Origin of the sequence: Flavobacterium sp. (genome assembly GCF_034111225.1) — a bacterium.
Classification (GTDB): domain Bacteria; phylum Bacteroidota; class Bacteroidia; order Flavobacteriales; family Flavobacteriaceae; genus Flavobacterium.
This window is the reverse complement of the sequence record NZ_JAWUXR010000011.1, coordinates 346,030-403,700: the sequence shown is the minus strand read 5'-3', so window position 1 is coordinate 403,700 and position 57,671 is coordinate 346,030. Positions and strand designations below refer to the sequence as shown.

Sequence of the window (57,671 nt, the reverse complement as noted above, 5' to 3'; positions counted from 1 at the left end):
AATAGATAATGTGTATTTTTTTTAAAAAATAGGGTTTGTTGAAATGAATCTAATTAGATATAAAGAATAAAAATCAACTTAAAATCTCTTTTTTTTGAATTAATAATAAAGTTGGTTTTGTATTTAAAATTTATTCGTAGGTTTATCTATTAAATTTTATCTACTCAAAATTGATTTACATTTTACTTTTAATTGGATTTTCGTTCTTTGGTTTCTTTGCATATAATGTAGTTGTAGAACCTATTTATGCATTTGTTTTTCGTAAACCTATGTATGTTCACTTTTATCCCTTCCCAAAGAAACTGTCTCTAAAACAATTGACTATTCTTAATTCTCAATTTGAGTTTTATAAAAAGCTATCTTCTAAAGAAAAACTATATTTTGAACATAGAGTTGCCGTTTTTTTAAAGAAATATCCTTTTTACGGAAAAGAAGGATTAGAAATTACGGAAGAAATTCGTGTGCTTATTACTGCAACAGCAATTATGTTAACATTTGGAATGAGAACGTTTCTTTTTACAATAATTGATAAAATTATAGTTTTTCCAGACGTGTATTATTCAACAATGAATGATAACTATCACAAAGGAGAATTTAACCCAAGAATGAAAGCAATTGTTTTTTCTTGGAAACATTTCATGGAAGGTTATGAAATATCTAATGATAATTTAAATTTAGGTCTTCATGAATTTTCTCATGTATTGCACTTTGAAGGTTTAAAGAAAAATGATACTTCGGCTACAATTTTTTCGGTTACTTATAATGAAATTATGGAGCAAGTAAAACATCCTCCAAACTATAAAAAACTCATAGAATCTGATTACTTCAGGATATATGCTTATACAAATCAATTTGAGTTTATAGCAGTTATACTTGAGCATTTTTTTGAAACACCTATTCAATTTAAATCGGAATTTCCTCAATTATATGAAAAAGTAAAAGTTATGATCAATTTTACTGAAGAAATATAATATACGAATAAAATACTTAGTAATCAATGGGTTATGTTTTTTAGTTTTTGATTTTAATCGGTATCTTTAAGGTAAGAATTAAAAACAAACGTTATGAAACAAAAAGTTCCAGTTTCAACTATAATGACAAAAGAAGTCATAAAGTTAAATGTTACAGATACATTAACTAAAGCTGAAAGTTTATTTAAGAAACACCATATACGTCATATTCCTGTTGTAAATAGTAATAAAATTATAGGAATGTTAAGTTATACTGATTTACTTCGAATATCATTTGCTGATGCAATAGAGGATGATGAAGATGAAGTTGATACTACAGTTTATAATATGTTTTCAGTGGAACAAGTTATGGCCAAAAATTTAACGTCTGTTTCTCCAGATACGACAATTAGAGACGCAGCAAAAATTCTAGCATCACGAGAGTTTCATGCATTACCAGTTGTAGAAGGCAGTTTGTTAGTTGGGATTGTTACAACTACTGATCTAATTAAATATTTAATAGACCAATATTAAGATAAAAAAACTCCCAAGTTGGGAGTTTTTTATTATTGAGTAAGTCTTTTTAAATCGGTTATTGTTTCTGTTGGGTTTTCAGCGCCAAAAACATAGCTTCCAGCGACTAAAACGTCGGCACCAGCATCAACTAATGCTTTTGCATTTTTGTTGGTTACGCCGCCATCTATTTCAATTAATGTAGAGGCATTGTTACGAATAATAATCTCTTTAAGTTGGGCTACTTTTTTATAAGTGTTTTCAATGAATGATTGTCCTCCAAAACCAGGATTAACACTCATGATGCATACTAAGTCAATATCTTTAATAACATCTTCTAGTAAACTCACGTTAGTGTGTGGGTTAATTGCAACTCCTGCTTTCATTCCTTCTGCTTTAATTGCTTGTAAAGAGCGATGTAAATGATTGCAAGCTTCATAGTGAACTGTTAAGATATCAGCGCCTAGTTTTTTAAAAGTCGAAATATACCTGTCAGGATCAACAATCATTAAATGAACATCAATAGTTTTTTTTGCATGTTTTGATATGGCTTGTAAAACAGGCATTCCAAAAGAAATATTTGGAACAAAAACTCCATCCATAATATCAATATGAAACCAGTCAGCTTCACTATTGTTAATCATTTCAATGTCTCGTTGTAAGTTTGCAAAATCTGCTGCTAGAACTGATGGAGCAATTAGTGTGTTTTTACTCATAAGTAGTTACTGTTTTTTTTTTAGAATTCGTGAATCTACGATTTCATTGTGTTGTTGTTTGGCAAAGATAAATATATATTAAAGATTCTGAAACTAGTAAGTAATAAAAAACAAAACCTCGGACTCGAGACTGAAAGTCCAACAGAGCGCAAGCTAAACTCGAGAGCTTTGCTCGAACAGACTGATGTTTTACTTCCCTTAAAAAGTAAAACCTCGGTAATCAGCCGAGGTTTCAATCATCAATCAAAAAACGAACAGTTATTGAAACTGTTGTTATCTTTATAGTGTCACACTGAGCTTGTCGAAGTGTTATCCTAAATATGTTTTTAAAATTTTACTTCTAGAAGTATGTTTTAAACGTCTAATTGCTTTTTCTTTAATTTGACGAACACGCTCACGAGTTAAATCGAAAGTTTCTCCAATTTCTTCTAAAGTCATTGGGTGTTGGTCACTTAAGCCAAAATATAAACGAACTACATCTGCCTCACGAGGAGTTAATGTTTCTAAAGCTCTTTCGATTTCTGTTTGTAATGATTCATGAATTAACTCTCTATCAGGATTTGGAGATTCACCAGAACGTAATACGTCATATAAGTTTGAATCTTCTCCTTCAACTAATGGTGCATCCATTGATAAATGACGACCAGAGTTTTTCATAGATTCTTTAACGTCATTAACAGTCATGTCTAATTCTTTTGCTATTTCTTCAGCAGAAGGAGCACGTTCATTAGATTGCTCAAGTAAAGCAAACATTTTGTTAATCTTATTAATAGAACCAATTTTATTTAATGGTAAACGAACAATACGAGATTGTTCTGCAAGTGCTTGTAGAATAGATTGACGAATCCACCAAACTGCGTATGAAATAAATTTAAATCCACGAGTTTCGTCGAAACGTTGAGCTGCTTTAATTAAACCTAAATTTCCTTCGTTAATTAAATCGGGAAGTGTAAGTCCTTGATTTTGGTATTGTTTTGCTACCGATACAACGAAACGTAAATTAGCTTTTGTTAGTTTTTCTAGTGCTCTTTGATCACCAGCTTTTATACGTTGAGCTAATTCTACTTCTTCGTCAGCGGTAATTAAATCCACCTTTCCAATTTCTTGTAGGTATTTGTCTAGGGAAGCAGTTTCACGGTTAGTTACCTGCTTGGTGATTTTAAGCTGTCTCATTGATTTGCAGTAATTTTAAGTATTCAGGTTGTTATACGTTGGTAGTTACAAAAAAGTTACAAAAAAGTTTGTTTTTTTTAATTTAAACTATCTTATTGTCCATTAGCTGCTTTTATTAGTATTAATATGTATCTTTAAGTGAGATAACATTGTAGTTGCCTAAGTAATCAATAACTAAATTTTTAAAAATGAATTATAAAGTAACAATAAATAATATAACAACTCTAGAAGATATAGAAAACTACTGGACAAATGTTGATTTTGTAAATCTATTAGAGAAGTTTGATTTTCCAGATGCAAATACAATTAAGCCTGAAAATTTACAAGAAATGTTGTTTATGGCAATTCAAGATTTTGAGCCAAATGAAGCAGCTAATGTTGTACTAACATATAAATTGTCAGAGGTTCTTAATGAAGGACAAATAGACCAAGTTTCTAATGATATGCTTTTAGATAAAGTGTCTGAAGAATATCCAGATATTACTTTGCATTCAATCCTTTATAGTATTAATCAATTATTGTTTAAAGCATATAATGGTAAGTTTTTGAATACAAAAGCATCTAAATTAAGTTTAGATATTGTTCCAACTTCAGAAACAGATTTAGAAATGAATAAAGAAATTGCTTTAAAACTATTAACTAATGGTTTAACAGAAAGAAGTTTGATTAAAAGACTTTTTGCTGAACAGTTAGCAAGTGATGAGGTTTTTGAAGAAGCAAATGGTATTGTTTGGTATCTAAATAATATGGAAGGTAATTCTTATGAATTAATTACTTCAGAATATTGGTTGGATAGAGAAGATATTGCTGCTTCAGAATTTGAAGGTAAATATGAAGTAATTGAAGAATAACTTAGTTTTATATTTTAATTAAAAAAGGCTCTGATAATTCAGAGCCTTTTTGTTTTTAATTATTTAATTTGTTTACCACTTTGAGTATTTACAAATAGAACATTTCCTATTTTGTTGTAGTTGTTAAACAATTCAATTCCTTTTGTTTTGATTGAGCTTTCATGGAAACCAAGAATAGTTAAATCGGCAAGTTTTGAAGTTTCATTAATTAGTTCAACTTTGTCAGTTGTGTCTTCAATTGGAATTACAATGATATTGTTAGGAGAAATTGGTAATCTTCCTGTTGTTGTTAACTCTATTAAATAAGCTTTTTCGCTTTCTAAATTAGCTTTGTCAACACCAGCAAATATCTTTATTTCTGCTCCTTTCCAGTCTGGGTGACCTAATATGATATAAGATAAAAGAATCATTAAGTTTGCGTTTTCAAAATCCTCTTTCTTTATCCAAACATGAATTTCATTTTTGTAACCAAAATTTCTGTCAGAAGTTCCAAGAATACAAAGATCATATTTTGCACTTTGAATTAAACTGTAATTGTCTACAACGTCTTCTAGCCATTCTGTAGTCCCTTTTTTATATTCAAAAAGCATCATGTTATTGTTATGACCTGAAATTCCGGGTTGTTGAATAGCTTGAACAATTGCAGCTGTGTTTGAAGGCGAAATGATAGTTTCTAAAAACACATTTGACTTAGTGGTATTTGCAGTTTTAATTAACTTTTCAAGTTTCTGATCTGCTAACTCTTTAGAATGTTTAGAGAAATAATCTTTTTCATAATGAATATAAGTTCCAAAACCATATCTATACGATATCCATTTCATCATTTCTAGAGCTGATAAGCGTTCGAAACTATCTTTCGATAAGCATAAAACAGCTGGTCTCCAGTAATCTGCATCTGCTTCTTTATCTGTTTTTTGAAGGAAAACCTGTAAGTTTCTACTAAATTGATGGATAACGCCTTGGAATATATTAGCCATTCCTTTTTTATTAGTGTTACTATAAGTAATGTAGAAATAAATTGCCATCATCAATAAAATTGAAGCTACTGCGTAAAGTGCATTTATTTTAAACATTAAGTAAATACACAAAACAGCTCCCATTAATGATAAGTACCATTTAGATTTAAAAGAAGGTCTATATGCTGGATCAGCTGCAAAATGTTGCATGAAAGAAATTAAACATAGTGAGCCATAAGTTACCATAAAGAACATCGAAATAACTTCAGCTACAGCATTTACGTCTCCCATCATCACAAAAACAATTGCAATAACAGCAGTTATTATTGTAGCGTTTCTTGGTTCGTTATTTTTTGCCGTTCCTTTAGATACAAAATCATTTACTTTCTGGTTTGGTATTACATTATCACTACCTATAGCTTGTAAAGTTCTTGGAGCTACCATAAATGAACCTAATGCTGAAGAAATTGTTGCTGCAGCTAGCCCTAATGGGATAATTGGCCCCCAATATGCAATTTTACTCATTACTAATTGGTCGTTAACCAAATCATCTGGTGAGGCAGAATATGCTAGTTTTAAAGCAATAAATACATATATAACCATTCCAATTACGGTTGCAGCTAATGTTCCCATAGGAATAGATTTTTTAGGATCTTTTAAGTCTCCTGAAAGTCCAACTCCAGCGGTCATACCTGTAAATGCAGGAAAAATAATTGCAAAGACGAAGAAGAAACCGTTTTTAGAATCTACGTTACTAAATAATAATGAACTATCATAAGTTGCTGCGTAGTCAGTAGTTCCAAAGAAAAACATAATTAAGGAAACAAATAAGATTGCAACTACTACATAAAGTGCTTTCATTCCTAAATCGGCACCTTTTGTAACCATAAGACCTATTAATAATAAAAGAGCAGGTACGCTAAATAGTCTGTTGTCGTAAATTTCATAACCAAATTCAGATAATACCCATGGTTTTATTGCTTCGAATGATTCGGCAAATGCAATGATGTAAAAGGCAACACTAATAGCTTGTGATAAGTATAGTGCAAGCCCAATAGACGCTCCAATATTAACTCCAAATGATCGAGAAATGATAAAATATTCTCCTCCACCTTCAACTTTTTGATTGGTTGCAATTTCTGCTAAGGCCATTGCTGTTGGAATAGTAACAAGATGACCAACTAATATAATAAGAAGTGTTCCTAAAAAACCAACTTCACCTACAGCATATCCAAAACGCAAGAACATTACTGCTCCTAATATTGTTGAAATAGCTGTTAAGAAAACAGGTAAAGTACCAAAGTTGGCTTTAAAATTTTGTAATTTATTTTCCATGAAATAATGTTTTTTTTAGGCGCCTTTTTTGCCTAAAGTCACAAGTGCAAGTATAACGAATTTTTATTAAAATTAAATTAAAAATAAAAGTCCCATTTCAAATTAATGAAATGGGACTTTATATGAACTAATATTGTAATATAAATTACTCTTTTTTCTCAATTACTCTCTCTTCTCTAGGAGGTCTAGGTAAAAGTGCTTTTCTTGATACTTTTTCTTTTCTAGTTTTTGGATCCATACCTAAGTATTTTACTTGGAAGGTATCTCCCATGTTCACAACATCAGTAACATTTTCTGTGCGTTCCCATGCAAGCTCAGATACGTGAAGTAATACTTCATTTCCTGGAGCTTCTAGATATTCTACTACCGCACCAAAATCAAGCATTTTGATTACTTTCACATCATATGCTTCATTCATTTGTGGTTTGAAAGTGATTGACTTAATTTTAGCCAATACTGCTTCAATTCCAGCAGGATCAGTTCCTAAGATTTCAATAACACCTTCTTCGGTAAGTGGGTCTTCATTGATAACAATTGTACATCCAGTAGTTTTTTGTAATTCTTGAATTACTTTTCCTCCAGGTCCAATTAATGCTCCAATAAATGCATTAGGAATTCTTCTTGTAATGATTTTAGGTGCGTAAGTTTTAACATCTGCTTTAGGTAAAGCTAAAGTTTCTATTAATTTACCAAGAATATGTAAACGTCCATCACGAGCTTGCGCCAATGCTGCTTCCATAATCTCATATTTTAACCCGTCAATTTTAATGTCCATTTGACAAGCTGTAATTCCTTCAGAAGTTCCAGTTACTTTAAAGTCCATATCTCCTAAGTGATCTTCATCACCAAGAATATCAGACAATACAGCATAACGATCTCCATCTGTAATTAACCCCATTGCAATACCAGAAACAGGACGAATCATTTGAATACCAGCATCCATTAATGATAATGTTCCAGCACAAACAGTTGCCATTGAAGAAGAACCGTTAGATTCTAATACTTCAGAAACAACACGAATTGTATAAGGACAATCAGTAGGAATCATATTTTTTAATGCTCTTTGAGCTAGATTTCCATGTCCAACTTCTCTTCTAGAAGTTCCTCTTAAAGGACGAGCTTCTCCAGTTGAAAAAGGAGGGAAGTTATAATGCAAATAGAATTTTTCTTCTCCTTGTTGTGAAGGTGAATCAATTTGGTTTGCTTCTCTAGAAGTTCCTAAAGTTGCAGTTGCCAATGCTTGAGTTTCTCCACGTGTAAATAATGCAGAACCATGTACAGATGGTAAATAATCTACTTCACACCAGATATCTCTAATTTCTGTAGTTTTTCTTCCGTCTAAACGAGTTCCTAAATCTAAAGTTACGTTACGAACAGCTTCTTTGTTGGTTTTTTTGAAGTATTTAGAAACTAAATCTCCATCTACTGCCAACTCTTCTTCTGTGAATAATGCTTTAACTTCCTCTTTAACTTCGTCAAATGCAGCAGTGCGTTCTTGTTTTGAAGAACCTTTGCTAGCAATAGCGTAGATTTTATCGTAAGATGCTGCTTTTACTTTAGCGTAAATAGCTTCGTCTTCTCTTTCTCCTTCGTAAGTACGAACTTCTTTTTTTCCAAAAGCAGCTTGTAAACGTAGTTGAGCAGAAATTTGATTTTTAATATGTTTGTGAGCAAATTTAATTGCTTCAAGCATTTCTGCTTCTGAAATTTCTTTCATTTCACCTTCTACCATTGCGATAGAATCCATAGAAGCTCCAATCATCATGTCAATGTCAGATAAATCTAATTGTGCACGGCTTGGATTGATGATGAATTTTCCGTCGATACGACCAACTCTAGCTTCAGATATTAATGTTTCAAATGGAATGTCAGATAAAGCAAGTGCTGCCGAAGCTGCTAATCCTGCTAATGCATCTGGCATAACGTCATCATCATAAGACATTAATTGAATCATAACTTGCACTTCTGCATGGTAGTCATCTGGGAAAAGTGGACGTAAAACACGGTCAACTAATCTCATTGTTAATACTTCGCTATCACTTGGACGTGCTTCTCTTTTAAAAAAACCTCCAGGAAAACGACCTGCGGCTGCAAATTTCTCACGATAATCTACCGTTAATGGTAAAAAATCAATACCAGGACTTGCTTTTCTTGATGAAACTACTGTTCCTAAAATTACAGTGTTACCCGTTCTAATTACTACAGAGCCATCAGCTTGTTTAGCTAGACGTCCTGTCTCGATTGTGATGTTTCTGCCATCACCTAAATCGATGTTTTCTACAAATAATTGTGGAATCATAAATTTTCCCTTTTTAATTTTACATTGGTTTGTCTGCCTGTCGACAGTCTAGTTGTGTTGTTGTAGTTGTTGTGTTCCAATGAAAAACCAAACTTTTTTTAATATAAAATGTAAAATAAAAGGGGCACAAAGCCCCTCATATTTATTATTTTCTGATGTTTAATTCTTTGATTATCGCACGATATCTCAAAATGTCTTTCTTAATTAAGTAATCAAGAAGACTTCTTCTTTTTCCTACTAAAAGTACTAACGAACGCTCAGTGTTGTAATCATGACGATTTCTTTTCAAGTGCTCAGTTAAATGAGAAATTCTGTGTGTGAATAATGCGATTTGCCCTTCTGCAGAGCCAGTGTTTGTTGCGTTTCCTCCGTGTTTAGTGAAGATTTCAGCTTTTACTTCTTTATTTAAGTACATGCTAATATTATTTTAAATGATTATTATGTATGAATTGTGTTTTACAATTCGGATGCAAATATAGTAATAATTATAAAATATAAAATATAAAATATAAATTATTTTTTATGCTTAGAATAATTTCGCAACTTCTTGGTTTATAGATTGTAGCAAAATTTCATCGGCTTCAGTAAAAGGGTTAATTACATGAGAGTCAATGTCTATTTGACCTATGTTTACTCCGTTTACAAATAAAGGAACTACGATTTCTGACTTCACCGTGAAGCTACAAGCAATATAATTATCTTGTGCAGACACATCTGGCACTACAAAATTTTCATTTGAAACAGCAACTTGTCCGCAAATTCCTTTTCCAAATGGGATAACAGTATGATCAGTTTCTGCTCCTACATATGGTCCAAGGTGTAATGTTTTAGCTTCATGATTGGCAAAATAAAAACCAACCCAATTATAATAATCTATGCTTTCGTTTAATAATTTGCAAATATTTAATAATTTTTCATCTCTTGTAGAGTCGCTATTAACGATATCTTTTACAGATTGTAATATTGCTGCTGAATTCATTTTAATTTTTTTTTACAAAAGTATTTAATCTATAGTTTAAAAAAATACATATTTTTGTTAAAAATAGTAGAATTGAAATCTTTATTGTTACAACATAAACTTTTTTTTATATTTCTTATTAAGTTTTTACTGTTTTATGCAGTTTTTACTTTCATCTATAAGCAATATTTAAATCAATATAATCCTTTGTTAAATGAAGTAGATTCTATTTCAACTCTTGTAGCGCACAATACAAATGATCTTTTACTTTTTTTTAATCAGGATAGTAAACTCGTAGCTCATGAATTTGAACCTTCTATAAAAATATTTTACAAAGGCAAATATGTTTCTCGAATAATTGAAGGTTGTAATGCAGTGAGTGTAATTATTTTATTTGCAGCTTTTATTTTTGCTTTCTCGAGTAATATAAAAAGAACTTTCTTATATATTAGTCTAGGTATTATTTTAATTTATATCTTAAACATTATAAGAATAGCACTTTTAACGTATTCGTTATATTACTATCCACAATATGAAGAATTATTACACGGAACAATATTTCCATTATTTATTTATGGAGTGGTTTTCTTATTATGGGTGGGATGGGTTTTGAAATTTTCAGGAAATAACAAGAGTAATGTTTAAAAATAAATTAAGTACATTTTTAATTATAATAGCTTTTCTTTTATTAGCTTCTATTAGGGCTTTTGAATCTGAAATTTTCTATGATCCTTTTATCTCTTTTTATAAATCAGAATACTTTCATAAATCATTGCCTGATTTTGATTCAACTAAACTATTATTGAATCTTATATTTAGATTTACTTTGAATTCTTTGCTTTCAATATTTATCATTTATAAGTTGTTTTCGGAGAAAGCTACTGCTAAATTAGTAGCTTATTTGTATTTATTTATCGGTTTAACTTTAGTAATAATTTTTTATTTATACTTAAATTCTACAAAACCTGATTACATGATTCTTTTTTATATAAGAAGGTTTTTAATTCAGCCTGTATTTTTGGTTTTGTTTATTCCTGCATTTTTTTATCAAAAGAAATTAACGAATCGATAACAAGTTTTTATGCAAATAGTTATACATTTGCACTATGCAATTTAGAAAAACTAATATCTTATTTTTAGCAACCTTAATCCTGTTTTCAAACTTAGGATTAGCTATTAATGTGCATTATTGTAAAGATAAAATCGCAGGGATCTCTTTTACTACTCAAATAGAAGAGATTTGTATAAAAGATGAGAAGTCTTGTTGTAAAGTTGAAAAAACACATGATAATTGTTGTTCAAATAAAGTAATAAAGGCTCAAGAGAAAAATGATACTTTTTTATCAGATTATTCTAAAATTGATTTTCACTCACTTTACTTCGTTCATAATACTTCATTATCTTTAAGCAAGAATAATGTTTTTGTTTCCAAAAAAGAAATCGTTTCTTTTTATTGTGATTCAAATGCGCCAACTTTTTATAAATTATATTGCCAACTAGTTTTATACGCTTAATTTAATGTTTTAACTCCGATTCAATCGAAAACAAAAACATTAAATTAAATACTCATGTATAAAAAAATAGCATTATTGCTACTCTTTATTTCGTCATCATTATTCGCTCAAAACTCAGAAATTAAAGGAACAATTTTAGATGAAGATAATATCCCATTAATGGGTGCAAATGTCTTTTGGCAAGGAACTTCTATTGGAACAACTTCTGATGAAAATGGAAAGTTTACACTAAAAAAATCACCAGATACAAATAGCTTGTTGGTAAGTTATATTGGATTTAAAACTCAAAAAATTGAAGTTACAGCTTCTACTTCATTAGTAATAAAATTAGTTGCATTAACTAATTTAAATGAAGTTACAGTTTCTAAAACGGTAAAGAGTACTACAAATTCATATACATCATCTATTAATGTTCAAAAAATGGGACAAAAAGAGTTGCTGAAAGCGGCTTGTTGTAATTTGTCGGAAAGTTTTTCAACTAATCCATCAATTGATGTTAATTTTTCAGATGCGGTAACGGGAAACAAACAAATTAAAATGTTAGGGTTAACAAGTCCATATATTTTAATTGCAGAAGAAAATATACCTTCTGTTCGTGGAGCATCACAAGCTTATGGTTTGTCATTTGTGCCAGGAACTTGGGTAGAGAGTATTCAAATTACCAAAGGAGCTGGAAGTGTAATTAATGGTTATGAAAGTATTTCGGGTCAAATTAATTATGAAATTTTAAAACCAGCAAACGATATTCCGTTTTTTGTAAATGCCTACGGCTCAACCGAAGGGCGTTACGAATTGAATACGCATTTCAATCATAAATATTCAGATAAGTTAAGTTCTACTTTATTTGTTCACGGAAATACTAGAAATTCTAAAAATGACATGAATGACGATGGTTTCTTAGATGGACCAATAGGAAAACAAGTTAATATACTAAATCGTTGGCAGTATAACGATGCTGAAAAAGGAATTGTAAGTTTCTTGAATGTGCGTTATATGAAAGACGACAAACAATCAGGTCAAGTAAATTTTAACCCCGAAACAGACAAGCTAACTACAAATGCTTGGGGAAGTGAAATTAATACCGAGAGAATTGAAATTTCTAATAAAACAGGTTATGTTTTTCCAGATATGCCTTACCAAAGTATTGGTTTTCAAAACTCATTTCAATCACACAAACAAGACTCTTATTTTGGATTAAACCAGTATAATATTCATCAAAAAAGTTACTACTCAAACTTATTATTCAATTCTATAATTAGTAATACAAAAAACAAATTTACAACTGGAGTTAATTTTACCTATGATGCATATGATGAATATGTAGCTTTAAATTTCACGAAAGATTTTTCAAGAATTGATAATTCAGTTGGAGTATTTTTCGAGTATACTTACGATAATCTTGATGACTTTAGTTTAGTTGCTGGTGTAAGAGCTGATAATCATAACAGATTAGGAGCTTTTATAACACCTCGTTTGCATATTAGATATAATCCTTGGGAAAATGCTGTAATTAGAGCTTCAGCGGGAAGAGGTAAAAGGGCAGCTAATATTTTTGCCGAAAATCAAAATTTATTTGCTTCATCTCGTAGTTTTTCAATCTTAAATACTGATGGAAAATTATACGGATTAAACCCTGAAATTGCTTGGAATTACGGACTAAGCTTTAGTCAGACCTTCAAAGTGTTTGGTAAAGATTCTGAAATTGCTTTAGATTATTATGTAACCGATTTCCAAAATCAAGCAGTTGTAGATATAGACTTTAGCCCACAGCAAGTTGTATTTTCTAACTTAAATGGAAAAAGCTTTGCAAAATCTTTTCAAGCTGAATTTAGTATAGAACCTATTAAGCATTTAAATATTAAATCGGCTTATAAGTATTACGATGTAGAAACGCAATTTGCCACAGGACAAATGCAAAGAGCTTTACAGGCTAAACATCGTTTTTTTACTAATGTAGCTTTTGAAACACATATTAAAGACAAAGGACAACAATGGAAATTTGATGTTACTTATAACTGGCTTGGAAAACAGAGATTGCCAAATACAGCGAGCAATTTGCCTCAATATAGATTAGATGAGTACGCTCCTTCGTTTGCAGTGTTTAATGCTCAAATTACAAGGACTTTCTCAAGTACGTTTGAAGTTTATTTAGGAGGTGAAAACATTGGAAACTATAAACAAGATAATGCTATTGTAAGCGCAGACAATCCTTTTGGTGGGTATTTTGACAGCAGCATGATTTATGGCCCAGTTTTTGGACAAATGTATTACGCAGGATTACGTTTTAAAATTAAATAACAATAATAAAATTAAATAAATATGAAAAAAATAATTTTAGTAATGTTGATTTCATTAGTTGGAATTACAACACAAGCACAGGAGAAAAAGAGTAAAAATAAATCAGTTGAGTTTTTAGTTGGTGGAAATTGCGGTATGTGTGAAAAAAGAATTGAAAAAGCAGCTTTTTCTGTAAAAGGAGTTAAAAGTGCTAATTGGAATGAAGATCATAAAGACATACACTTGATAATTGACGAAACAAAATGCACTGTTGAAGATGTACAGAAAGCCATTGCAGGCGTAGGACACGATGCTGGAAAAATTAAAGCATCAGATGAGGTTTATGAAGATTTGCATGGATGTTGCAAGTATGAAAGACTATAGATTAACGAGCCCTCAATTTATTTGAGGGCTTTTTTATTAAATTATTAGTTAAAAAATATATTTTGTATTTAAATTAAATATACATTTGTTCAAAATTTGAAACAGTTTTGAGTTACCCAAACTATACATTAAAAAAAACTATTTTTACACTTCCATTACTGGCAATTTTATTGTTGGTTACTTCTGGTTTTGCAAAAATAAATGTAGAGCAAAATTCGTTTCTAGATGAAGTTTTCTTTCATCAAGAAGATCATCATCATAAAAATTTAAATGTCTGTAATTTCACAAGTCTTGATGAGGTTGAAATTATTTTTTCTGAAATAGAAGCTGAGCTTGAATTTGAGCTAAAATGGGGACCTATTCCAACTATTTATTCGAATTTTTTAGAATCAGTTTTAGAAAAAGAAAGACACTTTTTATTTCTTCACCAATTTAAAACCAATCAGAAGGTACCGCTTTATGATTTGTTTTGTAATTGGAAATTACACCTTTCTTAATACATAATCGAATGTTTTTTCGAATACTTATTTGTGTTTTCAAAACATAAATAAATCACCTATGTATTAATTTTATTTCATTTACACAATGAATAATTCTCACTCAAGTTTTGATGTACAACATGTTCTTCATCACTTAAAACATTATTTACCTGCACAAAACCCGTTGAAAGACTTTGTGCATCACAATACATTGCATGCTTTCCAAGACAAACACTTTTTTGAAGCATTGCATCAAGCATCACAAGTATTTGGGTATAAAACTTATTTATCTATAGAGGTTTTTAGAAAGCGCTTCCATAAAAAAGAAATAAATTCTGAAATCTTGAATCAAATAATCGTTAAAAATAAAGGAAACGAAAATTTAGATTTATGGCTAGATAAAATGCTTAATACTCTATATGATGAATCTATAAATCCAAGAATTGGAAGTCTTCGTTCTAATTGGAAAGAACAATACTCTGTAAATTTAGATAAATCAACTCATAGTACTTTGTTTAGAGTGCTTTGTGGTTATTTAGATCAAGGTATTGCTATTTGGTCTTTTCCAATTCATGATAAAGGTTTTTTGACTTCTATTCGAGAATTAGAACAGACGAGTTTTTCTGGTTTTTTTAGCTCTAAAAGAGCAAAAAAATTACTAGAAGAAAAAGCATCAATTTCAGATCTTTTAAAAGTTGTAGTCGGAGATGAACGTTTTTACGAAACGTATATTTTTGATCAACAATTTTCACATCCAGGTTGGAGTGGAATGGTTGCTACTTTAGAGAGTAACCCAACATCTCTTTTAGATAAAAAATCAATTACTTTAGAAGAGCTGATTATTTTTGAATTACTTCTTGAAATTGATGCGTTAGATAAAAAATTTGGCGAAAATTGGGCTCCATTAGCAAGTAGAATTACATCTGAACCTCAAGATTTATTTAGATTAGTTGCGGCTGATGAACATTTTGAAGTGTTGTCATTGTGGCAGCAGGCTTTTGAGTGGTCTTTATATGATCAGGTTTTAGCAACGGTAAAGCAACATAAGCCTACTAACGAAAAAGTTACGCCAAGTTTTCAAGCATTCTTTTGTATGGATGATAGAGAATGTTCTTTTAGAAGACACATTGAACATTTAGATAAGAATGCTGTGACTTTTGGAACAGCTGCCTTTTTTAATTTTGAATTTTTCTATCAGCCAGTTGATGGTAAGTTTTTTACAAAACTTTGCCCAGCTCCAATGACGCCTACTTTTTTAGTAAAAGAAGAACATAGAAAGAAAAAACACGCTAAAGATTTACATTATCATAAGCGTTCACATTCTTTATTTTTTGGGTGGATAATTTCTCAAACGTTAGGTTTTTCAGCTGCTTTAAAATTGTTTTTAAATATTTTTCAGCCAAGAATGACACCTGCCACAAGTGCTTCTTTTAAACACTTAAATAAAAAGTCAAAATTACATATCGAAAATAAAGACGTTAATGATAGAGTTGATAATTTACAAGTTGGTTTTACAGTTGAAGAAATGGCCAATAGAGTGGAAGGTTTATTAAAAAGTAATGGTTTAGTCAATGATTTTGCTTCAATTGTATATTTAGTAGGTCATGGTGCCACAAGTGTTAATAACACGCATTATGCGGGTTATGATTGTGGTGCATGTTGTGGTAGACCAAGTTCGGTAAACGCAACAGTTGCTTGTTTTGCTATTAATCATCCTGAGGTTAGAAAAATTTTAGTGGAAAGAGGAATTTCAATTCCAAATGAAACGCAATTTTTACCAGGTTTACACGATACTACTCGTGATGAAATTACTTTTTATCAAGAAGATACACTGTCAGAAAACAATAAAATGTTACACCAACAAAATGTTATTCTATTTGAAGAAGCATTGTTGAATAATGCTAAAGAACGTTCTAGGAGATTCGATACGGTAGACTCTACTCAATCACTTAAAAAAGTACATGAAAGTATTAAAAGACGCTCTGTTTCATTGTTTGAGCCACGTCCAGAATTAAATCATGCTACTAATGCAATGTGTATTGTGGGAAGAAGAAGCTTGTCTAAACATATGTTTTTAGACAGACGTTCATTCATGAACTCTTATGACTATACTGTTGATCCGTCAGGAGATTATTTATCTGGAATTTTAAATGCAGTTGCTCCTGTGGGTGGCGGTATTAATCTAGAATATTATTTCTCAAGAGTTGACAATCAAAAATTAGGTGCAGGAAGCAAATTGCCTCATAATGTTATGGGATTAATTGGTGTTGCAAATGGTATTGATGGCGATTTACGCCCAGGTTTACCTAGCCAAATGATTGAAGTACATGATCCTCTTCGTTTATTGGTAATTGTAGAACACTTCCCTGAAAAGGTAAAATACGCTATAACCAAAAGTCCAGCGACTTACGAATGGTTTATTAACGAATGGGTGAAACTTGTTGTAGTGCACCCGGAAACTTTAGATTTATACCATTTTCAAGCTGGAGATTTTGAAATTTACACACCAGTTCAACAAGAAATCGTTAGCGTAACTGATGAATTAAAATTAGCTGAAGAAACTATTGATAACCTTCCAATTGGAATTTTAAATTAAGGTAAGATGAACGAGTTATTAATATTTTTTATAGCACTACCTTTAGTAGGTTTTATCATAAGTTTACTCTTGCCAGAAAAAAAAGAAGCTTTAATTTCTTGGGTAGCATTTGGAACTGTTTTTATACAATTGATTGCTTTAATTGTATTTATTGTTTTTTGGCTGATTGACGGTGCAAAACATTTAAACTTAAATGAAGGTACACTTCTAAAAACAGAGCATTACGAGTTTTTTATTGATTTTTATTTTGATAAAATTTCAGCAGTATATTTATTCATTGGAGCACTTTTAACTTCAATGATTACAACGTATAGCCGTTATTATTTACACAGAGAAAAAGGATACAAACGTTTTTTTAATACCGTTTTGTTCTTCTTTTTCGGATATAATTTAGCAATATTATCTGGAAATTTTGAAACACTTTTCATTGGTTGGGAAATCATCGGAATTTCATCTTTCTTGTTAATTGCTTTTTATAGAGAACGTTATTTGCCAGTTAAAAATGCATTTAAAGTATTTTCAATTTATAGAATTGGTGATATTGGAATGATCTTAGCCATGTGGGCAAGTCATCATTTATTTCATGAAAACATCACTTTTATGAAGATGAATAATTTCGAATTGGTTAACGAGCATTTACAAAATCATACGTTAATAGGAACTTTTATTGCACTTTCACTAGCATTAGCTGCAGCTGCAAAATCAGCTCAAATCCCATTTTCTTCTTGGCTACCAAGAGCTATGGAAGGACCAACGCCTTCAAGCGCTATCTTCTATGGTTCACTTTCTGTTCATTTAGGAGTTTTCTTAATGTTGCGAACTTTTCCTTTTTGGGAACATCAAACTTCAATGCGAATTGCCATTGGTTTAATGGGTTTAACAACAAGTGTCATGGCTGCTTATATGGCTAAAGTGCAATCTTCTGTTAAAAGCCAGGTTGCATATAGTTCTATTTCTCAAATTGGATTAATTTTTATTGAAGTCGCTCTTGGTTTTGAAACATTAGCCTTGTTTCATTTTGCCGGAAATGCTTTTTTAAGAACGTATCAATTATTGGTTTCTCCATCTGTGGTGAGTTACATGATTCGCGAACAATTTTACAATTTTCAACCAAAGGAAAGAGGGATTAAAAATACATTGCCAAAACGTTTAGAATATGCTTTATATATATTGAGTTTAAAAGAGTTTAAATTAGAGCAATTCATGAATTTAGTACTTTGGAAACCTTTAAAAACTTTAGGTAAATCTTTAGATTTTTTAAACATCAGAAAGTTATTTGTAATTTTTATACCTACTTATCTTTTAGGAGTTATCTTTTATGAATTTAATGATATAGTGCCTGTCCAAATTATTAATATTTTACCTGAACTATTTGCTTTTATTGGTTTGTTATTTGTGTTTAAAGCTTTTTCAGAAAGAAATAGTCCTTTTATTGCATGGATTCTAATTGTCTTAAATCACTTTTGGATTGCATTAGCAATAGTATTTAATGAAAAAGTAGATTACTCAGAATTAGTAGTCTATTTATCAGGAATTGTTGTTGCTGGTGTTGTGGGTTATTTTGCATTACTTCGACTGAAAAAAATGGAAGCAAATGTGAACTTAAACCAATATTTAGGACATGTGTATGAACATCCTAAGTTTGCATTCTTCTTCTTATTAGCTGCTTTAGGAGTTACAGGATTTCCAATTACAACCACTTTCATAGGTGAGGATTTAATATTTAGTCACGTAGAAAGTAATCAGATAGTATTAGCCTTTTTTATAGCCTCAAGTTTTATAGTATCTGGAATTGCAGGAATTCGAATATACACTCGATTATTTCTTGGTCCACATATAAAAACATATCATGAATTGCCTTATAAATCTTCTTAATAGAACTTAAAAAAATCAATTTTTAAAAAATAATTCAAAAAATAATGAATACAAAAATTAAAAAATTTATACCTGCTGATGGGTTAGCAGGATTAAAAGAAAATTTCAGATCAGATGTTATTTCTGGTTTTATTGTTTTTTTATTAGCATTACCATTAAGTTTAGGTATTGCAAAGGCTTCTGAATTTCCGCCTATTATGGGGTTGTTGACAGCAATTATTGGTGGTATTGTTGTTAGTTTCTTTATGGGTTCAAGATTAACTATAAAAGGACCTGCAGCAGGTTTGATTGTTATTGTTGCAGGTGCAGTTGCAGAATTTGGTCAAGGCGATAATGCTTTAGGATGGAAATTGGCATTAGGAGCAATGGTTGTTGCAGGTGTAATTCAAATATTATTTGGTGTTTTTAAATTAGGAAAACTAGCTGATTTTTTTCCATTGTCTGCAATTCATGGAATGCTTGCTGCTATTGGAATTATCATTATAGCTAAGCAAATACCTATTTTGTTAAACGATGATCCAACTTTAGCTAAAGGAAAAGGGCCAATTCAGTTATTGATGAATATTCCAAATTTCATTATGAATCTAGATCCAAAGGCTTCATTTATTGGTATTGTAAGTTTAGCTGTAATGATGGGGTGGCCATATATCAAGAACAAAACAATTAAAATGATTCCTGCTCCATTAGTAGTTTTATTATTTGCTATTCCATGTGAGTTATTTATGCACTTCAAAGAAACAGAACCGGCTTATGCTTTAGTTAAAATAGGCAGTTTAATTGATAACATTAATATAAATGCAAGTTTTGCTGGAATTTCTCAAACGGGGTTATTTATAAAATTTGTTATTATGTTTGCATTAGTAGGTTCGTTAGAATCGCTTTTAACGGTTAAGGCAATTGATTTAATGGATCCTTTTAAACGTAAGTCTGATATGAATAAAGACTTAATTGCTGTGGGTATAGGAAATACAATCGCGGCATTTTTAGGAGGTTTGCCAATGATTTCTGAAGTAGCACGTTCTTCTTCAAATGTGAATAACGGAGGAGTTACAAGATGGGCTAATTTTTTTCATGGTTTTTTTATTTTAATATTTGTTTTGTTAGCGACTCCTATTTTAGAGTTAATTCCTAATGCTGCCTTGGCTGCGATGCTAATTAGTGTAGGAGTTAAATTGGCTCATCCGAAAGAATTTGTCCATACTTTCAAAATTGGTAAAGAGCAATTAGCAATTTTTCTAGTTACTATTTTCTTTACATTATTTGAAGATTTATTAATTGGTATTGCTGCAGGGATGGTCTTAAAAATGATAATTCATTTAATTAACGGAACTCCAATTTCATCTTTCTTTAAAGCTCCAACGTTAGTTTCTTTTGAAGGAAATAATTATTTAGTTGAAATTGATAAAGCAGCTATTTTTAGTAATTATTTAGGTGTAAAAAGAAAATTAGATGCTATTCCTCCAGGGTTTAATGTGACTATCGATTTAAAGAAAACAAAATTAGTAGACCATTCTGTAATGGAAAATTTAGAACACTTTAAGCATGATTATGAATCAAATGATAACAGTTCTGTTACAATTATTGGATTAGAAAACCATAAACCGTTGTCTGACCATCCATTATCTGGAAGAAAAAATAAATAATATTAAAATTGGTTGAATTAGTTATTTAGCAATTTGCGTCTTATTTTTGGATGAGGCGCTTAAAGCTATTTTAATAAATGAAATAAAATGAATTTAAAAAAATATAAAATAGTATTCTTTGCATTAGTTATGTCAGTATCACTTAACACTATTGCACAAGTTAAAAGTCAAAATAATGACATTTGGTTTCATTATGTAGGTAAGAATATGATTTCTGAAAAGACTTCTTTTACAGTTGAAGCAACGATGCGTTATGCAAATGGCTTTTCGGAAAAACAACAATGGTTTATTCGTCCATCGTTAGATTATAAATTTACTTCAAAATTTACAGGAAGTGTTGGATTTACGCATTATGAGACTTATTCTTATGGTGATCCAGCATTAAATAAAATTACAAGTCCAGAAAATCATGTTTGGATTCAAGGAGTTTATACACACACTAAAGATAATTTTAAATTCATTCATCGATTAAGAGATGAAAATAGATTTGTAGGAATTGCTAAAAGAAACAGTTCAACAAATGACTTTGAAATAGATCATTATGAATATAGAAATAGAGTTCGTTATATGTTTTTAGTCAATTATACTTTGACAAAAGTTGATGATAAAGCTAAGCTTTTTGCTGTTTTAGGTGACGAAGCTTTTTTGAATATTGGAGTGAATGCTGGTAAAACATTGTTTAATCAAAATAGAGTTATTGCTGGTTTAGGTTATAACTTAAATGCTAATCATCAATTGCAATTAAATTATATTCATCAAAATATTTGGAATTTTTCTAATACAATTCAAGAAAGCAATCCAACAATTAGAATGACTTATGTCACTAATTTTGATTGGACTAAAAAAGAATAGTTTTTAAACAACTAATAAAAAAAACCGATTAGATATTCTAATCGGTTTTTTTTATTAGTTGTTTAAAATTATATTTTCTGAATAAAAATCTCCTTGATTGTCAATTCCTTGAATGTTTAATATAATTTCTTTTTGGTTAAAATGCGGAAATGAAAACTCAAATTCGCCTATTTCATTAGTATATATACTAGGTTCCCAATGAAGCGTTCCATATTGACTAAATGAACTACTTTGATAATCAATATATTTTGGATTTGCATAAGATATTAGTTTTTCAAACCCATTTTTAATGACTAAAGATTTAGACTTTACTTTTACACTAGATACACTTTCTGTAAATTGAATTTTTCTATAAATTCTAATAGACCCGTTCATACCATCCATACCCATTCCGTAACCATTTTTATTAAAATATATTTCATCAACTTCATTTAGGTTTAAATTTGCTAACAAGTAAAAATCTGTAATTGGCGCATTGTCTAAGAAAACGGCTGGGCTTCTAGAGCCTAAAATTGATCTTGTAACTCTAGAGTTTATTGTGACCGTTCCTCCTTGTGTGCTAACATCATATCCATGAGAAGCAATAAATGACAAAACATCTCTAAAAGACCCAAAGTCTTCATCTGAAATTTTATAAGCTCTTGCCATACTGTTATTGTATTGACCAAGAAAATTCATTTTTTCTTTTTTTGCAGTAATAATTGTAACATTATTTAACTGTATTTGATTTTCTAAAAAAGGAAATTCGAAACTGTTGTTGCCGTTAGATAAAATATAAGATTTGTCATTACAAATTTGTTTTTTGATATTTAATGGTTTTAAAAATTTTCTATTATTATTTTTAATAATTGAATATACATTTAAGCTTTGCAGTTTACTCTCATCTTTTAGCAATGAAAAATGGAAGTTACTCGAATCTATTGCTAGAATATTTTTAAAAATAAAACTATTGTCTTCATCAATGTCAGCTAACTCATTTACTCCGTTTATTGAAAATAATCGAAGTTTCATTTTTGAAGGATTGTTAATCACTTGATTAATTTTTCCTTCTATATCTAAACCAATATCAAATGTGTATTTTTCGGTAATAGTATTTTTAATAATCTCTTTCCATTCTGTTTTTGGACTGTTATTAATTAAAAATAAATCTAGTTCATATTGTTTTTTTCTAGTCGATTGATTTAAAAAATAATCAGAATTACTAATCTTGTTTTTCAAATAATTATTAAAGACTAATTCGTCATGAATTGAATTTGAAGTAGAAATGTTATTTTTAGGAAGAATACTTATGCTAAAATTTGATATTCTGTCTTTTGTAGCGCCTTTAATTCTAATGCTGTCGCCTTTTTTAATTTGATTAGAAATAGTAAATTTAGTATTGTTCTGTATTGGGTTGTAAATTATTCTTTCCGATATTAAGTTAAGTTCATCATCTATAAGTCTAATTGTATTTATCCCTTTGAAAAGAACGTTTTTATTTAATACTAACTCTTTGCTAGTCTCTGTTCCAAAATCTAAATTGATATAGTTTACGAAATCATTTTTTTGTATAAGAATTAAATAAGGCTTGTTTTTTGATTTTTCTAAAGTGTTTTTATTAGTGCATGCTTTTATTATAAACTTGTCTTCAAATGCAAAGTTATTTGCAATGATGTTAATTCCTTCAATAACAGGGAGTGGTAGTTCTTTTTCAATTATTGAATTTTTATTTTTTATTTCTAATTTATATTTTTCATTTAGAGTATTTTGTATTTGGAATTTACCTAAACCAAATTCATTTGTTGCAAACGTATTAACAATGTTGTTTTTTGAATCTTTAACTGAAATTTCTGAGATTTTAAGCCCTTTCCCATTACAGTCTTTTATTGAGGTTACAACTGTGTTGTCTGAATTATATAATAGGTTTCCACCTTCAAATGAAAAATTAATATTTAAATCATTTGAAGAATAATTATTGTCTATTACTTTATCTTTAGTGTTTATGTATTCAAACGCTTTAAGTGAAGATTCGTCTTCAGGAAAGTTATTCATATAATTTGTATATACATGAAGATAATATGTTCCTGATTCAAGATTTTCGTCTAGTTTAATTTGGCCAATTATAATTCCATTAGAACTATAAAATAGGTGCGTTTTTATTTCTTTTTTATTTCCATCATAAACATTGACAAAAACATTTGTAGTTTGATAATTTAGTTTACTTTCTTTTTTATCAACTATGTAACCTTTAAACCACAAGGTTTCATTAGATAAATAAGTGTTTTTATTGAGATGTAAATAAATATTTTCCCTGTCTAATTTAAAATGATTAATTATTGAAGAAGTTATTCTTTCTTTTGATGAATTACTGAAGTCTTGTCCAAAAGTGATTCCTGTAATTAGAAGAATTCCGAAAATCAAACATTTTAAGTTCATATTTTTTTCTGTAAAATAAAAAAAACTGCTTGGATTATCCAAGCAGTTTTGATTTTATTTATAAAAAAAAACTTACATCATTCCTGGCATGCCTCCACCCATTGGCATTGCAGAACTTTCTTCTTTAATGTCAATAAGTGCACATTCTGTTGTAAGGATCATTCCTGAGACCGAAGCAGCATTTTCAAGTGCAACTCTAGTTACTTTTTTAGGGTCAATAATTCCAGCTTTAAGCATTTGAACATATTCTCCTGTTTTAGCATTAAATCCAAAATCACCTTTTCCTTCTAATACTTTAGCAATAACTACCGAACCTTCTCCTCCAGCATTCTCTACAATAGTCCTTAAAGGTGCTTCAACAGCTTTGTTTACAATTTGAATACCAGTAGCTTCATCTGGGTTTTCAGCCTTTAATTTAGCTAAAACAGCTTTTGCTCTTACCAAAGCAACACCACCACCAGCAACAATACCTTCTTCAACAGCAGCTCTCGTTGCATGTAGTGCATCGTCAACTCTGTCTTTTTTCTCTTTCATTTCAACTTCAGAAGCAGCGCCCACATATAATACAGCAACTCCACCTGCTAATTTAGCCAAGCGTTCTTGTAATTTTTCTCTATCATAATCAGAAGTTGTAGTTTCAACTTGTGCTTTGATTTGATTTACCCTTGCTTTAATGTTATCTGCACTTCCGGCTCCATTTACAATTGTTGTATTGTCTTTATCAATGGTAACATTTTCTGCAGTACCTAACATTTCTAAAGTAGCGTTTTCTAAAGAATATCCGCTTTCTTCTGCAATTACAGTTCCTCCGGTTAAAATTGCGATATCTTCAAGCATTGCTTTTCTTCTGTCTCCAAAACCTGGAGCTTTTACAGCAGCAATTTTTAACCCACCTCTTAATTTATTAACAACAAGTGTTGCTAAAGCTTGACCGTCTACATCTTCTGCAATAATCAATAAAGGTTTTCCTGATTGAGCAACTGGCTCAAGTATTGGTAATATCTCTTGTAAGTTTGATATTTTTTTGTCGAATAATAATATGTATGGATTGTTTAATTCAGCCACCATTTTATCTGCATCTGTTACGAAATAAGGAGAAAGGTATCCTCTGTCAAACTGCATACCTTCAACAACGTCTACATAAGTATCTGTTCCTTTAGCTTCTTCAACCGTGATTACACCTTCTTTTCCTACTTTGCTAAATGCATTAGCAATTAACTCACCAATAACTTCGTCATTATTTGCCGAAATTGAAGCGATTTGCTTTATTTTTTCTGTAGAATTGCCAACTGTTTGAGATTGTTTTCCAAGTTCTTCAACAATTGCCTCTACAGCTTTGTCAATTCCTCTTTTTAAATCCATTGGGTTTGCTCCAGCAGCAACGTTTTTTAATCCTTCTTTTACAATTGCTTGAGCAAGAACTGTTGCAGTTGTTGTTCCATCACCAGCTAAGTCATTAGTTTTAGAAGCAACTTCTTTAACCATTTGAGCTCCCATGTTTTCTAATGGGTCAGCTAATTCTATTTCCTTTGCTACTGTAACACCATCTTTAGTTACAGATGGTCCGCCGAATGATTTGCTAATAATTACGTTTCTTCCTTTTGGACCTAGAGTAACTTTCACAGCGTTTGCTAAAGCATCAACACCTCTTTTTAGTCCATCTCTTGCGTCTATATCAAATTTTATATCTTTTGCCATTTTTTTGTTTTTTAAATTGATTGTGTTTTAAATGTTTAAAGTTCTTCTACATTATACAAAATGCAATTTACTTTTAGATAATAGCGTAAATTTCTTCTTCTTTCATGATAAGGTAATCATTACCTTCATATTTAAGCTCTGTACCAGAATATTTGCCATACAATACTGTATCACCAACTTTAACAGTCATTGTATAGTCTTTTTTACCATTTCCAACTGCAACTACAGTTCCTTTTTGTGGTTTTTCTTTAGCAGTGTCAGGAATGATTAATCCTGAAGCAGTTGTAGTTTCAGCAGCCATTGGCTCAATAACTACACGATCTGAAAGTGGTTTAATTTTTAGTGACATAATTTATGTATTTTTTTAATTTTATTTTTATGAATAATGGATTTCAGAAATTGTGCCAAAGCATTTTTATGACAATTTTTCTTGTAAAAAAAATGCCAGCACTGACAGGCTGGCATTTTTAAAATATTGTTTTAAGCTTATTTCGCTGCTTCTTCCGTAGGAGTTGCAGTTTCAGCGGCTTGTTGAGTAGCTTCTGGCGTAGGAGCGATAGTTGTAGTAGCTGCTGCATCATCGTTTCCTAATATTTTAGAACCACTTGTGTTTCCATTATTAAAAGCAAGTGTAGATAATAATATTAAAGCAATTAAAATACCACCTAACGTCCAAGTACTTTTATCTAAAAAGTCTGTAGTTTTTTGTACTCCACCCATTTGTTGAGAGCCTCCAAATGAAGAAGAAAGTCCACCACCTTTAGGGTTTTGAACCATAATTGCTAATATTAATAAAAAGCAAACTAATGCTATTGCGATTAAAAAACCTGTGAATCCCATAATTAATTATTTTGTTGTAAATCTTTTATTTTTTTTATTCGGTCTGCAAAGAAACCACTTTTTTCTGGATATTTCAAAATTAAAATCTCATAAGCTTGTATTGCTTTATTGAATTTTTTTTGTTCTAAATAAACTTTAGCCAACGTTTCTGTCATTAAGTGTGTTGGTTCGTCGTTATTTAGGTTAATGTTAGAAGGAGTTTTGACTGTTTCTTTTACGGGTGAAATTTTCGGATTTAATTCAATAAATCGGTCAATAATTTCTATCTTTTTTTGTTTTTCCTCTTTTTCTTCTTCGTTATTAGACGATTCTTCTCTTTCAATAGGTGCTATTTTAGTCAACTTAAGCCATTCTTGAAATGAATGCTTTTCGCTATTTTCAAAAGCTAAAGGCTTGCCAATTTCCAAATCATCATCCTCTACTTCAGCTTCGGTTTCAATTTCTATATTTGAAGCTTTTATTTCTTCAATTATTTCGCTTTGTACAACACTTATGTTTTTGATGTTTGCTATTTCTTCGTCAATTAAGTTGCTTTGAATAGTTGTAAACTCATTTGAAGTAATAAAATCAAAAAGTATTGTTCTATCAACAGTATTAGCTGCCGTTTTCTTTAATTCGTAATTGTATCTGAAACTATCTTGATTTAATAATCCTTTTAGATGAAGAACTCTTGCAGCTTGAAAATATGGAAATTCATGTAGAACAGTTTCCAATGCAATGGTTTGCTTTTCATTTAAAGCATAAGGTTTATTAAGTAAATATGTTAAATCAGTGGTGTTCAATTTGTTTTTTATTTTAAATTACCATTTTGCTAATGATTCATTAAATATGTCTTGTGTTATTCTTTCGAAAATTTCATCAAGAGCAGTTGTTAGCCTACTCCCAGTCATTTGATCATTTGCATCATAATCATGATAAAAAGAAAAACGCTTTTCGAAATTATCGTCTTCCTTATTTTTGTTTGAAAAACGAACGTTTACAGCAATTGTAAGTCTGTTTTGAGCTGCTGTTTGGTTTGAAGTTGCAGTCATTGGTGTAATTCTATATTCAACAATCTCTCCTTCGTATAATAAATCACCCCCTTGGTTGGTTAGATTTAAACTCGTTTGATTTTGTAATATTTCTTGCAACCTAATTGTGAATGTTCTTTCAATACCTGGTTCAACTAATTCCGCATTATTTTGAAAATAGTTTACCTGAAAAGTGTCTGCATCAATTTTACCTGTTCCAGTGAAATTATAAACACTACAACTGTTTAAAGTTAGCGCTAATCCAATTAATAATGTATAAATAACTTTTTTCATGTTTAACTTATAAATCGTACTGTTTGATTTTTCTATAAAGGGTTCTTTCAGAAATCCCTAATTCATCTGCGGCAGCTTTTCTTTTTCCATTGTTGCGTTCTAAAGATTTTTTAATCAATTCAATTTCTTTAGCTTCTAAACTTAATGTTTCTTCTTCCTCAACTGCTTCTGCAAAAAGATAATTTGAATCGTCATCTTCCTCATTGTCTATAAACTCTTCTTGAGAGAGTTCGTCTGTTGAAGATTCAAGTAATTCAGTTTTTTTCTCTTTTTCAAAGATAGAACTATCTTCATTTTTATCGTAAATTCTTTTAATTAAATTTTTTTGGTCTTCTTGAACTTTAGAATTTCCATTTTGCATTAATTCAAGAGTCAGTTTCTTTAAATCATTTAAATCGCTCTTCATGTCAAAGAGGACTTTGTATAAAATTTCGCGTTCATTACTAAAATCATTTTCTGATTTTTTAGTATTGATTACCGAAGGTAAATTGTTTCCTTGCTGAGGTAAATAACCTTTTAAAGTTTGTAAAGAAGTTTCTCTGTTAGTTTCTAAAACAGAAATTTGTTCGGCAATATTCCTTAATTGTCTAATATTACCACCCCATCTATATTGCACAAGGTATTGAATTGCTTCGTTAGACAATTTAATAGGCGGCATTTTATATTTATGCGCAAAATCAGCAGCAAATTTTCTAAATAATAAATGAATGTCTTCTTTTCTATCTCTTAAAGGTGGAAGTAAAATCTCAACAGTGCTTAAACGATAATATAAATCTTCTCTAAATTTTCCTTTTTCAATTGCTTCAAACATATTCACATTTGTAGCAGCTACTATTCTAACATTAGTTTTTTGAACTTTTGAAGAACCCACTTTAATGAATTCGCCATTTTCTAAAACACGTAATAAACGTACTTGAGTTGTTAAAGGTAATTCTCCAACTTCATCTAAAAATATAGTTCCTCCATCAGCCACTTCGAAATATCCGTCACGAGCATTTGTTGCGCCAGTAAAAGAACCTTTTTCATGACCAAACAATTCACTATCAATTGTGCCTTCTGGGATTGCTCCGCAGTTTACAGCAATGTATTTTGCATGTTTGCGATGTGAAAGCGAATGTATTATTTTGGGAAGACTTTCCTTTCCTACACCACTTTCACCTGTAACTAATACAGAAATATCAGTAGGAGCAACTTGTATTGCTTTTTCAATGGCACGATTTAGTTTCGGATCGTTTCCAATTATTTCAAATCGTTGTTTTGTGGCTTGTATAGATTCCATTTATGAATTCTTTTAAACTAAATTATTGCATTTTAGAATAACCAATGGCTTTTCCTTTAAGTGTTGCTGATGAACAATCATGTACTTCAACCATTACAAAATCACCTGGCTTATAGTTTTCTTTTGGAAAAACAGTAACCATGTTTTCAGAATTTCTTCCGCTCCATTCTTCTTTTGATTTTTTTGATTCTCTTTCAACTAAAATCTCAACAGTTTTTCCTATAAATCGCTGCGTTCTTTCTAATGATAATTCTTGTTGTAAATCTACAATTTCTTGTAATCTACGTTTCTTCACTTCTTCAGGAACATCATCTTCTAGCTTTCTAGCAGCCATAGTTCCTGGTCGTTCAGAATAAGAAAACATATAGCCAAAGTCATACCTTACATAACGCATTAATGATAATGTGTCTTGATGATCTTCTTCTGTTTCTGTTGGAAAACCTGTAATCATATCTTGTGAAATGGTACAGTCAGGGATTATTTGTTTGATTTTGTCAACCAAAGTCATATATTCTTCACGTGTGTGCTGACGATTCATTTCTTTTAAAATTCTCGTGCTTCCACTTTGAACAGGTAAATGAATGTAATTACATACATTTTGATGTTTTGCAATTATATGTAACACTTCTTCGTGCATATCTTGCGGATTTGAGGTAGAGAAACGAAAACGCATTTTAGGAAATGCTTTCGCAGACATATCTAATAATTGAGCAAAATCTACAGAAGTTGCTTTTTGCATTTCTGAAGCTTTTTCAAAATCTTTTTTCAAGCCTCCACCATACCATAGATAACTATCTACATTTTGGCCTAATAAACAAACTTCTTTAAAACCTCTGCCCCATAAATCTGCTATTTCGTCTAAAATACTTTGTGGCTCTCTGCTTCGTTCTCTTCCTCTTGTAAAAGGAACTACACAAAAAGTACACATATTATCACATCCACGAGTAATTGATACAAAAGCATTAATTCCGTTACTGTTTAATCGAACAGGAGAAATATCGCCATACGTTTCTTCTTTAGAAAGAATAACATTGATAGCATCTCTACCTTCTTCAACTTCGTTTAATAAGTTTGGAATGTCTTTATATGCATCTGGACCAACAACTAAATCAACAATTTTTTCTTCTTCTAGAAATTTTTCTTTTAGACGCTCTGCCATACAACCTAAAACACCAACTTTCATCCCAGGATTAATGTCGCGTTTTACAGCATTATATTTTTGAAGTCTTTTTCTAATTGTTTGCTCTGCTTTGTCTCTAATAGAGCATGTATTGACTAAAACTAAATCAGCTTCTTCAAGTTTGTCTGTTGTATTGTATCCTTGTTTATTAAGTATGGATGCTACAATTTCACTATCAGAAAAGTTCATAGCGCAACCATAACTTTCTATAAAAAGCTTTTTTGTATTTTCTTTTTTTTCTTCTAAAACAAGTTTAGTTCCTTGTTTGTTTTCATCAATTGTCTTTTCCATAAAAGGTTTTTCTCTTTTTCCAACTGCAAAGATAATATTAAAAAGTAAAATATGACAACTTGACAGATTTTTCATGATACATTTTAGCCTTAAAAAGTGTAATCTTAACTTAATTTTTTTTCTAAAAACTTGAAATTTAAAAAAAACCCATACTTTTGCGCCAAACAAACTTTTATAATGGCAAAGAATTTAGTAATAGTTGAGTCACCTGCAAAGGCAAAAACAATAGAGAAATTTTTAGGTAAAGATTTCCAAGTTGAATCTAGTTATGGACATATTGCAGACTTACCTTCTAAAGAAATTGGAGTAGATGTTGAAAATGGCTTCAAACCTAAATACGAAGTCTCTGCTGATAAGAAAGCTTTAGTAAAAAAACTAAAAGACTTGTCTAAAAAAGCCGATATGGTTTGGTTGGCTTCCGATGAAGATCGTGAAGGAGAAGCTATATCTTGGCATTTAGCTGAAGAACTTAAATTAGATAAAGACAAAACAAAACGAATTGTTTTTCATGAGATTACAAAAACAGCTATTCAAAAAGCAATTGAAAATCCAAGAGGAATTGATTATAACTTAGTAAATGCTCAGCAAGCACGTAGAGTTTTAGACCGATTAGTAGGTTATGAATTATCTCCGGTTTTATGGAAAAAAGTAAAAGGAGGATTGTCTGCAGGAAGAGTTCAATCAGTTTCTGTTCGATTAATCGTTGAGCGCGAAAGAGAAATTCAAGAATTTAATGCTCAAGGAACTTATTCTATAACAGCTGAATTTACAAACGAAGCTGGAAAATTATTTAAAGCAAAACTTCCTAAAAATTTCAGCACTAAAAAAGAAGCAGAAGATTTTTTACAAAAAAATATTGGTTCCAATTATAAAGTAGCTGATTTAGAAACAAAACCTACAAAAAAATCGCCAGCTGCGCCATTTACAACTTCAACTTTGCAACAAGAAGCAGCTCGTAAATTATACTTACCAGTTGGAATTACAATGCAAATTGCACAAAGATTGTATGAAGCCGGTTTGATTACTTATATGAGAACAGATAGTGTGAATTTATCTAATGAAGCAATGACAGCTGCAGAAGCAGAAATTATTCGTTCATATGGTAAAGAGTACAGTAAGCCAAGAAAATATACTTCAAAAAGCAAAGGGGCTCAAGAAGCTCACGAGGCAATTCGTCCTACAGATATGTCTTTGCATACCGTAAATATTGACAGAGATCAAGCGCGTTTATATGATTTAATTTGGAAACGAACTTTAGCTTCGCAAATGAGTGAAGCGCAATTAGAGCGTACTAATGTTAAAATTGAAGCAAATAATCATAAAGAACTTTTTGCAGCAAGTGGAGAAGTAATTAAGTTTGAAGGATTTTTGAAAGTATACCTTGAAGGTCATGATGATGATGAGGAAGAACAGGAAGGAATGCTTCCAGCAATGAAAGTAAACGAAAAATTAACAAACACATACATACAAGCTACAGAACGTTTTTCTAGACCGCCAGCACGTTATACAGAGGCTGCTTTGGTTAAGAAATTAGAAGAATTAGGAATTGGTCGTCCGTCAACTTATGCGCCAACCATTTCAACTATTATCAATCGTAATTATGTTGAGAAAGGAAGTTCTGAAGGTGTTGAAAGAAAATATACTCAAATCTCATTATTAGCTTCAACTATTAAATCGCAAGTTTTAAGCGAAAATGTAGGTTCAGATAAAGGGAAGTTAGTTCCAACAGATATTGGAACAATTGTAAATGATTTTTTGGTTAAAAATTTCTCAGCTATTTTAGATTATAACTTTACAGCAAAAGTAGAGCAAGATTTTGACGAAATTGCAGAAGGAAATATCGATTGGACCAATATGATGAATGAATTTTATTCTAAATTTCATCCAAATGTTGTTGATGTAGAAGAAAATGCTGAAAGAGAAAGTGGAGAAAGAATATTAGGGAAAGATCCAAAATCAGGGAAGCCAATTTTAGTGCGTTTAGGAAAATTCGGTCCAATGGCTCAAATTGGAGATGCTGAAGATGAAGAAAAACAATTTGCAAGTTTAATGTCTGATCAAAATATTGGAACAATTACTTTAGAAGAAGCTTTAAAGTTGTTCTTGTTGCCTAAAAATTTAGGTACACATAAAGACGAAGAGATTGAGGTGAGTAACGGTAGATTTGGTCCTTATGTGAGATTTGGTAAAATGTTTATTTCTTTACCAAAAGGAGAAGATCCACTAGATGTTACTTTTGATAGAGCAAAGGAATTAATTGCAGAAAAAGAAGCAGCTGATGCTCCAATTGCGACTTTCCAAGAATTACCAGTACAAAAAGGAGTAGGGAGATTTGGACCTTTTTTAAAATGGAACGGAATTTTCATCAATGTGAATAAAAAGTACGATTTTGATAATTTAACTCAAAAAAATATTGTTGAGCTAATTGAAGATAAGATTCAAAAAGAGATTGACAAAGTTATTCACGACTGGAAAGAAGATGGAATTAGAGTTGAAAAAGCAAGATGGGGGAGATCAGTTATTTTAAAAGGTAAAGTGAAAATTGAACTAAGTAAGGATGTAGACGCAAAAGCTTTAACTTTAGATGAAGTAAAAGAAATGATTGAGAAGAAAGCACCTGCTAAAAAAACCGCTGCTAAAAAGAAAGCTCCAGTAAAGAAAAAAACAACAACTAAAAAATAACATATGGTTTTTGATTTCTTACAGCCGTTATCAAAATCGTGTATTGAATATGTAGATGGATTGTCGAAGCAAGCTTTGGGAAAAAAAATCACTTTGCATACAGATAGTGATTTTCCAAATTTAGATTCGGTATCAATCGCAATAATTGGAGTAAATGAGTTTAGGGGTTTAGAGAAAGAAAATTCACAAAATTCGTTAGATGGTTTCAGAAGAGCATTGTATGGTTTGTATCCAGGAAACTGGAATGTCGCTATCGCGGATCTAGGAACTATTGAAGCTGGAGAGTCCTTAAAAGACACTTATTTTTTAGTTCAAACTATTTGTGAAGACTTATTAAGAAAAAAAATAATACCTATTATTATAGGGGGAAGTCAAGATTTGTCATACCCAATGTATAGGTCTTATGACGGGTTAGATCAAATGGTGAATTTTGTTTCTGTGGATAATAAATTTGATTTTTCAAAAGAAAGCACTAACTTGGCTAACTCTTATCTGTCAAATATAATTGTTCAAGAGCCAAATAATTTGTTTAATTACAGTAATATTGGTTATCAGACCTACTTTAATTCTCAAGAAGAGATTGATTTGATTGATAAGCTTTATTTTGAAGCATATCGACTTGGTGAGGTCTCAAATAATATTGCAATAGCAGAACCTGTTTTTAGAGATGCTGATTTTGTAAGTATAGATATGACATCTGTACAATCATCATTTTCAGGTAATTTTATAGACTTTAATCCAAATGGGTTTTCAGGAAAAGAAATTTGTGCTTTATCAAGATATGCAGGAATAAGTGATAAGGTTACGTCTTTTGGTGTGTTTAGCTTTAATCATGAACAAATTGAATTTAATTTAGTTGCACAAGTAATATGGTATTTCCTCGAAGGGTTTAGTTTTAGATCAAATGAATATCCTTTCGGAAGTAAAGAGAATTATTTAAAATATACGGTATTAATAGAAGAGGATGAGTTGGTTTTCTATAAAAGTGATAAAACGAGTAGATGGTGGATTGAAATACCAATAAAATCAAATGTTAATAATAAATTAAAAAGAAATACGTTATTACCCTGTTCGTATGATGATTATTTAGCGTCTTGTGAGGGTGAAATGCCTGAAAGATGGTGGAAAGCACAGAGAAGGAGCATTATTTAGAGTAAAATTTATAAAAAAGAGTGAAACTTAATTTTGTTAATTTTAATATATTTTTAAGATTTTTTTAAAAATAATTGTTTTTTTCAAAATTATTAAATAGGTTTACGCCTTTAAAAGAGAAATTATAATTAACCCCAGTTTATATGAAGAAGTTAGTTGCATTTACGTTGATTTTGTCATTTTTTGCTAGTTGTAGCAAGGGTGATAGAGGTGAGTTAGTAGGTGTCAAAGGAAAAAAATGGCATCCAGAAAAGCCTTATGGAATGGCATTAATTCCAGGCGGAGCCTTTATTATGGGTAAATCAGATGATGATTTAGCTAATATCCAAGATGCACCAACAAAAACAGTTACGGTTCGATCATTTTATATGGATGAAACAGAAATTACTAATAGTGAGTACCGTCAATTTATCGAATGGGTAAAAGATTCAACAATAAGAACTAGATTAGCAATTCTTGCTGACGAAGTAGGGCAAAAGCCTGCTGAAGGAGGAAGAAGCGGTAAAGATGGTGGAAGTATCGGGGATTATGCTTTTGCTGACGCTAATGTTGAAGAAATGTCTGCATATGATAAATATATGTATGAAAACTACTATAGTATTGGTACAGACGATGATATGTATGCTGGTAGAAAATTAAATAAAAAAATAAAATTACTTGTTGATCCTCAAGCTTATCCAGATGAGTATTATGTTGAGGTAATGGATTCTATGTATTTACCAGAATCTGAATCATATAATGGTTTGAAAACAATGGATATGTCTAAATTAAAATTCAAATTTAGAGAAGTTGATTGGAATCAAGCGGTAAAGAAAAAAGGTCGTAAAGGACTTTATGATGAAAATAAACCTATTGAAGTTTATCCTGACACAACTGCATGGATTAAAGATTTCGCTTATTCTTATAATGAGCCAATGCATAACGATTATTTTTGGCATCAAGCTTATGGAGAATATCCTGTAGTAGGTGTTTCTTGGAATCAAGCTAAGGCTTTTTGTGCATGGAGAACTTTATATAAAAATTCTTATGTTAAAAAGAAAAAAGGTAGAGATCAAGTAAACTCTTTCCGTTTGCCAACTGAGGCTGAATGGGAATATGCTGCTAGAGGTGGAATAGAATCTGCTACTTTCCCTTGGGGAGGTCCTTATGCTAAAAATGACAGAGGTTGTTTTATGGCTAACTTTAAGCCAAACAGAGGTGATTATGCAGCTGATGGTGCTTTATATACTGTAGAGGCTAGATCTTATGAGCCAAATGATTATAACTTATACAATATGGCGGGTAACGTTTCTGAGTGGGTTGAATCTGCTTATGATGCATCTGCTTATGAATTTGTTTCTACAATGAATCCAAATGTAGCTGACCGTAAAAATCAACGTAAAGTTGTAAGAGGTGGTTCATGGAAAGATGTTGGTTACTTCTTACAAGTAGCAACTCGTGATTATGAATATGCAGATTCTGCAAGAAGTTACATCGGATTTAGAACTGTGCAAGATTATATGGGTACAGGTTCTACTGGAAACAGACCTAAATAGTAAATATTAACCAATTTTATATTTTAAACTTAACTAACTAACAAACAAATTTTATTATGGGATTTTTAAGCAAAAAAGCAATGAATTTCGCTTACGGTATGGGAGCGGCAGTAGTAATTATCGGAGCATTATTTAAATTAATGCACTGGCCTGGAGCTAGTTTTATGTTGATTGCAGGATTAGGAACGGAAGCCTTAATTTTTGGATTATCTGCTTTTGATACTCCAGAAGAAGATTTAGACTGGACTTTAGTTTATCCAGAATTATCAAATGGTGTTGTTAACGATAAAAAAGCTAAAAAAGAAAATCCAGCTGATGCTCAAGGATTATTGTCTCAAAAATTAGATAATATATTAAAAGAAGCAAAAATTGATGGTGCATTAATGGAAAGTTTAGGTACAAGTATCAAAAATTTCGAAGGTGCAGCTAAATCTATTGCGCCTACAGCAGATTCAATGGCTTCGCAAAAAAGATATTCTGAAGAGATGTCTCAAGCAGCAGCTCAAATGGAAGCTTTAAATAGTTTATATAAAGTACAATTAGAAAGCGCTTCAAGAAATGCTGAAGCAAATAAAGAAATTGCTGATAACGCAACTAAATTAAAAGAGCAAATGCAGTCTATGACTTCTAACATCGCATCTTTAAACTCTGTTTATGGTGGAATGTTAACTGCTATGAATACTAGAGGATAATTAGTTTTATCGAAAATTAATAAATTAATAATCAAAAACTAATTACAGGAAAATGGCTGGAGGAAAATTAAGTCCTAGACAAAAGATGGTAAACCTAATGTACCTGGTTTTCATCGCAATGTTAGCTTTAAATATGTCAAAAGAAGTATTATCTGCTTTTGGTATTTTAAACAATAAAATTATAGAATCAAATGGAATCGCTGATGTTCGTAATCAGCAATCATTTGACCAATTAGCTCAAAAAGCTATTGATCAACCAGGTCAATTTGGTGATAAAAAAGCTAAAGTAGATAAAATTAGAAAATTATCTAAAGATTTTAATGCTTATATTGAGGGTATTAAAACAAAAATCACTAGTGAACTTGAAAGAGATGAAGATGGTAATTTACCATTTGAAGCTATGGACAAAGGTGATGCTGTTGATGAAATGTGGTTCGCAGGTGATAAGCCTACTAAAGAAGGACAAGAGTTTTTAGATAAACTTGCTGCTTTTGCAGCTGATATCAAAAAAGCTGGAGGGAGTTCTATTACTGATGGTGAAATGAAAAAAATTGAAGCAAGATTTGCAACTGCTCCAGTAAAATCAAAAAGTGCAGGCGCAACTTTACCATGGTTAGATTATAACTATAAAGGTTTTCCTTTAATTGCTACTGTAACTAAATTATCACAAATTCAAGGTGATGTTAAAACTACTGAAAGTGATGTTATTAGTGGAATGTTCCAGTCTGACTTAGTTGCTGCAGCATCTTTAACTGCATACCAACCTATAGTTGTTCCTGAAAAATCTGCTTTCTTCCAAGGAGAAGCGGTTAAAGGAAAAATTATTTTAGGTAAGTTTGATCCATCTTTACAGGCTAAATCTGTTATTGTTAATGGTCAAACGGTAAAAGCAGAAGCTGGACAAGCTAACTTTTCTTTCAATGCAGGAAATGTTGGAGAGCATGAGATTACAGGTTCTTTCAACTTTGATGAAGGTGGAAAAGTTGTAAGTTTACCAATTAAAGGTAATTATGTAGTAGTTCCAAGACCAAATTCTGCAACTATTTCTGCAGATAAAATGAATGTTGTTTATAGAGGTGTAGTTAATCCAATGACAATTTCATTTGCTGGTATATCTGATGATAAAGTAAGTGCTTCAGGTGCTGGTTTATCTAAAGGTTCTGGTGTAGGTAAATATAATATGAGCCCAGGTCAAGGACGTGAAGTTACAATTAATGTTACTGGTAAATTACCTGATGGTAAACCAGTTGCTGATAAAAAAGTATTTAGAATTAAAGATATTCCTGCTCCAATGGGTACTATCCGTGGAGAGTATTCTGCATCAGGACAAAAGAACAGTTTAGAAGTTTCTTCTGTTGGTGCTAAATTAGAAGACTTTGACTTTCAGTTAGATATTGATGTTGTAAGTTTTAACATTAAAGTACCTGGACAACCAACTATTGTGGTTTCTGGAACTCGTATGGACGGAAGAGCTAAAGCTGCTATTTCTAAAGCAAGTAGAGGTGACTTAGTTGTTATTTCTGAAATCAAAACAAAATTAAGAGGTAGTTCTATTATGTTAAAGAAAACTGCACCTGCTACATTTGAAGTACAATAAAAATTAACTTTCAGAGTTTATTTATAAACTAAAAGAATAAAAAAATGAATTGGAGAAATCTTATATTAGTAGTTGCATTAGGTTTAAGTTCAACTTTAGCCTTTGCTCAATCTAATTTATTAAATGCGAAAACGCCTGATCAAATTGGGAAGAAGACGGAAGCGGAATTAGTAGCTGACAATGATAAACCAATGCCTTACGGTTATGTTCATGATAGAGATATCTTGATGGGTAAACGTACATGGGAGATTGTAGATTTAGATGAACGTGTAAACTTTCCATTCTATTTTCCAATTGAAGGTGATTTAGGCCCAGATAGAAGACCATTATATAATGTTCTTATTGAGGCTATGAAATCTGGTAAAATTACTGAAATCTATGATTCAAGTTATTTTACTGATAAAAAATCTTTAAAGGACATTGAAGCTTCTTTAGTATTTATTGATACTACTGATGCAGGTAGAGAATATTACAATGCTGGTGAAACGATTCCAGAAGAGTATATTACTAAAACTTTAATTGAAGCATTTCATGTTGATGCATACAAAATTGTAGGTTACTGGTATTTTGACAAACGTCAAGGTGAATTAAAGTACAGAATGTTAGGTATCTGTCCAGTTGTACCGGATGTATATACAATGAATAGTGATGTAAAAGATTATATCGAATTATTCTGGGTATATTTCCCTGCAGCTAGAGATGTTTTACATGAAGCTAAGGCTTTCAATGACAGAAACTCTGCAATGCCATTTACTTTTGATCATTTGTTAAATTCTCGCCGTTTTAATGGTGTTATTTACTTAGAGGAAAATGTTTATGGTGACAGGTTAATCAAAGATTACATGAAAGAAAATGCTCAAATGCAATTATTAGAGTCTGAGCGTGTAAAAGAAAAGATTAGAGATTTCGAACAAGACATGTGGAATTATTAATATAGTTTTTCTCCAATTCATAAAAAACTCTTACCATTTGGTAAGAGTTTTTTTTATTTTTGTACCATGATAGATTATTTAATTGTTGGTTCTGGTATTGCTGGAATTTCCTTTTCTGAATTTGCACTCAAAAACAATAAGTCAATTCTTGTTTTTGATGATAATTCACAACCGTCTTCTAGAGTTGCAGGTGGAATGTATAATCCTGTTATATTAAAACGTTTTAGTGAAGTTTGGAAAGCAAAAGAGCAACTTGCTTTATCAGTTGTTTTTTATAAAAATTTGGAAACTAAGCTTTCATGTAAATTTGATTATCAATTACCTGTTCATAGAGTTTTTAATTCAGTTGAAGAGCAAAATAATTGGTTTCAAGCTTCTGATAAGCTCAATTTGTCTCCCTATCTTTCTACAACTTTATTGCAAAATTTTAATGAAGCTATAAATGCTAATTTCGGTTTTGGCCAAGTTATGCAAACGGGTTATTTGGATGTTAAATGTTTGGTAGACGCTTATTCAAGTTATCTTGTTGACAATAATCTTTTATTTTCTGATAGAATTGATTATTCTCTTTTTGAGTTCAAGGATGATTATATTGCTTATAAGGATATAAAAGCAAAAAATGTAATCTTCGCTGAAGGGTTTGGAATGCATTCTAATCCGTTTTTTAAAGATTTGCCACTAGATGGAACAAAAGGGGAATTATTGTTGATTAAATCCCCAAATTTAAAGCTTGAAGCAATTATTAATGCAAGTATTTTTATTATTCCTATTGGTAATGACTGTTATAAGGTTGGTGCGACTTATGATTGGACTGATAAAACAAATTCAGTAACTGATGAAGCAAAGTTCGAATTGCTAAGTAAATTAAATGAGTTGATTAATTGCGAATATGAAGTCCTTGAGCACAATGCAGGGGTTCGTCCAACAGTAAAAGATAGAAGACCATTAGTAGGGTCTCATCCGGAGTATTCTAATGTACATTTATTAAATGGGCTAGGTACAAGAGGTGTTATGCTAGGGCCTTTTTTAGCGCAACAATTATTTAATTTTATTGAAAATAAAATTCCTTTAGATGATGAAATTAACATCAATAGAGTTTATAAAAAAAGGAACTAGTCATTAGTTCTTTTTTTTCTTTCTAATTTTATCAAAATGAATAAACATATTGGCCCATATATTTCTTGATACTCTCATTGTAAAGGGCATAAGAGCTATTTGAACTAATACTATTGCAATAAATGCAGTTTTTAAACTACTATTAAAAATTAAGTATGAAATAATAAATGCTGCAACTGCAAAAGCAATTCCTACTGCATAACTCACATACATCGCTCCATAAAAAAAGGATGGTTCAATTTTATATCTTGTATTGCAATTACTACATTTTTCATGCATTTTATAAATTTCCATTAAATTATATGGGTTTTTATTCAAATACATGCTTTCTTCATGGCATTTTGGACAACTTCCTGTTAAAATACTATATAGTTTGGATCCTTTTTTTAACATTTGCATAAAATTTATACAAAGATACTACTTAAGGTATTTATTTGTGTAATGATTATTACAATAGAAGATGTTAAATATTCACAATTTGTCGGTTTCGTTTGGCGGAACATTTTTGTTTGAAGAAGTTACTTTTAGATTAGGTTCTGGAGATAGAGTTGGATTAGTAGGAAAAAACGGTGCTGGAAAATCAACCATGTTGAAAATTCTTGCAGGTGATTTTAAGCCTGATTCAGGTGTTATTGCAACTGAAAAAGAAGTTAAAATGGGATTTCTTCGCCAAGATATTGATTTTGAACAAGGACGAACTGTTCTTGAAGAAGCGTATCAAGCATTTGAAGAGATTAAAAGAGCTGAACTTAAATTAGATGAACTGAACCATCAATTGGTTACCCGTACCGATTATGAATCAGATGAATATTTAAAAATCATTGAAGAATTAAGTGATGTAACACATCTTTACGATGTTTTAGGTGGTTATAATTACATGGGTGATACTGAGAAAATATTATTAGGTCTTGGTTTTAAACGTGAAGATTTTGAAAATCAAACTGACACTTTTTCTGGTGGATGGCGTATGCGTATTGAGTTAGCGAAATTGCTTTTACAGTCAAATGATATTTTGCTTTTAGATGAGCCAACAAATCACTTGGATATTGAAAGTATCATTTGGTTAGAAGGTTTTTTACGAAATTTCTCTGGAGTAGTGGTTATCGTTTCACATGATAAAATGTTTTTAGATAATGTGACCAATAGAACCATCGAAATTTCATTAGGTAAGGCTTACGATTTCAATAAACCATATTCGCAGTATTTAGAGTTACGTCATGAAATTCGTGAAAAACAATTGGCAACTCAAAAAAATCAATCTAAGAAAATTGAAGAAACTGAAAAGCTAATTGAAAAATTTAGAGCAAAAGCATCTAAGGCGTCGATGGCACAATCTTTAATTAAAAAATTAGACAAAGTAGAACGTATAGAAGTTGATGAAGATGATAATTCAGTAATGAGTATTTCGTTTCCAATTTCACAAGTTCCTGGCAGAGTAGTGGTAGAGGCTGAGCATGTTACAAAATCATACGGCGAGAAAACTATTTTAAAAGATATTTCTTTACTAGTAGAACGTGGAAGTAAAATTGCTTTTGTGGGCCAAAATGGTCAAGGTAAATCTACTTTTATTAAAGCTATTGTAAATGAGTTTGAATATGAAGGAAGTATAAAATTGGGACATAATGTTCAATTAGGTTACTTTGCGCAAAACCAAGCTGAGTATTTAAACGGTGAAATAACGTTATTGGAAACGATGCTTGAAGCTGCTACCGATTCTAATCGTTCTAAAGTAAGAGATATGTTAGGTTCTTTTCTTTTTAGAGGAGACGATGTAGAAAAGAAGGTAAAAGTATTATCAGGTGGTGAAAGAAACCGTTTAGCGCTTTGTAAACTGCTTTTACAGCCTATAAATGTACTTTTAATGGATGAGCCAACCAATCACTTAGATATTAAATCTAAGAACGTTTTAAAGGCTGCATTACATAAGTATGAAGGAACATTGTTATTAGTTTCTCACGATAGAGATTTTTTACAAGGTTTAGCTAATGTGACTTATGAATTTAAAGATCAAAAAATAAAAGAATATTTAGGCGATATTAATTTCTTTTTAGAGCAGCGTAATGCAAACGACATGCGTGCTTTTGAAAAGGTTGATGATGTGGTTAAACCTAAAGAAAAAAATGAAGCGAAGAGTTTGTCTTATGGTGACCAAAAGAAAAACAAATCATTACAAAACAGATTAAGTAAAATTGAAAGTCAAGTTCAGCAATTAGAAAAAGATATTCAGAAAGACGATAAAGAGTTGGCTTCAAATTATAATAAACTAATTGAAAATGCTGCTTTTTTCACAGCTTACGAAAAGAAAAAGAAAGAATTAGATAAACTACTTACGGATTGGGAAATCGTTCAAGAAGAAATTGATTCTTTATAAAATTTTAAAAGCCAATTATTAATTTAATTGGTTTTTTTATTTAAAAGGGTGGCGTTGATTCCATTCTAAGTTAGGTTCTAGATTTTGAAATATTTTACCAATGTATTTATTTAAGAAAGAATTTGTGTGTAAAATAAAGCCCGACATATAAACAGGTTCTGCGCCAATAGAACTTTTGATTTCAATAGCCGTTCTTCCAAATATGATTTTTTTGAAATTATGTTCAATTCCAAATTCAGTCATGTTGTATAACATGTTTAAATATAACATATTGTTTTTTTGAATTTCGTCATCATAGCCAAGAAAATAAGTTTCTAAAACTTCTCCGTTAAGCAAAAGTGTATGAAACCCAACAAGTTTATTGTCTAAAAAGTAACCAAAAATTTTAAATCTATTTCCGCATTGTTTTTTAAAAGTTGAAAAGTGATTGTCAGCTAAGAAAAAAGTATTGAAAGGTGCGTTTTTAGCGACATAATGATAGAGTTCGTTTATTCTATTTTCTAATGACACAACATCTTCTAGACTAAGTTCTTTTTCAATTATTCCATTGTATTTTTTATGAGCTCTTTTGTACTGGTCTCTGTATTTTTTGGTAAAAGCAGCAACATAATCTTCTTTAGATGTCCAATTTTCATTCAAATTGAAAATCATATTAGGCTGTGCGTTGAATTCGTATAGATTTTTAAAATGATGCTTTTTAAATAAAGTAGCATTATTTTCATAAAAATCTTTAAAAGAAACAATGTGAATTTTAATGCCTTTGTTTTTAAAATAAAGGATAAGTGCATCACTACAATCAATTAATAATTGACTTAGGTGTTTATGTTCAATTTCCTTAGAAAGCGCATAAGCGTTTTGTCCTGTAATCATGTTGTTTCCAAGGAAAAGAACATGAGAAGCAAAGTTTTTAAAAATAAAATTTCGTACATGTTTTTTAAAAAAACTATCTCTTTCTCCAAAAGATTCTAGTTTGTTTAAATCTAAATATTGCGAAAGTAGCGTTCCGACTAAGATGTTGTTTTCAAATATTCCTATATAAAAACATTCCATATTTGTGGGTGCAGAATTCTCTAACACTTCTAAATAGGGTGTTTGTAAAAAATGATTTGATGCAGCTATCGCATTCCAGTTTTCTGGAAGGTTAGAAATAGATGTATATACTTTAAAGTTTATGTTTTCCAATATAAAAAAAAATCGTCTTACAAAAATAGGACGATTAGTGTTAAATAAAATGTTAAAAGGCTAACATTTATTGATATTTATTTCCAAGCACAAATTATCCCTCCCATGATTGTCATTACTACAATCCAATAGCCAGAGGTTATTGCGGCATATTTAAATGATTTTTGTTCAAACAAACAGTTTGTTGCTACAACCGGTAAAGAAATAAATAGCCCTGCTAATAATCCATGAAATGCTCCATGTTTGAAAGTTCTAAAAGCATCACCATAATCAGTCATAAATGCAGCAAATGAAGGTTTTGCACTTACGGCATCGCCTCCTACCATTCCAAGTGCAGAAAATTGATGTATTGTTAAGGTTTGCATGAAAAAAGACAGCATAAACGCGAAAACGAAAGTAAGTCCGAAGATTTTCAACATATTGCCTTGTTTGGCTTTTTCGTCGGTCATTCCTATTTCGTTCATCCAAATAGTTCCAAAAACTTTTGGGTTATACCAAACAAATCCGACTACAAAACTTGATAAAGCAGCTACTAAAATAGCGTAAAAGTTAATTTCCATATTGTTGGTTTTAAATTGGTTTAATCAAATATACAAAAAAAAACCACCTAATTACTAGGTGGTTTTTGAGATATAAACTGTTTGTTTTTTTAAACTTCAGCTACAAGTTTAGAAGCACTTCTGTAAAGGAAGTTGTTGTAAACATGACGTCTAGCAAATCTACTTGGAGATTCTGCGTTAACCATTTTTACATATGTGTTTTTTGGAACTCCAAAGTATTCATATTTGTTTCCGTCAAGGAAATGAACATATAAAACCGTTTTTTCCATATAAAAGTCCATAATGTTAACCGAAGTAGTAGTTTTAGTATACTCAGCTTTGTCTTTTTCTAAAGTTTCAGGAGCAATACTAACTAAAAAGTGGTATGCTTCAATAGTTGAAGTGCTTAATTCTTCTACTGCTAATTTATCAGCTTCATCCGTAAATTTATCAGGATGATTCTCTTTCATACTGTTTCTGTAAATAGATTTTAATTCTTTTAAAGTAGCGTCTTTAGTAACGTTAAGTAGTTTTCTGTACTCAACAATTTTTTTCATATTCATAATCAAGGAAATAAAGTGCTTTTTTTAAAGCAGTTTTTACTATTTTTAAATTTTGCGCAAAAGTACTATAAATTAACTAGTTAGCCTAATTATTTTTTTAATTGCATAAAAAAAGCTCTCTATTTCTAGAAAGCTTCTTAGTAGCGGGAACAGGACTCGAACCTGTGACCTTCGGGTTATGAGCCCGACGAGCTGCCTACTGCTCTATCCCGCGATGTGCGTTTTTGTAATCTCAATAAAGTTACTTAGTAGCGGGAACAGGACTCGAACCTGTGACCTTCGGGTTATGAGCCCGACGAGCTGCCTACTGCTCTATCCCGCGATTTGTGAGTGCAAAAGTACAATGATTATTTGAATATACAAGGATTTTAATAAATATTCTTTTATTTCTTCTATTCGACTGATATGACTACCTTTGCACCCAAGACTTTTGGGTCTTATTGTATGTTGTAAAAATAAAAACAGTTGAAATGGATCATAAAGCAGGCTTTGTAAATATTATTGGAAACCCAAATGTGGGTAAATCTACATTAATGAACGCTTTTGTAGGCGAACGTTTATCTATCATTACAAGTAAAGCTCAAACAACGCGTCATAGAATACTTGGTATTGTAAATGGTGACGATTTTCAAATGATTTTATCAGATACTCCAGGTATTATTAAACCTGCATACGAAATGCAAAAATCGATGATGGATTTTGTGAAAAGTGCTTTTGAAGATGCAGATGTGCTTATTTACATGGTAGAAATAGGTGAGAAGGAACTAAAAGATGAAGCTTTTTTTAATAAAATTATACATTCTAAAATTCCAGTTTTATTAGTTTTAAATAAAATTGACAAATCAAACCAAGAAGAATTAGACGAGCAAGTTGAATTGTGGTCTGAGAAAGTGCCAAATGCTGAAATTTTTGCTATCTCAGCATTAGAAAATTTTAATGTTCAAATGGTTTTTGATAGAATTGTTGATTTGATGCCAGTTTCTCCAGCATTTTATCCAAAAGATACTTTAACAGATAAACCTGAGCGTTTCTTTGTTAATGAAATAATTAGAGAAAAAATACTTATAAATTACGATAAAGAAATTCCGTACGCAGTTGAAATTGAAACAGAAGAATTTATTGAAGATGAAAATATAATTCGAATTAGAGCTGTAATTATGGTTGAACGTGATTCTCAAAAAGGAATTATCATTGGTCATAAAGGCGCTGCATTGAAAAGAGTTGGTATTCAATCAAGAGCCGATTTAGAAAAATTCTTTGGAAAACAAATTCATTTAGAAACTTATGTTAAAGTAAATAAGGACTGGAGAGGTAATGCCTATCAGTTAAAACGTTTTGGATATAATAATAAGTAACTTAAATTATTTTATTAATTATTTCTTCCAGTTCGTGCATTTGATGAATCCCTTTTTTTCTATTTAATCTAGCAAATAAGTATAGTGCAACCCAGCACACAATCATAGAAAGCATAATGGTTAAATCAAAATTAAAATTTTGGTTTAACCTCCATTTAGAATAGCAAATTAGGCTGAAAATAATAAATGTTCCTCCTACAATAAAATGTAAAAACATAAACATAGTCCATAAAACGGGGTCGGGCCCAAAAAGTCCGTTTACAGCCGTTTTTCCATCTTCCATTTCTTCAAATTCAATGTGCAGTTGAGGAGAATGTTTTTCTCGTTTCAACATTCCTATACTTAGCCAAACATGATTGTCTAATATTTTTACCTTATAATCGGAATCTAATTTCTCTTTTAATTCAGCAAAATTTTCCAATAATAAAGGAATCGATTTTTCAGAAACCTTATAAAATCGATATCTTAATTTAATTTCTTTGTCTAAGCTCATATGTTAAACTAAATAGGATAACAATATACAAATTATATTGATTTTAGTGTAAGATTTATAAGCTGATTTTTATTATTAATAATAAGAATGAAATGCAAAGAAAGAAATCAACGAAAAAAAACTACCTTTGCAAATTCAAAAATAGGATTATGAATAATATTGTTGCCATAGTAGGAAGGCCAAATGTTGGGAAATCAACTTTGTTTAATCGATTAATTCAACGTAGAGATGCGATTGTTGATTCGGTTAGTGGAGTAACACGTGATAGAAATTACGGAAAAAGTGAATGGAATGGAAAAGAGTTTTCTGTAATTGATACTGGAGGTTATATTAAAGGTTCTGATGATGTGTTTGAGGCTGAAATTCGCCGTCAGGTTGAGTTAGCTATTGATGAGGCAGATGCAATTATATTTATGGTTGATGTTGAAGAAGGAATTACTCCTATGGATGCTGAAGTTGCTAAATTACTTCGTAAAGTTACAAAGCCTATTTTAATTGCTGTAAATAAAGTAGACAATGCAATGCGCGAAAAAGACGCTGTTGAATTTTACAACTTAGGTTTAGGTGATTATTTTACAATTGCTGGAATGAGCGGAAGTGGAACAGGAGATTTATTAGATGCTCTTGTTGAAGCTTTACCAGAAATGCCAGAAGCAGTAGAAGAAGAAAATCCGTTACCTCGTTTTACAGTTGTTGGTCGACCTAATGCAGGAAAATCTTCACTTATTAACGCATTAATTGGAGAAGATCGTTTTGTGGTTACTGATATAGCAGGAACAACTCGTGATGCAATTGATACTACTTATAATCGTTTTGGATTTGAATTTAAATTAGTAGATACTGCGGGAATACGTAGAAAAGCAAAAGTAAAAGAAGATTTAGAATTTTACTCTGTAATGCGTTCTGTAAGAGCTATTGAGCATGCAGATGTTTGTATTATAATGATTGATGCAACTAGAGGATTTGAAGGACAAGATCAAAGTATTTTTTGGTTAGCAGAAAAAAACAGAAAAGGAGTTGTTATTTTAGTAAACAAGTGGGATTTAATTGAAAAAGATACCATGTCTACTAAAGAATATGAAGTTAAGATTCGTGAACAATTAAGACCTTTTACAGATGTGCCTATTTTATTTGTATCAGCTTTAACAAAACAACGTTTATTAAAAGGATTAGAAACAGCGGTAGAAGTTTTCGAAAATAGAAAACAACGTATTCCTACTTCAAAATTTAACGACGTAATGCTACCTATTATAGAGCGTATGCCTCCACCAGCATTAAAAGGTAAATTTGTGAAGATTAAATACTGTATGCAGTTGCCAACAGCTACTCCACAATTTGTATTCTTTTGTAATTTACCACAATATGTAAAAGAACCATATAAGCGTTTTCTTGAAAATCAATTACGTGAACAATATGACTTTAGTGGTGTTCCAATTGACATTTACTTTAGATTAAAATAAATAAAAAAAGCCCTGTATTACAGGGCTTTTTTTATTTCCAATTTACTATTAATTCTTTTAATCCATTTTTAATACCTTCGAAATAATCACCTTTTCTAAAAGAAGGTAGAATTATTTCTTGGAGAATACGATTGCAAATTTCATCTGTTAAGATGTGCCCAGTTTGGGTTCCCGTGTTAATTCTTATTTGCCTCATTTTATTGCAAAAAAACAATTGTTAATCCATTGTCTTTTCCCGCTTTTCCAACTCCCCATTTATTAGAGAGGTCTAGAGCATATTTATTGAAGTCAGTGTAATTACCAATATTATCAACAGTAATTATTGCTATTTCGTTTGAAGTATTTTTCTCAAAATCAATAATTAAACTATCAAGTTCGTTGATTTGTTTTGCTGCGAATATTTTTTCAAAATCACTTGTGTAGCCAATTGGATTTGGAAATAAGGTATCTTCAATTTGACTAAAACAAACTAAATGTATACAAGTTAAGATTAAACTGAATAATATTTTTTTCATAACCTTATATTTACCAACTTCCGCCAGCTCCACCACCAGAAAAACCTCCACCGCCGAAACCTCCACCAAAGCCACCACCACCGAAACCACCGCCAGATGAGCCACCAAAGCCTCCGCCGCCACTTCCGCGACCTAGACTGCTTAATATAATTACATCCATTAGGTTTGGGCCACGAAAGCCACCAGTTCCGTTGTTGTTACCGTTTCCTTTATTTTTTGAAATTAAAATGATAAGTACAATTATAAAGAAAATGAAAATGAAAACAGGAATTCTACTTCCTTTATTGTTTTGTTTTCTACTTCCTTTGTAAGTTCCTTTTATAACTTCAAAAATGGCGTCAGTACCAGCATTTAGTCCGTTGTAATAACTCCCAGATTTAAATTCTGGAATTATAACATCTCTAACAATTTCTCCTGTTATTCCTGCAGATAAATATTGTTCTAAACCATATCCTGGTGAAATCCAAATTTTCCGTTCTTCTTTAGCTAATAAGATGATTACTCCATTGTCATTTTTTTCTGTTCCTCCAATTCCCCATTCTTGTCCCCATTTTGGTGTAAGAATTCCAATGTCTTCACCTTTTAAACTTTCAATTGTAATAATTACAATTTGAGTAGAAGTAGAATCGGAAAAATGAATGAGTTTTTGTTCTAAGTGTTGTTTTTCTGATGCAGATAAAATATTTGCATAATCATAAACACTTGTCTGAAATTTTGGAACTTCTGGAATGTTGTATTGCGAAAAACCAATATAATGAAACAGCAACGTGGTTAGAATTACAAAAAAACGAATTAATTTAAATACTAAGTTTGTCATTATCCTTTTGATATTTCATTAGAAAGTTCATTAGTGTCATCAGACTGATACGGAAAATAATGTTTCAATTTTTCTCCAGCTCTTAAAATTCCTTCTACTAATCCTTTCTTAAATTCTTTGTTTTTAAAATTTTCCAAAACGACATCTTTTGTACAGTCCCAAAAATCACTTTCCACAACATTATTAATTCCTTCGTCTCCTAAAATAGCAAAGCCTTTGTTAGCTACGCCAACATAGAATAAAACGCCATTTTTTGCTTCCGTCTTGTGCATTTCAAGAGAAGAAAAAACCTCCTTAGCTCTTTCGATAGGAGGTTTATTTGATGTTTCTTCTATATGCACTCTAATTTCCCCCGAGGTGTTTTTTTCAGCAACAACAATTGCTTGAACAATCTCTTGTTCTTCCTCTGGAGTTAAAAAATCTTCGGTTTTAGACATTATTTTGTTTCTTCTTTGTCGTTTCCAAAATCAAATTCAACGTCGACAGGCTTTTCAGCACCGGCAACTGCTTCGAAATATGCTTTTTCTTTAAAGCCAAACATGTTTGCAAACAAATTGTTTGGGAAAATTTTAATGTGACTGTTATACGGTTTTACTGCTTCGTTAAAACGCGTTCTTGCAGTTAAAATTTGATTTTCAGTACTTGCTAATTCGTCTTGTAATTTCAAGAAATTTTGATTTGCTTTCAAGTCAGGATATCTCTCAACGGTTACCAATAATCTAGATAATGCTGATGAAACACCACTTTGAGCTTGATTGAATTTTGCCAATTGTTCAGGTGTAATGTTTGTAGGATCTATAGTTACAGCGGTAGCTTTTGAACGTGCGTTTATTACTGCTTCTAAAGTTGATTTTTCAAAATCTGCAGCACCTTTAACGGTTTTAACTAAGTTTCCAATTAAATCATTTCTTCTTTGGTAAGAAGTATTTACATTCCCCCAAGCTTCTTGAACTTCTTGGTCTAAAGTAATTGCATTATTATTAATCCCTTTTACATAGCTGTACATTCCAAATATAACAACAACAGCGATTATCCACGGTAAGAATTTTTTCATAAGTTTAATTTTTTTAAAGTTGATTTTTAAGATTTGTTAATTGTGATTTTATGGTTTCTAATTTTCTAATGATTTCAAACTTGTCAAGTGTTTTCTTTTGATTTTCTTTCAAATGAATTTTCGCACCTTCAAGTGTAAAACCTCTTTCTTTGACTAGATGAAAAATAAGTTGAAGGTTTTTAATGTCTTCTGGAGTAAATTTTCGATCTCCTTTTGCGTTTTTCTTTGGCTTTATGATGTCAAATTCTTTCTCCCAAAAACGAATTAGTGAAGTATTAACGTCAAATGCTTTGGCAACTTCGCCAATTCCATAGTATCTTTTCTCTGGTAATTCTAAATGCATTAGTCTAAAGATTGATTTTCTTGATTGGCTAGTTTCGTAATTTCAACATATTCTTGAGCAGAAATACTTCCGTAATAAAAATTTAACGGATTTATCTTTTCTTTTCCTTTAATAACTTCATAATGCAAATGTGGTGCTTCACTTCGTCCAGTACTTCCTACATATCCTATAATATCACCTCTTTTTACTTTTTGACCACGTTTGCAATTGTATTTACTTAAATGGGCATATAAAGTTACGTATCCATAACCATGATTTATTTCAATGTGGTTTCCATAACCTGAAAGTGAATTATCAGCTTTTAAAACAACTCCATCTCCTGTCGCATAAACTGGAGTTCCTGATTTTGCTGTAAAATCCATTCCGTAATGAAACTTTCTAATTTTTGTAAAAGGGTCGCTTCGGTAACCAAAACCAGAAGCCATTCTTTTTAAATCTTCATTTTTTACAGGTTGAATTGCAGGAATTGCAGCCAATAGCTTTTCTTTTTGTTTCGCTAAAACAACAATTTCGTCTAACGATTTAGATTGTATGACAAGCTCTTTTGTAAGCATGTCTATTTTTTTATTGGAATTAATTACCAATTCCGAATTATTAAACCCTTCTAAATCTTTATATCGATTAGTCCCTCCAAAACCTTCTTTTCTTTGCTCATTTGGAATGGGAGAAGTGTTAAAATAAATTCTATATATGTTATTGTCTCTTTGTTCAATTGCACTTAAAACATCAGTCATTAAATCCATTTTACGATTTAACAATTTGTAATTCAACTTCATAGATTCTAATTCTCCTGTAAGTAATTTGTCCTTTGGAGTTTCAAAATAAGGAGTGTTTATCAATAAGACTATACATAAAAAACCAAACAGTAACGATGATAATAAAAACAAGAAAATGTAAGCGAATTTTTTACGTTTTTGAGGTTTTATACGTTTATATGCTAAATTTTCGGAATCGTAATAATATTTTACCTTAGACATGTTCTAAAATTACTATTTTTGCACCAGTTTAATTTGGTTTACAATGGTTATACGAACAAATTTAATAAATGTTACGTTTTATACTATTATTTAATGTGAAACTTTTTGTTTGTAAAGGAACCTTGTAAAATTTAAAATAAAATTTGATGACAATGAAGTGTTATCAAAATGAAATTCAAAAAATAAAGATGAAATCACAAGACATTCGTAAGCAGTATTTACAATTCTTTGAAAGCAAAGGACATTTAATTGTTCCTTCGGCGCCAATCGTTTTAAAAGACGATCCAACACTTATGTTCAATAACTCGGGAATGGCCCAGTTTAAAGAATATTTTTTAGGAAATGCTACGCCAAAAAGTAATAGAATTACCGATACGCAAAAATGTTTACGTGTTTCAGGAAAACATAACGATTTAGAAGATGTAGGTTTTGATACTTATCATCACACCATGTTTGAAATGCTTGGGAATTGGTCTTTTGGAGATTATTTCAAAAAAGAAGCATTGCCATGGGCTTGGGAATTTTTAACGGAAGTATTAAAGTTAGATAAAAACCGTTTATACGTTTCTGTTTTTGAAGGAAACGAAGAGGAAAATGTTCCGTTTGACCAAGAAGCATTTGATATTTGGAAGCAATTTGTACCAGAAGATAGAATTATCTTAGGAAATAAAAAAGACAATTTTTGGGAAATGGGCGATCAAGGGCCGTGTGGTCCATGTTCTGAAATCCATGTTGATTTACGTACAGATGAAGAAAGAAAAGCAGTTTCAGGTCGTGATTTAGTAAATGCAGATCACCCACAAGTAGTGGAAATTTGGAACAATGTATTTATGGAATTTAACCGTAAAGCAGATGGTTCATTGGAAAAATTACCAGCGCAACACGTAGATACAGGAATGGGATTTGAGCGTTTGTGTATGGCAATGCAAAACGTAACTTCAAATTACGATACAGATGTTTTTACGCCGCTTATTGAAAAAGTAGAACAAATTACAGGATTAAAATACACTTCAAACGAAGTTAAAAACATATCAGAGGAACAAAACAAAACCAATATTGCTATTCGTGTAATTGTAGATCACGTTCGTGCAGTTGCTTTTGCTATTGCAGACGGACAATTGCCTTCAAATACAGGAGCAGGTTATGTAATTCGTAGAATTTTACGTCGTGCTATTCGTTATGGCTTTACATTTTTAGGAACTAAAGAACCTTTTATTTTCGAATTGGTTGCTGTATTAGCAAATCAAATGGGAGAATTTTTCCCAGAAATTAAAAAGCAACAAAGTTTAGTAACAAACGTAATTCGCGAAGAAGAAGCTTCTTTTTTAAGAACTTTAGACCAAGGGTTACAATTATTAGATAATGTCATTGTTAACACAAACGGAAAACAAGTTGATGGAGCAAAGGCATTTGAATTATATGATACTTTCGGATTTCCAATTGACTTAACTGCTTTAATATTAAGAGAAAGAGGTTTTGATTTAGACGAAGTTGGTTTTGAAAAAGCAATGCAAGAGCAAAAAAATCGTTCACGTGCAGCTTCTGAAGTTTCAACAGATGACTGGAAAATTTTAGTGGATGGAAATACAGAAACTTTTGTAGGTTATGACCAAACGGAAAATGAAGTAAAAATCACAAGAATTCGTAAAATTGATTCTAAAAAAGACGGTATTTTATACCAAATTGTTTTAGATAACACACCTTTTTATCCTGAAGGTGGAGGACAAGTTGGAGATAAAGGGATGTTGGTTTCTGCAAATGAGTCAATCGAGATTTTAGACACTAAAAAAGAAAATAATTTAATATTACATATCGCAAAAAAATTACCTGAAAATGTTTCGGCTAGTTTTGTAGTTAAAGTAAATACAGATTTAAGAACAGCTTCATCTAAAAATCATTCGGCTACGCATTTAATGCACTTTGCTTTGAGAACGATTTTAGGAACTCACGTAGAACAAAAAGGTTCATTAGTTAACCCAAATAATTTACGTTTTGACTTTTCTCATTTTTCTAAAGTTACGGACGAAGAAATCAAGCAAGTAGAAGATTTTGTGAACCAAAATATTCAAGCGCAAATTCCTTTAATTGAAAGAAGAAGTATTCCAATCCAACAAGCATTAGATGAAGGGGCAATGGCTTTATTTGGAGAAAAGTATGGAGATAATGTTCGTGCGATTAAGTTTGGCGACTCTATGGAGCTTTGTGGTGGAATCCATGTTGCGAATACTGCAGATATATGGTATTTTAAAATTATTTCAGAAGGTGCAGTTGCAGCAGGAATTCGTCGTATAGAAGCAATTACTGGCGATGCTGTAAAAGACTTCTTTGCAAATCAAGAAAACACGTTAGCTGAAATCAAAGAAACGCTGAAAAATCCTCAAGATACAATCAAAGCAGTAGTTTCATTGCAAGATGAAAATGTGAAACTGAAGAAACAAGTAGAACAATTACTAAAAGAAAAAGCAAAAGGATTAGTTAGTGATTTAGAAACTCAAATTCAAGAAGTAAACGGAATTAAATTCTTAGCAACGCAAGTAGATTTAGATGCAAATGGTGCTAAAGATTTGGCTTATGAATTAGGAAATAATGAAACCAATTTATTCTTAGTTTTAGCAACTGTTACTGATGACAAACCAATGTTAACGTGCTATATTTCAAAAGAATTAGTAGAAGCAAAAGGATTAAACGCAGGACAAGTAGTTCGTGAATTAGGAAAATATATTCAAGGTGGAGGAGGAGGACAACCGTTTTTCGCAACAGCAGGTGGAAAAAATGCAGCTGGTATCAAGGAAGCTTTGGAAAAAGCTGTTGAGTTTGTGAAATAATTTTATTGCAGTTTTATAATTAAATAAGAAACCCAAAACGTATTGTTTTGGGTTTCTTATTTAATTAGTTTTTTTGTTTATTAATTATTTAAGTAAAAATACTTATTTTTATCTAAATTTTAAAATACTACTACATTGAAAAAACTCTACATTTTATTTTTTATTTTTAGTTATGCAGCTATAATTGCACAAGTTTGTCCGTCAAATTCATCTACAAATAAGGTGTTAATAGCTGGAGATTCATGGGCACAATATATGTCAGATGATGGCACGCACAATAAAATGTTTGATAAATTTGGTCATGCCGACAAAGATTTAATAGGTCCTTCATTAGGCGCTAATCCAGGACCAGGTTATACTGGAACAGAATATGCAATAAGTGGTTCTGAAGCACGAGAATGGGCAGACCGAGTAAATTATCCTTGGATTACAAATGTTATAAATGCAATAAATGCCAATCCATCAATTGAAACGGTTATTTTAAGTATTGGTGGTAATGATATTTTAGCTGCAAAATCTGGGGGTGGTTGGTATAAAGATATGGATTTAGATGTTGCAGGGTCTGAAGCAGCTTTATTTGCAACTATAAGAGCGAATACATTTGTCATAATTAACGATATTCTTGCTGTACACCCAAACGTTGAAATAGTATTATCTAGTTATGATTATCCAAATTTTAACACAGGATTTTTATGTTTTGCTTATGCATGTCCTAAGCGAAATGATTTAAGTAGAAATGCAACTACTTCTTTAATTACAGATGCTGAGTTAAATCAAATGATGATTACAGTAGAAACAGAAAGAATAAGTTGGTTAAGTTTAGAGCCAAGATTAAAATTCGCAAATGCAATTGGTCTTTCACATTATTATTATGGAGATGGAGTAAGTGCAGCAGGAGTTTACGCCTTGCCAGAACAAATGGCTCCGTATAGTGTTAATTTTTACGGTGGAAATAAATTAAGACCTGCTATTCGTTCTAATTTTAGAAACACTGCAGATCCTATTCATTTAAGTGCAGCAGCTTATGAATATAAAATTATTCATCAAACCATGAATAATTTTATGCCAAAATTTAGAGGAGATGTTACTTCAACTATTTATTCTTCAGGTGGTGCTCAGGATGGTTGGACCAATAATACAACTATTGGTACAACAGAAGTGCGTGTTGGCGATGGTGGTGTAGGACAATCCTATAAAGGAATTTTAAATTTTGACACAAGTTCAATACCAGATGACGCAACGATAAACTCGTTAAGTCTTTATATGATAAGAAAAGGATTAAGTTCTACAAATCCTTTTACTTCAGGAGCATTAGGTGCTGCTAATTTAGATGTTAAAAGCGGAACTTTTGGAACTGTAAATGTTGAAGCGAGCGACTTTGCTGCTGTTGCTGACGCTACAAATACAGGTTGTTTTCATGGAACTGTAACTTTAAATGGTTACGCTTTACGCATAGACTTAAATGCAGCAGGAATTGCTGCTATAAATAAAACTGGAAACACACAATTTAGACTTTCTTTTCCTAATACAAATATAAATGCTGATTATGTAGATTTTAATACTGGAAATGCAACTGTAGATACAAACTTAGCCACAGTAGGTTTAGCAGAATATATGAATAGCGCAAAACCATTTATAGATATTAACTATACTCAACCTTTAAATGTAGATTCTTACGACTTAAGTAATGTTATATTGTACCCAAACCCAGTTAAAAACAACTTTACAATTAATGGTTTAAATTCGTCTAATTATAAAGTGCAAATTGTTTCCATTCAAGGGCAAGTTGTAAAAGAAATTCAGGACTTTAGAAATGAACAAACAGTGAGTATTGATGCCTTAGCAAACGGAATTTATTTTGTGAAAATTCAAAAAGATTCAGAATTTAAAACTATAAAAATTATAAAAAATTAATTTTTATAATTAGCTTAAAACCCAAAACGTATTGTTTTGGGTTTCTTTTTAAATTACTATTTTTGATAAAAATATTCAAAATGCAATTCACCACAAAAATCCCCATTTCTAAAAGGAACAGCTTAATAAATTACAATTCTAAAATTGTTTCATTAGGTTCTTGTTTTGCGGAAAACATAAGTGAAAAATTTGAATATTATAAATTTCAAAATAATGTAAATCCATTTGGTATCATTTTCAATGTAGTTTCTTTAGAAAGACTTATTAAAAGATCTATTCATAAAGAATATTATACAGAAAAAGATATTTTTTATCATAATGATTTATGGCATTGTTATGAAGTGCATTCTGAATTATCAAACCCAAATAAAGAAGCGTTTTTAAATGAGTTAAACCTTTTGATTGACTCAACAAACAAACAAGTGACAGAATCAACACATCTTATAATTACACTAGGGACTTCTTGGATCTATCGAAACATAAGAACGAACAATGTTGTTGCCAATTGTCATAAAGTGCCTCAAAAGGACTTTAATAAAGAATTACTATCTGTTGAGGCGATAGAACAAAGCTTGCAAAATATAATTTCTTTAGTTCATGCAGTAAATCCTAATTGTAGTTTCATTTTTACGGTTTCGCCTGTGCGTCATATAAAAGATGGTTTTGTAGAAAATAACGTTAGTAAAGCGCATTTAATTTCAGCATTATACTGTGCTTTCGACTTTCAACTTTCGACTTTCAACTATTTCCCTTCTTATGAAATCATGATGGATGAATTGCGCGATTATCGTTTTTATGCGGAAGACATGTTACATCCTAATCAGGTTGCTGTAGATTATATTTGGGAACGTTTTTCAGAAAGTTGTATTGCTGAAGAATCTCATTCTATTATGAATGAAGTAGCTGAAATTCAAAAAGGATTAGCGCACAGGTCTTTTAATCCTGATTCGGAAAATCATCAAAAGTTTTTACATAATTTAGAAATTAAAAAAACTAATTTAGCGCAACAATTTCCTCAAATTAAATTTAATAAGTAGGCGCATGAGTTTTTTTAATAATGTTTCTGAAATAAGAAAATGGATAGTCATAGCGCTAATTAGTTTAGTGTTGTTTTTTGGCTATAAATATTTTTTCTCAACTAATGAGTCATCTTCTATAGAGTATGATACGCTTCTAATT

General features: G+C 30.9%; 53 protein-coding genes and 2 tRNA genes (1 of these 55 running past the window's edge). 27 read left to right on the top strand and 28 right to left on the bottom strand.

Features of this window, described 5'->3' with window-relative positions:
* The first annotated feature begins 170 nt into the window (after positions 1 to 170).
* Together UXY25_RS07140 and UXY25_RS07135 are read left to right on the top strand one after the other, a co-directional pair.
* Positions 171 to 971 carry a zinc-dependent peptidase gene (locus UXY25_RS07140; RefSeq protein WP_320815316.1) on the top strand — a complete coding sequence of 267 codons (801 nt, stop codon included), beginning with the start codon at positions 171 to 173 and terminating at the stop codon, positions 969 to 971.
* A 93-nt stretch (positions 972 to 1,064) separates the two neighbouring features.
* Positions 1,065 to 1,484: a CBS domain-containing protein gene (locus tag UXY25_RS07135; protein ID WP_320815315.1), complete on the top strand. Its 420-nt coding sequence runs from the start codon at positions 1,065 to 1,067 to the stop codon at positions 1,482 to 1,484.
* A gap of 32 nt (positions 1,485 to 1,516) precedes the next feature.
* Here UXY25_RS07135 and rpe read toward each other — a convergent pair whose 3' ends face one another.
* Together rpe and UXY25_RS07125 are read right to left on the bottom strand one after the other, a co-directional pair.
* The gene (gene rpe / locus UXY25_RS07130) at positions 1,517 to 2,179 is read right to left on the bottom strand and encodes a ribulose-phosphate 3-epimerase (RefSeq protein WP_320815314.1); all 663 of its coding nucleotides are present in this window, start codon (positions 2,177 to 2,179) and stop codon (positions 1,517 to 1,519) included.
* 309 nt (positions 2,180 to 2,488) lie between these two features.
* Positions 2,489 to 3,352, bottom strand: coding sequence for an RNA polymerase sigma factor RpoD/SigA (locus UXY25_RS07125; protein ID WP_264560433.1), 864 nt, complete (start codon positions 3,350 to 3,352; stop codon positions 2,489 to 2,491).
* A gap of 188 nt (positions 3,353 to 3,540) precedes the next feature.
* Between UXY25_RS07125 and UXY25_RS07120 the strand changes: the two genes are divergently transcribed.
* Positions 3,541 to 4,203, top strand: a complete 663-nt coding sequence (locus tag UXY25_RS07120) for a hypothetical protein (RefSeq protein ID WP_320815313.1) — start codon at positions 3,541 to 3,543, stop codon at positions 4,201 to 4,203.
* Between the two features lie 59 nt (positions 4,204 to 4,262).
* Here the strand turns inward: UXY25_RS07120 and UXY25_RS07115 are convergent, their stop codons facing one another.
* From UXY25_RS07115 to UXY25_RS07100, 4 genes are all read right to left on the bottom strand, one after another.
* Positions 4,263 to 6,494: an amino acid permease gene (locus UXY25_RS07115; protein ID WP_320815312.1), complete on the bottom strand. Its 2,232-nt coding sequence runs from the start codon at positions 6,492 to 6,494 to the stop codon at positions 4,263 to 4,265.
* Positions 6,495 to 6,639: 145 nt separating this feature from the next.
* Positions 6,640 to 8,793: a polyribonucleotide nucleotidyltransferase gene (locus UXY25_RS07110; protein WP_320815311.1), complete on the bottom strand. Its 2,154-nt coding sequence runs from the start codon at positions 8,791 to 8,793 to the stop codon at positions 6,640 to 6,642.
* 145 nt (positions 8,794 to 8,938) lie between these two features.
* The gene (gene rpsO / locus UXY25_RS07105; protein WP_320815310.1) at positions 8,939 to 9,208 is read right to left on the bottom strand and encodes a 30S ribosomal protein S15; all 270 of its coding nucleotides are present in this window, start codon (positions 9,206 to 9,208) and stop codon (positions 8,939 to 8,941) included.
* 111 nt (positions 9,209 to 9,319) lie between these two features.
* Positions 9,320 to 9,772 (bottom strand): GAF domain-containing protein, encoded by a 453-nt coding sequence (locus tag UXY25_RS07100; RefSeq protein ID WP_320815309.1) that lies wholly within the window; start codon positions 9,770 to 9,772, stop codon positions 9,320 to 9,322.
* 54 nt (positions 9,773 to 9,826) lie between these two features.
* Between UXY25_RS07100 and xrtF the strand changes: the two genes are divergently transcribed.
* The 10 genes from xrtF (at position 9,827) to UXY25_RS07050 (ending at position 21,371) form a co-directional block, all read left to right on the top strand.
* Complete coding sequence (gene xrtF / locus UXY25_RS07095) at positions 9,827 to 10,396, top strand: exosortase family protein XrtF (protein ID WP_320815308.1); 570 nt, start codon at positions 9,827 to 9,829, stop codon at positions 10,394 to 10,396.
* On the top strand, positions 10,377 to 10,823 hold the full coding sequence (locus UXY25_RS07090; protein WP_414601375.1) for an exosortase F system-associated membrane protein: 447 nt from the start codon (positions 10,377 to 10,379) through the stop codon (positions 10,821 to 10,823). Before xrtF ends, UXY25_RS07090 begins: the two co-directional genes overlap by 20 nt.
* Positions 10,824 to 10,857: 34 nt before the next feature.
* The gene (locus UXY25_RS07085) at positions 10,858 to 11,265 is read left to right on the top strand and encodes an HYC_CC_PP family protein (protein ID WP_320815306.1); all 408 of its coding nucleotides are present in this window, start codon (positions 10,858 to 10,860) and stop codon (positions 11,263 to 11,265) included.
* A gap of 54 nt (positions 11,266 to 11,319) precedes the next feature.
* A complete protein-coding gene (locus tag UXY25_RS07080; protein WP_320815305.1) occupies positions 11,320 to 13,563 on the top strand; it encodes a TonB-dependent receptor in 2,244 nt (747 codons plus the stop codon).
* Between the two features lie 21 nt (positions 13,564 to 13,584).
* Positions 13,585 to 13,926 (top strand): heavy-metal-associated domain-containing protein, encoded by a 342-nt coding sequence (locus UXY25_RS07075; RefSeq protein WP_320815304.1) that lies wholly within the window; start codon positions 13,585 to 13,587, stop codon positions 13,924 to 13,926.
* 107 nt (positions 13,927 to 14,033) lie between these two features.
* Positions 14,034 to 14,423 carry a hypothetical protein gene (locus tag UXY25_RS07070; protein WP_320815303.1) on the top strand — a complete coding sequence of 130 codons (390 nt, stop codon included), beginning with the start codon at positions 14,034 to 14,036 and terminating at the stop codon, positions 14,421 to 14,423.
* An 88-nt stretch (positions 14,424 to 14,511) separates the two neighbouring features.
* Positions 14,512 to 17,001: a DUF2309 domain-containing protein gene (locus UXY25_RS07065; RefSeq protein WP_320815302.1), complete on the top strand. Its 2,490-nt coding sequence runs from the start codon at positions 14,512 to 14,514 to the stop codon at positions 16,999 to 17,001.
* 6 nt (positions 17,002 to 17,007) lie between these two features.
* A complete protein-coding gene (locus tag UXY25_RS07060) occupies positions 17,008 to 18,876 on the top strand; it encodes a proton-conducting transporter membrane subunit (RefSeq protein ID WP_320815301.1) in 1,869 nt (622 codons plus the stop codon).
* A 44-nt stretch (positions 18,877 to 18,920) separates the two neighbouring features.
* On the top strand, positions 18,921 to 20,519 hold the full coding sequence (locus UXY25_RS07055) for a SulP family inorganic anion transporter (protein WP_320815300.1): 1,599 nt from the start codon (positions 18,921 to 18,923) through the stop codon (positions 20,517 to 20,519).
* An 87-nt stretch (positions 20,520 to 20,606) separates the two neighbouring features.
* Positions 20,607 to 21,371: a DUF2490 domain-containing protein gene (locus UXY25_RS07050; protein ID WP_320815299.1), complete on the top strand. Its 765-nt coding sequence runs from the start codon at positions 20,607 to 20,609 to the stop codon at positions 21,369 to 21,371.
* Between the two features lie 54 nt (positions 21,372 to 21,425).
* Here UXY25_RS07050 and UXY25_RS07045 read toward each other — a convergent pair whose 3' ends face one another.
* The 8 genes from UXY25_RS07045 to miaB all read right to left on the bottom strand — a co-directional run bounded on the left by UXY25_RS07045 (position 21,426) and on the right by miaB (position 30,378).
* A complete protein-coding gene (locus UXY25_RS07045) occupies positions 21,426 to 23,786 on the bottom strand; it encodes a hypothetical protein (RefSeq protein WP_320815298.1) in 2,361 nt (786 codons plus the stop codon).
* A gap of 72 nt (positions 23,787 to 23,858) precedes the next feature.
* On the bottom strand, positions 23,859 to 25,484 hold the full coding sequence (groL, locus tag UXY25_RS07040; protein ID WP_320815297.1) for a chaperonin GroEL: 1,626 nt from the start codon (positions 25,482 to 25,484) through the stop codon (positions 23,859 to 23,861).
* Between the two features lie 73 nt (positions 25,485 to 25,557).
* Positions 25,558 to 25,833 carry a co-chaperone GroES gene (gene groES, locus UXY25_RS07035; protein WP_320815296.1) on the bottom strand — a complete coding sequence of 92 codons (276 nt, stop codon included), beginning with the start codon at positions 25,831 to 25,833 and terminating at the stop codon, positions 25,558 to 25,560.
* A 137-nt stretch (positions 25,834 to 25,970) separates the two neighbouring features.
* Positions 25,971 to 26,324, bottom strand: coding sequence for a preprotein translocase subunit SecG (gene secG / locus UXY25_RS07030; RefSeq protein WP_414601370.1), 354 nt, complete (start codon positions 26,322 to 26,324; stop codon positions 25,971 to 25,973).
* 2 nt (positions 26,325 to 26,326) lie between these two features.
* Positions 26,327 to 27,106 carry a tetratricopeptide repeat protein gene (locus UXY25_RS07025; RefSeq protein WP_320815295.1) on the bottom strand — a complete coding sequence of 260 codons (780 nt, stop codon included), beginning with the start codon at positions 27,104 to 27,106 and terminating at the stop codon, positions 26,327 to 26,329.
* 18 nt (positions 27,107 to 27,124) lie between these two features.
* Positions 27,125 to 27,628 (bottom strand): LptE family protein, encoded by a 504-nt coding sequence (locus UXY25_RS07020; RefSeq protein ID WP_320815294.1) that lies wholly within the window; start codon positions 27,626 to 27,628, stop codon positions 27,125 to 27,127.
* 7 nt (positions 27,629 to 27,635) lie between these two features.
* Positions 27,636 to 28,907, bottom strand: a complete 1,272-nt coding sequence (locus UXY25_RS07015) for a sigma-54 dependent transcriptional regulator (RefSeq protein ID WP_320815293.1) — start codon at positions 28,905 to 28,907, stop codon at positions 27,636 to 27,638.
* 22 nt (positions 28,908 to 28,929) lie between these two features.
* The gene (gene miaB / locus UXY25_RS07010) at positions 28,930 to 30,378 is read right to left on the bottom strand and encodes a tRNA (N6-isopentenyl adenosine(37)-C2)-methylthiotransferase MiaB (protein WP_320815502.1); all 1,449 of its coding nucleotides are present in this window, start codon (positions 30,376 to 30,378) and stop codon (positions 28,930 to 28,932) included.
* Positions 30,379 to 30,555: 177 nt separating this feature from the next.
* Here miaB and topA point away from each other — a divergent pair, with 177 nt between their 5' ends.
* The 7 genes from topA (at position 30,556) to UXY25_RS06975 (ending at position 40,084) form a co-directional block, all read left to right on the top strand.
* A complete protein-coding gene (topA, locus tag UXY25_RS07005; protein WP_320815292.1) occupies positions 30,556 to 33,060 on the top strand; it encodes a type I DNA topoisomerase in 2,505 nt (834 codons plus the stop codon).
* 3 nt (positions 33,061 to 33,063) lie between these two features.
* Entirely contained in the window at positions 33,064 to 34,212 is a 1,149-nt protein-coding gene (locus UXY25_RS07000; RefSeq protein ID WP_320815291.1) for a formimidoylglutamase, read from the top strand.
* Positions 34,213 to 34,355: 143 nt separating this feature from the next.
* Positions 34,356 to 35,747, top strand: a complete 1,392-nt coding sequence (gene gldK, locus UXY25_RS06995; protein ID WP_320815290.1) for a gliding motility lipoprotein GldK — start codon at positions 34,356 to 34,358, stop codon at positions 35,745 to 35,747.
* 56 nt (positions 35,748 to 35,803) lie between these two features.
* A complete protein-coding gene (gene gldL / locus UXY25_RS06990) occupies positions 35,804 to 36,439 on the top strand; it encodes a gliding motility protein GldL (protein ID WP_320815289.1) in 636 nt (211 codons plus the stop codon).
* 52 nt (positions 36,440 to 36,491) lie between these two features.
* Positions 36,492 to 38,036 (top strand): gliding motility protein GldM, encoded by a 1,545-nt coding sequence (gldM, locus tag UXY25_RS06985; RefSeq protein ID WP_320815288.1) that lies wholly within the window; start codon positions 36,492 to 36,494, stop codon positions 38,034 to 38,036.
* A gap of 44 nt (positions 38,037 to 38,080) precedes the next feature.
* Entirely contained in the window at positions 38,081 to 38,968 is an 888-nt protein-coding gene (gene gldN, locus UXY25_RS06980) for a gliding motility protein GldN (RefSeq protein WP_320815287.1), read from the top strand.
* Positions 38,969 to 39,034: 66 nt separating this feature from the next.
* The gene (locus UXY25_RS06975) at positions 39,035 to 40,084 is read left to right on the top strand and encodes an NAD(P)/FAD-dependent oxidoreductase (RefSeq protein ID WP_320815286.1); all 1,050 of its coding nucleotides are present in this window, start codon (positions 39,035 to 39,037) and stop codon (positions 40,082 to 40,084) included.
* Positions 40,085 to 40,087: 3 nt separating this feature from the next.
* On the opposite strand, the gene UXY25_RS06970 is transcribed toward UXY25_RS06975, so the two are convergent.
* Complete coding sequence (locus tag UXY25_RS06970; RefSeq protein ID WP_320815285.1) at positions 40,088 to 40,477, bottom strand: DUF983 domain-containing protein; 390 nt, start codon at positions 40,475 to 40,477, stop codon at positions 40,088 to 40,090.
* A gap of 67 nt (positions 40,478 to 40,544) precedes the next feature.
* On the opposite strand from UXY25_RS06970, the gene UXY25_RS06965 reads away from it, so the two are divergent.
* Positions 40,545 to 42,455 (top strand): ABC-F family ATP-binding cassette domain-containing protein, encoded by a 1,911-nt coding sequence (locus tag UXY25_RS06965; RefSeq protein ID WP_320815284.1) that lies wholly within the window; start codon positions 40,545 to 40,547, stop codon positions 42,453 to 42,455.
* Between the two features lie 36 nt (positions 42,456 to 42,491).
* Here the strand turns inward: UXY25_RS06965 and UXY25_RS06960 are convergent, their stop codons facing one another.
* The 5 genes from UXY25_RS06960 to UXY25_RS06940 all read right to left on the bottom strand — a co-directional run bounded on the left by UXY25_RS06960 (position 42,492) and on the right by UXY25_RS06940 (position 45,061).
* On the bottom strand, positions 42,492 to 43,637 hold the full coding sequence (locus UXY25_RS06960; protein ID WP_320815283.1) for an 8-amino-7-oxononanoate synthase: 1,146 nt from the start codon (positions 43,635 to 43,637) through the stop codon (positions 42,492 to 42,494).
* Positions 43,638 to 43,714: 77 nt separating this feature from the next.
* Positions 43,715 to 44,197, bottom strand: a complete 483-nt coding sequence (locus UXY25_RS06955) for a DUF1761 domain-containing protein (RefSeq protein ID WP_320815282.1) — start codon at positions 44,195 to 44,197, stop codon at positions 43,715 to 43,717.
* A gap of 89 nt (positions 44,198 to 44,286) precedes the next feature.
* Positions 44,287 to 44,733 carry a KTSC domain-containing protein gene (locus UXY25_RS06950; RefSeq protein ID WP_320815281.1) on the bottom strand — a complete coding sequence of 149 codons (447 nt, stop codon included), beginning with the start codon at positions 44,731 to 44,733 and terminating at the stop codon, positions 44,287 to 44,289.
* Between the two features lie 147 nt (positions 44,734 to 44,880).
* A tRNA-Met gene (locus tag UXY25_RS06945) sits at positions 44,881 to 44,953 on the bottom strand.
* A gap of 35 nt (positions 44,954 to 44,988) precedes the next feature.
* Positions 44,989 to 45,061: transfer RNA gene (locus tag UXY25_RS06940), tRNA-Met, on the bottom strand.
* A 148-nt stretch (positions 45,062 to 45,209) separates the two neighbouring features.
* Between UXY25_RS06940 and era the strand changes: the two genes are divergently transcribed.
* Complete coding sequence (gene era, locus UXY25_RS06935; protein ID WP_320815280.1) at positions 45,210 to 46,094, top strand: GTPase Era; 885 nt, start codon at positions 45,210 to 45,212, stop codon at positions 46,092 to 46,094.
* 1 nt (position 46,095) lies between these two features.
* Here the strand turns inward: era and UXY25_RS06930 are convergent, their stop codons facing one another.
* On the bottom strand, positions 46,096 to 46,587 hold the full coding sequence (locus UXY25_RS06930) for a hypothetical protein (protein ID WP_320815279.1): 492 nt from the start codon (positions 46,585 to 46,587) through the stop codon (positions 46,096 to 46,098).
* A 149-nt stretch (positions 46,588 to 46,736) separates the two neighbouring features.
* Between UXY25_RS06930 and der the strand changes: the two genes are divergently transcribed.
* Positions 46,737 to 48,047 carry a ribosome biogenesis GTPase Der gene (gene der, locus UXY25_RS06925; RefSeq protein WP_320815278.1) on the top strand — a complete coding sequence of 437 codons (1,311 nt, stop codon included), beginning with the start codon at positions 46,737 to 46,739 and terminating at the stop codon, positions 48,045 to 48,047.
* 31 nt (positions 48,048 to 48,078) lie between these two features.
* Here der and UXY25_RS06920 read toward each other — a convergent pair whose 3' ends face one another.
* From UXY25_RS06920 to UXY25_RS06890, 7 genes are read right to left on the bottom strand one after another with little or no spacing between them, the layout of a single operon-like run.
* Complete coding sequence (locus UXY25_RS06920) at positions 48,079 to 48,243, bottom strand: TPM domain-containing protein (RefSeq protein ID WP_320815277.1); 165 nt, start codon at positions 48,241 to 48,243, stop codon at positions 48,079 to 48,081.
* Position 48,244: 1 nt separating this feature from the next.
* On the bottom strand, positions 48,245 to 48,562 hold the full coding sequence (locus UXY25_RS06915) for a TPM domain-containing protein (RefSeq protein WP_320815276.1): 318 nt from the start codon (positions 48,560 to 48,562) through the stop codon (positions 48,245 to 48,247).
* Positions 48,563 to 48,572: 10 nt separating this feature from the next.
* Complete coding sequence (locus UXY25_RS06910) at positions 48,573 to 49,379, bottom strand: TPM domain-containing protein (protein WP_320815275.1); 807 nt, start codon at positions 49,377 to 49,379, stop codon at positions 48,573 to 48,575.
* Entirely contained in the window at positions 49,379 to 49,816 is a 438-nt protein-coding gene (locus UXY25_RS06905) for a TPM domain-containing protein (RefSeq protein WP_320815274.1), read from the bottom strand. The genes UXY25_RS06910 and UXY25_RS06905 overlap by 1 nt, the downstream gene beginning before the upstream one ends.
* Positions 49,816 to 50,433, bottom strand: a complete 618-nt coding sequence (locus tag UXY25_RS06900) for a LemA family protein (RefSeq protein ID WP_320815273.1) — start codon at positions 50,431 to 50,433, stop codon at positions 49,816 to 49,818. Before UXY25_RS06900 ends, UXY25_RS06905 begins: the two co-directional genes overlap by 1 nt.
* Positions 50,434 to 50,446: 13 nt before the next feature.
* Positions 50,447 to 50,776 carry a MerR family transcriptional regulator gene (locus UXY25_RS06895; RefSeq protein ID WP_320815272.1) on the bottom strand — a complete coding sequence of 110 codons (330 nt, stop codon included), beginning with the start codon at positions 50,774 to 50,776 and terminating at the stop codon, positions 50,447 to 50,449.
* The gene (locus UXY25_RS06890) at positions 50,776 to 51,753 is read right to left on the bottom strand and encodes a M23 family metallopeptidase (RefSeq protein ID WP_320815271.1); all 978 of its coding nucleotides are present in this window, start codon (positions 51,751 to 51,753) and stop codon (positions 50,776 to 50,778) included. The genes UXY25_RS06895 and UXY25_RS06890 overlap by 1 nt, the downstream gene beginning before the upstream one ends.
* Before the next feature lie 188 nt (positions 51,754 to 51,941).
* On the opposite strand from UXY25_RS06890, the gene alaS reads away from it, so the two are divergent.
* From alaS to UXY25_RS06870, 4 genes are all read left to right on the top strand, one after another.
* On the top strand, positions 51,942 to 54,578 hold the full coding sequence (gene alaS / locus UXY25_RS06885; RefSeq protein ID WP_320815270.1) for an alanine--tRNA ligase: 2,637 nt from the start codon (positions 51,942 to 51,944) through the stop codon (positions 54,576 to 54,578).
* 135 nt (positions 54,579 to 54,713) lie between these two features.
* Positions 54,714 to 56,492, top strand: coding sequence for a T9SS type A sorting domain-containing protein (locus UXY25_RS06880; RefSeq protein ID WP_320815269.1), 1,779 nt, complete (start codon positions 54,714 to 54,716; stop codon positions 56,490 to 56,492).
* Positions 56,493 to 56,572: 80 nt separating this feature from the next.
* Positions 56,573 to 57,529: a GSCFA domain-containing protein gene (locus UXY25_RS06875; RefSeq protein ID WP_320815268.1), complete on the top strand. Its 957-nt coding sequence runs from the start codon at positions 56,573 to 56,575 to the stop codon at positions 57,527 to 57,529.
* 4 nt (positions 57,530 to 57,533) lie between these two features.
* Positions 57,534 to 57,671, top strand: the 5' end (the start) of a protein-coding gene (locus UXY25_RS06870; protein WP_320815267.1) for a DUF4230 domain-containing protein. Its footprint extends 492 nt past the window's final position; only the first 138 of its 630 coding nucleotides appear in the window; the start codon lies at positions 57,534 to 57,536; the stop codon falls past the right edge of the window.

What these genes read in the sequence shown, in the direction of transcription:
- UXY25_RS07135 (WP_320815315.1), top strand. Translation starts at nt 1,065, where the DNA reads ATGAAACAAAAAGTTCCAGTTTCAACTATAATGACAAAAGAAGTCATA.
- rpe (WP_320815314.1), bottom strand. Translation starts at nt 2,179, where the DNA reads ATGAGTAAAAACACACTAATTGCTCCATCAGTTCTAGCAGCAGATTTT.
- UXY25_RS07125 (WP_264560433.1), bottom strand. Translation starts at nt 3,352, where the DNA reads ATGAGACAGCTTAAAATCACCAAGCAGGTAACTAACCGTGAAACTGCT.
- UXY25_RS07120 (WP_320815313.1), top strand. Translation starts at nt 3,541, where the DNA reads ATGAATTATAAAGTAACAATAAATAATATAACAACTCTAGAAGATATA.
- UXY25_RS07115 (WP_320815312.1), bottom strand. Translation starts at nt 6,494, where the DNA reads ATGGAAAATAAATTACAAAATTTTAAAGCCAACTTTGGTACTTTACCT.
- UXY25_RS07110 (WP_320815311.1), bottom strand. Translation starts at nt 8,793, where the DNA reads ATGATTCCACAATTATTTGTAGAAAACATCGATTTAGGTGATGGCAGA.
- rpsO (WP_320815310.1), bottom strand. Translation starts at nt 9,208, where the DNA reads ATGTACTTAAATAAAGAAGTAAAAGCTGAAATCTTCACTAAACACGGA.
- UXY25_RS07100 (WP_320815309.1), bottom strand. Translation starts at nt 9,772, where the DNA reads ATGAATTCAGCAGCAATATTACAATCTGTAAAAGATATCGTTAATAGC.
- UXY25_RS07085 (WP_320815306.1), top strand. Translation starts at nt 10,858, where the DNA reads ATGCAATTTAGAAAAACTAATATCTTATTTTTAGCAACCTTAATCCTG.
- UXY25_RS07080 (WP_320815305.1), top strand. Translation starts at nt 11,320, where the DNA reads ATGTATAAAAAAATAGCATTATTGCTACTCTTTATTTCGTCATCATTA.
- UXY25_RS07075 (WP_320815304.1), top strand. Translation starts at nt 13,585, where the DNA reads ATGAAAAAAATAATTTTAGTAATGTTGATTTCATTAGTTGGAATTACA.
- UXY25_RS07065 (WP_320815302.1), top strand. Translation starts at nt 14,512, where the DNA reads ATGAATAATTCTCACTCAAGTTTTGATGTACAACATGTTCTTCATCAC.
- UXY25_RS07060 (WP_320815301.1), top strand. Translation starts at nt 17,008, where the DNA reads ATGAACGAGTTATTAATATTTTTTATAGCACTACCTTTAGTAGGTTTT.
- UXY25_RS07055 (WP_320815300.1), top strand. Translation starts at nt 18,921, where the DNA reads ATGAATACAAAAATTAAAAAATTTATACCTGCTGATGGGTTAGCAGGA.
- UXY25_RS07050 (WP_320815299.1), top strand. Translation starts at nt 20,607, where the DNA reads ATGAATTTAAAAAAATATAAAATAGTATTCTTTGCATTAGTTATGTCA.
- UXY25_RS07045 (WP_320815298.1), bottom strand. Translation starts at nt 23,786, where the DNA reads ATGAACTTAAAATGTTTGATTTTCGGAATTCTTCTAATTACAGGAATC.
- groL (WP_320815297.1), bottom strand. Translation starts at nt 25,484, where the DNA reads ATGGCAAAAGATATAAAATTTGATATAGACGCAAGAGATGGACTAAAA.
- groES (WP_320815296.1), bottom strand. Translation starts at nt 25,833, where the DNA reads ATGTCACTAAAAATTAAACCACTTTCAGATCGTGTAGTTATTGAGCCA.
- secG (WP_414601370.1), bottom strand. Translation starts at nt 26,324, where the DNA reads ATGGGATTCACAGGTTTTTTAATCGCAATAGCATTAGTTTGCTTTTTA.
- UXY25_RS07020 (WP_320815294.1), bottom strand. Translation starts at nt 27,628, where the DNA reads ATGAAAAAAGTTATTTATACATTATTAATTGGATTAGCGCTAACTTTA.
- UXY25_RS07015 (WP_320815293.1), bottom strand. Translation starts at nt 28,907, where the DNA reads ATGGAATCTATACAAGCCACAAAACAACGATTTGAAATAATTGGAAAC.
- miaB (WP_320815502.1), bottom strand. Translation starts at nt 30,378, where the DNA reads ATGGAAAAGACAATTGATGAAAACAAACAAGGAACTAAACTTGTTTTA.
- topA (WP_320815292.1), top strand. Translation starts at nt 30,556, where the DNA reads ATGGCAAAGAATTTAGTAATAGTTGAGTCACCTGCAAAGGCAAAAACA.
- UXY25_RS07000 (WP_320815291.1), top strand. Translation starts at nt 33,064, where the DNA reads ATGGTTTTTGATTTCTTACAGCCGTTATCAAAATCGTGTATTGAATAT.
- gldK (WP_320815290.1), top strand. Translation starts at nt 34,356, where the DNA reads ATGAAGAAGTTAGTTGCATTTACGTTGATTTTGTCATTTTTTGCTAGT.
- gldL (WP_320815289.1), top strand. Translation starts at nt 35,804, where the DNA reads ATGGGATTTTTAAGCAAAAAAGCAATGAATTTCGCTTACGGTATGGGA.
- gldM (WP_320815288.1), top strand. Translation starts at nt 36,492, where the DNA reads ATGGCTGGAGGAAAATTAAGTCCTAGACAAAAGATGGTAAACCTAATG.
- gldN (WP_320815287.1), top strand. Translation starts at nt 38,081, where the DNA reads ATGAATTGGAGAAATCTTATATTAGTAGTTGCATTAGGTTTAAGTTCA.
- UXY25_RS06975 (WP_320815286.1), top strand. Translation starts at nt 39,035, where the DNA reads ATGATAGATTATTTAATTGTTGGTTCTGGTATTGCTGGAATTTCCTTT.
- UXY25_RS06970 (WP_320815285.1), bottom strand. Translation starts at nt 40,477, where the DNA reads ATGTTAAAAAAAGGATCCAAACTATATAGTATTTTAACAGGAAGTTGT.
- UXY25_RS06965 (WP_320815284.1), top strand. Translation starts at nt 40,545, where the DNA reads ATGTTAAATATTCACAATTTGTCGGTTTCGTTTGGCGGAACATTTTTG.
- UXY25_RS06955 (WP_320815282.1), bottom strand. Translation starts at nt 44,197, where the DNA reads ATGGAAATTAACTTTTACGCTATTTTAGTAGCTGCTTTATCAAGTTTT.
- UXY25_RS06950 (WP_320815281.1), bottom strand. Translation starts at nt 44,733, where the DNA reads ATGAAAAAAATTGTTGAGTACAGAAAACTACTTAACGTTACTAAAGAC.
- era (WP_320815280.1), top strand. Translation starts at nt 45,210, where the DNA reads ATGGATCATAAAGCAGGCTTTGTAAATATTATTGGAAACCCAAATGTG.
- UXY25_RS06930 (WP_320815279.1), bottom strand. Translation starts at nt 46,587, where the DNA reads ATGAGCTTAGACAAAGAAATTAAATTAAGATATCGATTTTATAAGGTT.
- der (WP_320815278.1), top strand. Translation starts at nt 46,737, where the DNA reads ATGAATAATATTGTTGCCATAGTAGGAAGGCCAAATGTTGGGAAATCA.
- UXY25_RS06920 (WP_320815277.1), bottom strand. Translation starts at nt 48,243, where the DNA reads ATGAGGCAAATAAGAATTAACACGGGAACCCAAACTGGGCACATCTTA.
- UXY25_RS06915 (WP_320815276.1), bottom strand. Translation starts at nt 48,562, where the DNA reads ATGAAAAAAATATTATTCAGTTTAATCTTAACTTGTATACATTTAGTT.
- UXY25_RS06910 (WP_320815275.1), bottom strand. Translation starts at nt 49,379, where the DNA reads ATGACAAACTTAGTATTTAAATTAATTCGTTTTTTTGTAATTCTAACC.
- UXY25_RS06905 (WP_320815274.1), bottom strand. Translation starts at nt 49,816, where the DNA reads ATGTCTAAAACCGAAGATTTTTTAACTCCAGAGGAAGAACAAGAGATT.
- UXY25_RS06900 (WP_320815273.1), bottom strand. Translation starts at nt 50,433, where the DNA reads ATGAAAAAATTCTTACCGTGGATAATCGCTGTTGTTGTTATATTTGGA.
- UXY25_RS06895 (WP_320815272.1), bottom strand. Translation starts at nt 50,776, where the DNA reads ATGCATTTAGAATTACCAGAGAAAAGATACTATGGAATTGGCGAAGTT.
- UXY25_RS06890 (WP_320815271.1), bottom strand. Translation starts at nt 51,753, where the DNA reads ATGTCTAAGGTAAAATATTATTACGATTCCGAAAATTTAGCATATAAA.
- alaS (WP_320815270.1), top strand. Translation starts at nt 51,942, where the DNA reads ATGAAATCACAAGACATTCGTAAGCAGTATTTACAATTCTTTGAAAGC.
- UXY25_RS06875 (WP_320815268.1), top strand. Translation starts at nt 56,573, where the DNA reads ATGCAATTCACCACAAAAATCCCCATTTCTAAAAGGAACAGCTTAATA.